Annotated in this window: 40 protein-coding genes and 1 tRNA gene; 23 read left to right on the forward strand and 18 right to left on the reverse strand. The window is 69.2% G+C overall.

Going from position 1 to position 40,672, the window contains the following annotated elements; all coding sequences use genetic code 11:
- Positions 1 to 177: 177 nt before the first annotated feature.
- Positions 178 to 705, reverse strand: a complete 528-nt coding sequence (locus WA967_RS09165) for a methylated-DNA--[protein]-cysteine S-methyltransferase (RefSeq protein ID WP_424421518.1) — start codon at positions 703 to 705, stop codon at positions 178 to 180.
- A 228-nt stretch (positions 706 to 933) separates the two neighbouring features.
- On the opposite strand from WA967_RS09165, the gene WA967_RS09170 reads away from it, so the two are divergent.
- Complete coding sequence (locus tag WA967_RS09170) at positions 934 to 4,590, forward strand: AAA family ATPase (protein ID WP_424421601.1); 3,657 nt, start codon at positions 934 to 936, stop codon at positions 4,588 to 4,590.
- On the forward strand, positions 4,583 to 4,759 hold the full coding sequence (locus tag WA967_RS09175) for a hypothetical protein (RefSeq protein ID WP_424421520.1): 177 nt from the start codon (positions 4,583 to 4,585) through the stop codon (positions 4,757 to 4,759). The genes WA967_RS09170 and WA967_RS09175 overlap by 8 nt, the downstream gene beginning before the upstream one ends.
- A 175-nt stretch (positions 4,760 to 4,934) precedes the next feature.
- Here the strand turns inward: WA967_RS09175 and mscL are convergent, their stop codons facing one another.
- From mscL to WA967_RS09190, 3 genes are read right to left on the reverse strand one after another with little or no spacing between them, the layout of a single operon-like run.
- Positions 4,935 to 5,342 (reverse strand): large conductance mechanosensitive channel protein MscL, encoded by a 408-nt coding sequence (mscL, locus tag WA967_RS09180; protein ID WP_424421522.1) that lies wholly within the window; start codon positions 5,340 to 5,342, stop codon positions 4,935 to 4,937.
- 27 nt (positions 5,343 to 5,369) lie between these two features.
- On the reverse strand, positions 5,370 to 5,642 hold the full coding sequence (locus WA967_RS09185; RefSeq protein ID WP_424421525.1) for an FmdB family zinc ribbon protein: 273 nt from the start codon (positions 5,640 to 5,642) through the stop codon (positions 5,370 to 5,372).
- Positions 5,643 to 5,655: 13 nt separating this feature from the next.
- A complete protein-coding gene (locus WA967_RS09190; protein ID WP_424421527.1) occupies positions 5,656 to 6,252 on the reverse strand; it encodes a 5-formyltetrahydrofolate cyclo-ligase in 597 nt (198 codons plus the stop codon).
- 82 nt (positions 6,253 to 6,334) lie between these two features.
- On the opposite strand from WA967_RS09190, the gene galU reads away from it, so the two are divergent.
- The 5 genes from galU to WA967_RS09215 all read left to right on the forward strand — a co-directional run bounded on the left by galU (position 6,335) and on the right by WA967_RS09215 (position 9,118).
- Positions 6,335 to 7,216, forward strand: coding sequence for a UTP--glucose-1-phosphate uridylyltransferase GalU (gene galU, locus WA967_RS09195; RefSeq protein ID WP_424421529.1), 882 nt, complete (start codon positions 6,335 to 6,337; stop codon positions 7,214 to 7,216).
- Positions 7,217 to 7,229: 13 nt separating this feature from the next.
- Entirely contained in the window at positions 7,230 to 7,853 is a 624-nt protein-coding gene (locus WA967_RS09200; protein ID WP_424421531.1) for a GNAT family N-acetyltransferase, read from the forward strand.
- Between the two features lie 68 nt (positions 7,854 to 7,921).
- On the forward strand, positions 7,922 to 8,761 hold the full coding sequence (locus WA967_RS09205) for a hypothetical protein (protein ID WP_424421533.1): 840 nt from the start codon (positions 7,922 to 7,924) through the stop codon (positions 8,759 to 8,761).
- 27 nt (positions 8,762 to 8,788) lie between these two features.
- Positions 8,789 to 8,861: transfer RNA gene (locus WA967_RS09210), tRNA-Ala, on the forward strand.
- A gap of 122 nt (positions 8,862 to 8,983) precedes the next feature.
- Positions 8,984 to 9,118, forward strand: coding sequence for a hypothetical protein (locus tag WA967_RS09215; protein WP_298865497.1), 135 nt, complete (start codon positions 8,984 to 8,986; stop codon positions 9,116 to 9,118).
- Positions 9,119 to 9,184: 66 nt separating this feature from the next.
- On the opposite strand, the gene WA967_RS09220 is transcribed toward WA967_RS09215, so the two are convergent.
- Entirely contained in the window at positions 9,185 to 9,961 is a 777-nt protein-coding gene (locus WA967_RS09220) for an IclR family transcriptional regulator (protein ID WP_424421536.1), read from the reverse strand.
- 58 nt (positions 9,962 to 10,019) lie between these two features.
- On the opposite strand from WA967_RS09220, the gene hutH reads away from it, so the two are divergent.
- The 5 genes from hutH to WA967_RS09245 all read left to right on the forward strand — a co-directional run bounded on the left by hutH (position 10,020) and on the right by WA967_RS09245 (position 16,124).
- Positions 10,020 to 11,594, forward strand: a complete 1,575-nt coding sequence (gene hutH, locus WA967_RS09225; RefSeq protein WP_424421538.1) for a histidine ammonia-lyase — start codon at positions 10,020 to 10,022, stop codon at positions 11,592 to 11,594.
- Positions 11,587 to 13,266 carry a urocanate hydratase gene (hutU, locus tag WA967_RS09230; protein WP_424421540.1) on the forward strand — a complete coding sequence of 560 codons (1,680 nt, stop codon included), beginning with the start codon at positions 11,587 to 11,589 and terminating at the stop codon, positions 13,264 to 13,266. The genes hutH and hutU overlap by 8 nt, the downstream gene beginning before the upstream one ends.
- Positions 13,263 to 14,450: an imidazolonepropionase gene (hutI, locus tag WA967_RS09235; protein WP_424421542.1), complete on the forward strand. Its 1,188-nt coding sequence runs from the start codon at positions 13,263 to 13,265 to the stop codon at positions 14,448 to 14,450. The genes hutU and hutI overlap by 4 nt, the downstream gene beginning before the upstream one ends.
- Entirely contained in the window at positions 14,447 to 15,352 is a 906-nt protein-coding gene (locus tag WA967_RS09240; RefSeq protein ID WP_424421544.1) for an agmatinase family protein, read from the forward strand. Before hutI ends, WA967_RS09240 begins: the two co-directional genes overlap by 4 nt.
- A 127-nt stretch (positions 15,353 to 15,479) precedes the next feature.
- On the forward strand, positions 15,480 to 16,124 hold the full coding sequence (locus WA967_RS09245) for an NAD(P)H-binding protein (RefSeq protein ID WP_424421547.1): 645 nt from the start codon (positions 15,480 to 15,482) through the stop codon (positions 16,122 to 16,124).
- A gap of 43 nt (positions 16,125 to 16,167) precedes the next feature.
- On the opposite strand, the gene WA967_RS09250 is transcribed toward WA967_RS09245, so the two are convergent.
- Positions 16,168 to 17,445 carry a DUF445 domain-containing protein gene (locus WA967_RS09250; RefSeq protein WP_424421549.1) on the reverse strand — a complete coding sequence of 426 codons (1,278 nt, stop codon included), beginning with the start codon at positions 17,443 to 17,445 and terminating at the stop codon, positions 16,168 to 16,170.
- A 159-nt stretch (positions 17,446 to 17,604) separates the two neighbouring features.
- Between WA967_RS09250 and WA967_RS09255 the strand changes: the two genes are divergently transcribed.
- Both WA967_RS09255 and WA967_RS09260 read left to right on the forward strand, forming a co-directional pair.
- A complete protein-coding gene (locus WA967_RS09255; protein WP_424421551.1) occupies positions 17,605 to 19,098 on the forward strand; it encodes a DUF222 domain-containing protein in 1,494 nt (497 codons plus the stop codon).
- Between the two features lie 46 nt (positions 19,099 to 19,144).
- Positions 19,145 to 19,417: a metal-sensitive transcriptional regulator gene (locus WA967_RS09260; RefSeq protein WP_424421554.1), complete on the forward strand. Its 273-nt coding sequence runs from the start codon at positions 19,145 to 19,147 to the stop codon at positions 19,415 to 19,417.
- Positions 19,418 to 19,485: 68 nt separating this feature from the next.
- Here the strand turns inward: WA967_RS09260 and WA967_RS09265 are convergent, their stop codons facing one another.
- Both WA967_RS09265 and WA967_RS09270 read right to left on the reverse strand, forming a co-directional pair.
- On the reverse strand, positions 19,486 to 20,646 hold the full coding sequence (locus tag WA967_RS09265) for an acyl-CoA dehydrogenase family protein (RefSeq protein ID WP_424421557.1): 1,161 nt from the start codon (positions 20,644 to 20,646) through the stop codon (positions 19,486 to 19,488).
- A 41-nt stretch (positions 20,647 to 20,687) separates the two neighbouring features.
- Positions 20,688 to 21,902: an MFS transporter gene (locus tag WA967_RS09270; RefSeq protein WP_424421559.1), complete on the reverse strand. Its 1,215-nt coding sequence runs from the start codon at positions 21,900 to 21,902 to the stop codon at positions 20,688 to 20,690.
- Between the two features lie 399 nt (positions 21,903 to 22,301).
- Here WA967_RS09270 and nrdH point away from each other — a divergent pair, with 399 nt between their 5' ends.
- The 4 genes from nrdH to nrdF all read left to right on the forward strand — a co-directional run bounded on the left by nrdH (position 22,302) and on the right by nrdF (position 26,184).
- The gene (gene nrdH / locus WA967_RS09275; protein ID WP_298865472.1) at positions 22,302 to 22,535 is read left to right on the forward strand and encodes a glutaredoxin-like protein NrdH; all 234 of its coding nucleotides are present in this window, start codon (positions 22,302 to 22,304) and stop codon (positions 22,533 to 22,535) included.
- Between the two features lie 11 nt (positions 22,536 to 22,546).
- On the forward strand, positions 22,547 to 22,996 hold the full coding sequence (gene nrdI, locus WA967_RS09280) for a class Ib ribonucleoside-diphosphate reductase assembly flavoprotein NrdI (protein ID WP_424421562.1): 450 nt from the start codon (positions 22,547 to 22,549) through the stop codon (positions 22,994 to 22,996).
- Positions 22,963 to 25,137 (forward strand): class 1b ribonucleoside-diphosphate reductase subunit alpha, encoded by a 2,175-nt coding sequence (gene nrdE, locus WA967_RS09285; RefSeq protein ID WP_424421565.1) that lies wholly within the window; start codon positions 22,963 to 22,965, stop codon positions 25,135 to 25,137. The genes nrdI and nrdE overlap by 34 nt, the downstream gene beginning before the upstream one ends.
- A 66-nt stretch (positions 25,138 to 25,203) precedes the next feature.
- Complete coding sequence (nrdF, locus tag WA967_RS09290) at positions 25,204 to 26,184, forward strand: class 1b ribonucleoside-diphosphate reductase subunit beta (RefSeq protein ID WP_298865465.1); 981 nt, start codon at positions 25,204 to 25,206, stop codon at positions 26,182 to 26,184.
- Between the two features lie 65 nt (positions 26,185 to 26,249).
- Here nrdF and WA967_RS09295 read toward each other — a convergent pair whose 3' ends face one another.
- The 3 genes from WA967_RS09295 to WA967_RS09305 are packed head-to-tail and all read right to left on the reverse strand — an operon-like array spanning position 26,250 to position 29,430.
- Positions 26,250 to 27,098, reverse strand: coding sequence for an endo alpha-1,4 polygalactosaminidase (locus tag WA967_RS09295; RefSeq protein WP_424421567.1), 849 nt, complete (start codon positions 27,096 to 27,098; stop codon positions 26,250 to 26,252).
- Between the two features lie 5 nt (positions 27,099 to 27,103).
- Positions 27,104 to 28,756, reverse strand: a complete 1,653-nt coding sequence (locus WA967_RS09300; protein ID WP_424421570.1) for an MDR family MFS transporter — start codon at positions 28,754 to 28,756, stop codon at positions 27,104 to 27,106.
- The gene (locus WA967_RS09305) at positions 28,753 to 29,430 is read right to left on the reverse strand and encodes a TetR/AcrR family transcriptional regulator (RefSeq protein WP_424421573.1); all 678 of its coding nucleotides are present in this window, start codon (positions 29,428 to 29,430) and stop codon (positions 28,753 to 28,755) included. The genes WA967_RS09300 and WA967_RS09305 overlap by 4 nt, the downstream gene beginning before the upstream one ends.
- Before the next feature lie 224 nt (positions 29,431 to 29,654).
- Here WA967_RS09305 and WA967_RS09310 point away from each other — a divergent pair, with 224 nt between their 5' ends.
- The gene (locus WA967_RS09310; RefSeq protein WP_424421575.1) at positions 29,655 to 30,776 is read left to right on the forward strand and encodes a fatty acid desaturase family protein; all 1,122 of its coding nucleotides are present in this window, start codon (positions 29,655 to 29,657) and stop codon (positions 30,774 to 30,776) included.
- An 80-nt stretch (positions 30,777 to 30,856) separates the two neighbouring features.
- Here the strand turns inward: WA967_RS09310 and pgi are convergent, their stop codons facing one another.
- A complete protein-coding gene (gene pgi, locus WA967_RS09315; protein ID WP_424421578.1) occupies positions 30,857 to 32,539 on the reverse strand; it encodes a glucose-6-phosphate isomerase in 1,683 nt (560 codons plus the stop codon).
- Between the two features lie 96 nt (positions 32,540 to 32,635).
- Between pgi and WA967_RS09320 the strand changes: the two genes are divergently transcribed.
- The 4 genes from WA967_RS09320 to WA967_RS09335 are packed head-to-tail and all read left to right on the forward strand — an operon-like array spanning position 32,636 to position 35,801.
- A complete protein-coding gene (locus WA967_RS09320) occupies positions 32,636 to 33,601 on the forward strand; it encodes an acyltransferase family protein (RefSeq protein ID WP_424421581.1) in 966 nt (321 codons plus the stop codon).
- A 25-nt stretch (positions 33,602 to 33,626) separates the two neighbouring features.
- On the forward strand, positions 33,627 to 34,556 hold the full coding sequence (locus tag WA967_RS09325; protein ID WP_424421583.1) for an aldo/keto reductase: 930 nt from the start codon (positions 33,627 to 33,629) through the stop codon (positions 34,554 to 34,556).
- Complete coding sequence (locus tag WA967_RS09330) at positions 34,553 to 35,389, forward strand: sulfurtransferase (RefSeq protein WP_424421586.1); 837 nt, start codon at positions 34,553 to 34,555, stop codon at positions 35,387 to 35,389. The genes WA967_RS09325 and WA967_RS09330 overlap by 4 nt, the downstream gene beginning before the upstream one ends.
- A gap of 46 nt (positions 35,390 to 35,435) precedes the next feature.
- A complete protein-coding gene (locus tag WA967_RS09335; protein WP_298866017.1) occupies positions 35,436 to 35,801 on the forward strand; it encodes a PLD nuclease N-terminal domain-containing protein in 366 nt (121 codons plus the stop codon).
- Here the strand turns inward: WA967_RS09335 and WA967_RS09340 are convergent.
- The 6 genes from WA967_RS09340 to WA967_RS09365 form a co-directional block, all read right to left on the reverse strand.
- Positions 35,798 to 36,751, reverse strand: a complete 954-nt coding sequence (locus tag WA967_RS09340; protein WP_424421589.1) for an epimerase — start codon at positions 36,749 to 36,751, stop codon at positions 35,798 to 35,800. The two genes, WA967_RS09335 and WA967_RS09340, sit on opposite strands and share 4 nt — an antisense overlap.
- A 100-nt stretch (positions 36,752 to 36,851) precedes the next feature.
- Entirely contained in the window at positions 36,852 to 37,472 is a 621-nt protein-coding gene (locus WA967_RS09345) for a DUF4166 domain-containing protein (RefSeq protein ID WP_424421591.1), read from the reverse strand.
- Positions 37,473 to 37,502: 30 nt separating this feature from the next.
- Complete coding sequence (locus WA967_RS09350) at positions 37,503 to 38,417, reverse strand: NYN domain-containing protein (RefSeq protein WP_424421593.1); 915 nt, start codon at positions 38,415 to 38,417, stop codon at positions 37,503 to 37,505.
- 2 nt (positions 38,418 to 38,419) lie between these two features.
- Positions 38,420 to 39,424, reverse strand: coding sequence for a Gfo/Idh/MocA family protein (locus tag WA967_RS09355; RefSeq protein ID WP_424421596.1), 1,005 nt, complete (start codon positions 39,422 to 39,424; stop codon positions 38,420 to 38,422).
- A 27-nt stretch (positions 39,425 to 39,451) separates the two neighbouring features.
- Positions 39,452 to 40,504, reverse strand: a complete 1,053-nt coding sequence (locus tag WA967_RS09360) for an LLM class flavin-dependent oxidoreductase (RefSeq protein ID WP_424421599.1) — start codon at positions 40,502 to 40,504, stop codon at positions 39,452 to 39,454.
- A 16-nt stretch (positions 40,505 to 40,520) separates the two neighbouring features.
- A partial coding sequence (locus WA967_RS09365) for a PLP-dependent transferase (RefSeq protein WP_424421604.1) occupies positions 40,521 to 40,672 on the reverse strand: 152 nt, incomplete at its 5' end.

Genomic DNA, 40,672 nt, shown 5'->3' on the forward strand with positions numbered 1-40,672 from the left:
CTCGTGCACAGCACGGCCCGAGCGGCCGGCCCCTGATCGCCTGCCCGCGTCTGCTCCCCAGCGCGACGCGGGCGTCCCCAAGACTCGGTTCGTCATCCCCAGTGCGGTCCGAGCACTCCCAGATGCGGAGCCCGGCGGCCTACACGCCGGGCTCCGCCTGGTGCCGGCGCTCAGCGCTCAGCGCTCAGCGGCGGCGTCGCGCTCGAGGTCGAGCAGATAGCGCTTGCGCTCAGGGTGCGCGCCGTAGTGGCCCATCGATCCGTCGGCGCGGATCACTCGGTGCACGGGCACGATCACCGAGAACGGCGTGAGCCGGCATGCCGTGCCCACCGCACGCGCGGCACCAGGATGCCCGGCCAGGACGGCCACCTCGCCATAGCTCATCGTCTCGGCCCACGGCACCGTGCACACCGTCTGCAGCGCAACGCGCGGGAAGCCGTCGATCAGCCGCCAGTCGAACCGCACCTGCTCGTCGAACCGGATCGGCTCGCCCTCGAAGTACGCGTCCAGCAGGTGCGCGAGCTCGTCTCCGGAGCCCGGCGCGTCCTCGGGGACCGCGCCGAGCCTGCGACTGACGTTCTCCAGCAGCCACGGGACGCTGGGATCGTCGGCCTCGGACAGATCGAAGCTGACGATCCCGGCATCCGAGAACACCGCAAGCGCATCGCCGAACGGCGTGGGAACGAAGTCGTATCGGAAGCTCATGACACCATCATCCTGCGCGGGGCCGACCCCGCAGGTGCCAGAACCCGGCGACTGTGGACAAGTCGGGAGGAAACCCGGCGTGTGCAGGAGTATCGAATGCGAGCGCGATCGGCGGCAATCCGCGTGAATCGGCCCGGGATACCGGACCTCAGCCCCTGCTCCGCTTAGGCTTTGGGTGTGTGGCGACGTGAGGCGAAGGGCGCCGAGGATGCGGGAGAGGACACCGCGATGAACCTCGGCGAGCTCGGCGACTCATCCACGGGAGTGGACATCGCCCACGCGGCGGAGGCGCAGCGCACCACCCTGCGCGCAGAGGCCGCCGACCTCGGCGGTGCGTCGCCGCTGCTCGCCTTCGTCGATGCGCCCGAGTCCGGCATCGACATCTCCAAGGCGCATCCCGGCAGCCTGCCCCAGTTCATCACGGGCCGCTCCACGCTGCTCTCCAATCTGTTCCGAGACGAAGTCGGTCTGCGCACCGCGCGGATGGCCGCCGAGCGCATCACCGCACGCAGCACCGAACTGCGCACGGTGCGCGGCATCGACGCGGTGCGCCTGGCCGTGGGGCTCGCGCGCTGGAAGGTCGGCGGTGTGGAGTTCTCCGCCCCGGTGCTGCTGCGGCCGCTGGGGATCCGCCGTCACCACGCCGACTTCGAGCTCAAGCTGCAGGGCGCCTTCGAGGTCAACCCCGCCCTGGTGCGCGCTGCGCGCGACCACTTCGGCCTCACCCTGGATCCCGCGGGCCTGGCATCCCTCGCCTACGACGGCGGGATCTTCAAGCCGCAGCCGGTCATCGACCAGCTCCGCGCGCTGACGCACTCCATCGACACCTTCGCCGTGCATCCGAGGCTGGTGGTCTCCACCTTCGCCGACGTGGCAGGCGCCATGGTCCGCGACATGGTGAACCTCGACCACCCGGTGCTGAACGCGCTGGGCGGGCACGCCGACGACCGCGAGCGCGTGTCCGCCCGACGGGAGCTGCCGGAGGTGCACGGACCGGACGACCGGGCGCCGGCAGCCGAGACGCTGCTGCTGGATGCGGATGCCGAGCAGGAGGACGTTCTGGCGCGCATCGCAGCCGGACACTCCCTGGTGGTCTCCACTCTGCCCGGCACCGGAGGCACCCAGACCGTCATCAACGCACTGGGCGCGTTCGTGCGCGCGGGCAGGCGGGTGCTGGTGGTCTCGACCCGCCGCTCCACGCTCGACGGCGTCCGGCATCGGCTTGCCGGCATCGGCCTGGACGGCCTGGCCGTCTCGCCGTCGGCAGTGCGCCACGATCTGATCCGCGCCATCTCCCGCAGTGAGAAGGCCACCCAGCCCCGCGCCACAGAGGTCGATGAGGCGCTCGTGCGTCTGCGCACCGTGCTGCGCGACTACCGCGGGGCACTGACCGGGAAGATCGGCAGCACGGGCGCCTCGGTGCTGGATGCCACGCGCAGGCTCACCCGTCTGGCGCTGCTGCCCGTGCCGCCGTCCACCGGCGCCCGGCTGGACATGAAGACGCTGGAGCGGCTGGCCGGCGATCGGTCCCAGGCGGCCAGGGCGCTCACCAGGGCCGCGCGCCTCGGCGAGTTCCGCTTCGGCCCCGACGACTCGCCGTGGTACGGCGTCAGCTTCGAGAGCACCGAGGCCGCGCAGCAGGCGCACAGGCTGGCGGGGGAGCTGCACGCCACGGGCGTCCCCTCGCTGCTGGAGCGCGGCTACGAGCTGATCGCACAGACCAGCATGCGCCCGTTCACCACGATCACCGAGCTGGGGGAGTACCTGCAGCTGCTGAAGGGCATCCGCGATTCGCTGGACCGCTTCAGCCCGACCGTCTTCGAGCGCCCGCTGGGCGAGCTCATCCAGGCGCACGGCTCACGCCGCGATGCGCCGGGGATGTCCTCCGCCAATCGCCGCCGCCTCAAGCGACTGGCCCGCGAGTACGTCCGACCCGGCGCGCAGGTCGCGGAGATGCACGAGTGGCTGCTGCGCATCCAGCAGCAGCGCTCGCAGTGGCAGCGCTACGTCGACGCCGGCGTCGCCCCGCAGGTGCCGCTCGGGTTGTCCGACGTGCATGTCGCGTGGCAGCGGGTGTCGGCCGAGTTGAGTGAGCTGGATGCTGCGCTGGGCCGCAAGGAGCCGCTGGCGGCGCTCCCCGTGGCGCGGCTCGTGCGCACTCTCTCGGGCCTCGCCACGCGCAGCGCCGTGTTCGACAACCTCGTCGAGCGCACCGAGATCCGCGACGAGCTGTCCGGTCTGGGCCTGCGTCCGCTGCTGGCCGACCTCTCGGTGCGGCACGTGCCCGAGGAGCGCGTGGCCGATGAGCTGGAGTTCGCCTGGTGGCAGTCGCTGCTGGAGCGGGCGCTGCAGGACGACCGCTCACTGCTGGGCGCCAACACCTCCGTGGTCGACAGGCTCGAGCGCGACTTCCGCCTGGTCGATGAGGCGCACACCGCCATGGCGGGTCCGCTGCTGGCCTGGAATCTGGCCAGCCAGTGGCGCATCGCCATCGTCGACGAGCCCGATCAGGCGAAGAATCTGCGCCGCGCGCTGAAGGGCGGCGAGGCCACGACGGCCGAGATCGTCACCGCCGCGCCCGACCTGGTGCGCGTGCTCGCCCCGGTCTGGATCGCCTCACCCTACGAGGTGCCCGAGATCCCCGACTCCGTCGAGTTCGACGCTGTGCTGCTGGTGGATGCCGGTGCCGTGAACCTCACCGAGGCGACGCCGGCCATCCGCCGTGCCCGCCAGATCGTCGCCTTCGGCGACCCGGTCACGCAGCGCCCCACGCCGTTCACGGCGGCGACGCTGCCGGACCCGACCTGGGAGCCCGAGGTGCCGTTCGACGACGTCTCGGTGTTCGAGCGGCTGGCCGAGCTGTTCCCCGTCATGACGCTCACCCGCAGCTATCGCGCCGGCGGCGAGGACCTCGCCGAGCTCATCAACGACGCGTTCTACGGCGGCGAGATCGTGTCGCTTCCCTGGGCGGGCTCGTACCTGGGCCGTGGCAGCCTCACCGTCGACTACGTCGAGGGCGGCGTGGGCAATCCCGACCCGGAGAGCGGGGCGGTGGAGAGCCCGGATGCCGAGGTCGCGCGCGTCGTGACCCTGGTGGTCGAGCACGCCATCAACCGTCCCGCGGAGTCGCTCATGGTGGTCACCGCGTCGAGGCGGCATGCCGAGCGCGTGAGAGCCGCCGTGGCCAGGTCGTTCGCCGGACGATCGGATGTCGCCGACTTCGTCGGCCGCGACACCGCCGAGCCGTTCGCCGTGCTGACGCTCGAGGAGTCGGTCGCGGAGAGCCGCGACCGCGTGATCTTCTCCCTCGGCTTCGGACTGACCAGGCACGGCCGCGTGCTCAGCGACTTCGGGGACCTGTCCCAGGAGGACGGCGAGCGGCTGCTGACCGTCGGGATGACCCGGGCCCGCCGGTCGATGGTCATCGTCTCCTGCATCCGTCCCTCCGCGTTCGACGAGGGCCGCCTGGAGCACGGCGCATCCACGCTGATGTCCATCCTCGGCAATCTGGCCGCCCGCGGGCGCGACGCCCGCCTGGAGGATCTGGCCGACCCGCTCACTCTGGCGCTCGCGCGCGAGCTGCGGCGCCTGGGCGCCTCGGTGGACGTCGACTACCGCGGACTGCTGCCGCTGGTGGCGCAGCACGGCGGGCGCGCGGTCGTGATCGAGTCCGATCCGGAGACCCACGACGAGTCGCTGCGCGAGAGCCTGCGACTGCGGCCGCAGGTGCTGCGGCGCCTGGGCTGGCACTACGTGCGAGTTCACGCCTTCGACCTCTACAGCGACCCTGCGACAGTCGCTCGGCGCATCGCCACGGTCCTCGGCATCGAGGAGGACGCGGTGCGGGCGAACGACGACACCCAGCCGCTCGACGTCGATGAGTGAGGAGCGGCAGCACATCGTGCGCGTGCCGGGCTCGCGGCGCGCGCAGCTGACGCCGGTGGAGGGCACTCACGCCGAGCCGCACGTGCGCGAGGAGCGCCATGCCGGCGTCGACGGCAAGCACGGCCCCAATGATGCGCAGATGCTGCGGGAAGTACCACCGCACTACTGAGTCTCGACGCTTCGACAGGCTCAGCGACCCAGGCGGTGGGCTCAGCGACCCAGGCGGTGGGCTCGGCGACCCGGTGCGGTGGGGTCCCTGAGCCGGTCGAAGGGTCGTCATCCGCATACGAAAGGAGCGCCCCGTCCCCGAGGGGACGAGGCGCTCGATCATGCGCCGACCGGGGTCAGCTTGCGGCATCCTTGCGCAGTGCGTCGCGGATCTCGATGAGCAGCTCCTGCTCGCTGGGCAGGGTCTCCTCCTCGACGGCCGGGTTCTTCGCGGCCTGGTGCTCCTTCCACTTGTTCATCGGCAGGACGAACACGAAGTAGACGACCAGCGCGACGGCCAGGAAGCTGATGATGGCGGAGATCAGGTCGCCGAGCGGGAAGGTGACCGCCTGGCTGTAGATGCCGTGGATCGTGGGCCCGAACTTGCCGGCCTTGTCGGCCTCGAAGAACAGCGAGACGATCGGGTTGATGATGCTCGACACGACGGCGTTCACGATGGCGGTGAAAGCGCCGCCGATGACGACTGCGACGGCCAGATCGATGACATTGCCCTGGGCGATGAATTCCTTGAATCCCTTGAACATGGGCTCCCCCTGGAGTGGTTTTCGGCCTCAGTTCGAGGCTGGAGTCGCCGCGGGCGCCGGGCTGGCGGACGTCGAGGACTCCGCCTTCGATGATGCCGAACTCGGCGTGCTCTTACCAGTATTTCCGCGCGAGTCGGTGCGATAGAAGCCCGAGCCGTGGAAGGTCACGCCCACGCTGCCGTACTGCTTGCGCAGTGCCCCGCCGCACTCCGGGCAGATCGTGAGCGAGTCCTCCGAGAAGCTCTGCACGGCGTCGAAGCGGTGGTCGCAGGCCGTGCAGGCGTAAGAGTAGGTGGGCATCCGGGATTCCTGTTCAGTTGCGTGCGGGAGAGATCGCGATGGTCTGCGTCGGGGTGACGATGCCGTTCACCGGCTGGTCGTGGACCTCGCGCGGCAGCGCATCGAGTACCTCGGAATCATAGATCACCGCATACACCGGAGGGCATTTGAGCATGGAGCCGATGGTCTTGTCGAAGTAGCCGCGGCCCCAGCCCAGGCGGGTGCCGGTGCGATCGATGGCCGCCGCCGGGATGATCATCAGGTCCACGTCGTTCACCGCGATCGGCCCCAGCACCTCGCCGGTCGGCTCCGGAAGTCCGTACATGCCCTCGGCGACCTCGTCGGTGCCGTCGGCGACCGCCCAGTCCAGCAGGCCGTCGGCGCGGGTGATCGGCAGCAGCACGCGGATGCCGCGGGCGACGGCCTCGTGCACGAAACGGCGCGTGTCGGGCTCGGTGCGAGTGGAGAGGAAGCAGGAGACCGATCGCGCGTCGTGCGCGCTGATCAGCGCGTCCAACTGCTCGGCGATGCCGATCCCCGCGGCCTCGCGCTGGGCCTCGGTGAGGAGCTGTCGTCTCTCGCGCAGCTCCGCGCGCAGCGCGCGCTTCTGCTGCTTCTCATCGCCCGGCATCCCTCGATCATACGGCGAGGTCCTCGGCATCCAACCGGACGTGACCTGCGGTGAGGGGGGATGCCGCCGGTATGCTGACCGGATGAGCACCATCAAGGCGGTCATCCCCGCCGCGGGTCTGGGCACCCGGTTCCTTCCGGCGACGAAGGCCATGCCGAAGGAGATGCTCCCCGTGGTCGACAAACCGGCCATCCAGTACGTCGTAGAGGAAGCCGTCGAGGCCGGCATCGACGACATCCTCGTCATCATCGGGCGCAACAAGAACGCCATCTCGAACCACTTCGACTCCGTTCCCGAGCTCGAGGTGCGCCTCGCCGAGAAGGGCGACCAGGACCGTCTCAGGCAGGTCGTGGAGTCCAGTGATCTCGCCGACATCCACTTCGTCCGGCAGGGGGAGCCCAGGGGACTCGGCCATGCGGTGCTCCGTGCCCGGTCGCATGTGGGGGACAACTCGTTCGCGGTGCTGCTGGGCGATGACCTGATCGACGAGCGCGATCCGCTGCTGCCCGCCATGATCGCCGCGCACGAGCGCACCGGCGCCGCCGTGATCGCGCTCATGGAGGTCGACCCCGCGTACATCCAGGCGTACGGCGTCGCCGCCGTCGACGGGGCAGATGCCGACGGCGTCATGCGGGTCACCGGCCTCGTCGAGAAGCCCGCACCCGAGGACGCCCCCTCGAACCTGGCTGTGATCGGCCGGTACGTCCTGCCTGCCAGCATCTTCGAGGTGCTCGAGCACACCCGGCCCGGCAAGGGCGGCGAGATCCAGCTGACCGACGCCCTGGCGGAGCTGGCCGTCGAGGACGGCGGGCCCGGGGTGGTCGGCGTGGTCTTCCGCGGTCGCCGGTATGACACCGGCGACCGGCTGGAGTACATCAAGGCCATCGTCCAGCTGGCCGTCGATCGCGACGATCTCGGCCCCGATCTGCGTCCGTGGCTGAAGACCTTCGCCGGGCGCCTGTAGCCTGCACATCGACATGCCTCTCGAATCCATCGACCAGATTCAGCACGGCCCCGTCGGGCTGCGACTCATCCGCGGTCGCGACGCCCGCACCCTGCAGCGCGAGCTGCTGTCGAACCGGGCCTGGTTGCGGCCGTGGGAGGCGACGATCCCCGGGGGCGTGACATCGTTCGACATGCGGGTCAGCATCCGCCGCCTCCTGCAGCAGCACCGCGAGGGCGCCGGCTACCCGTTCGTGATGGAGTACGACGGCGAGATCGCCGGCCAGCTCAACATCTGGGGCGTCGCCCGCGGCTCGCTGTGCTCCGCGACCATCGGGTACTGGGTCAGCGAGCGCTTCGCGGGCCGCGGCATCACACCGACGTCGGTCGCACTGGCGACGGATGCCGCGTTCGACCTCTTCGGGCTGCATCGGATGGAGATCTGCATCCGACCCGAGAACCACGCCAGCCTGCGCGTGGTGGAGAAGCTCGGCTTCCGCTACGAGGGCCTGCGGCGCCGGTTCATCCACATCGACGGCGAGTGGCGCGATCACCATGCCTTCGCGCTGGTCAAGGAGGACGTGCCCGAGGGCGTGCTGGCGCGCTGGCTGGCCGGTCGCGTCCCACCCGGCGCGGGCGCGGTCCCCGCCGCGGACTGACTCGATTCGGCGCGACACGCGATACGACTTTCGGCGCGTCGCGAACAGCGTCGCCTAGCGTGGTCTCCATGGGTGGGCCGGTGCTGAGCGGGGGCGTGATCGTCCTGGTGTCGGTGCTGCTGTGGGCGCTGTACTTCATGCCCACCTGGCGCGGACGCCATCAGTACTACGCCGCCGAGCGCAACGCCGTGCGGCTGAACCAGGCGCTGCGCGTGCTGGCCGAGACCAGCGAGACGCCGGATGAGGTGCGGCTGGAGCTCACCGCCCGCACGGTCATGCAGCAGCAGCGCCTCGCCAAGCGCGTGCAGGCCGAGAAGGAGAACGCCCAGCTGGAGAAGCTGCGGCAGGAGCTGGCGGCCACCCGGAAGGATCCGGTGCTGCGGCAGGCGAGGGCTCGCAGGCGCGTGCGGCTGGCGGCCGGCATCGTCCTCGTCGCGGGCCTGGCGATGCTGGGCCTGGGGATCTGGGAGTTCGTGCTGAGCGAGGAGTGGCTGCTCGGGGCGTCCGGCCTGGCGCTGGCCGTGGTCGGCGTGGCCGTGCTGGTGCGGATGGCGCAGGTCGCGCGGCATGCGGTCGTGCGCGTGCAGAAGGCGGATGCTGAACCCGTCGCCGCTCGTGTGTCCCCGCCGCTGCACGACCAGGGCGCCGTGTCGTGGACGCCGCGCCCCGTGCCGCAGTCGATGGTCACCGTCGCAGGATCCCGTGCCCAGCAGGCGCGCGCGCAGATCGACGCGCAGGAGGAACGCCGCCGTGCCGAGGAGCTCGCGCCCGCCGCGCCGACTCCGATCCAGGCTCCCGCGGCCCAGGCGGATGCCGCGGATTCGCCCTATGCGAGCATGGGCGTCATCGACGACGCCGAGATCGAAGCGCATGTGCGTCAGCTGCTCGCGCGTCGGGCTGCGGGCTGAGAGCGTGCTAATCTAGCTGAGGTTCACGGGCCTATGGCGCAGTTGGTAGCGCGCCTCGTTCGCATCGAGGAGGTCAGGGGTTCGAATCCCCTTAGGTCCACATTCCGAGAGCCCCGGGCATCAGCCCGGGGCTCTTCTCATCCCCCGACTTGCTTTCCTGCAGGTCTCGGCTATGGTCAAGGATCAACCACCCGCCAGCCGAACGAAGGGGAAGCGAGTCTCATGTCCGGAAAGACACCGCAGGCACGAGGAGGGAAGAAGGCTCCCAAGCTCTCCCTCAAGGAGAAGAGAGCTGAGAAGCGCGCGAAGCGCGAACCCGAGACCTTCATCAAGTCGCGCAAGGACGCGCGGATCTGATCGAGTCCGGGTTGGAGAAGAAGGGCGCCGTGCATGCACGGCGCCCTTCGCCATTCCTGGGTGATCTCAGCCCAGGCGGCGTTGCAGCGTCCGTGCGGCGGCGAGCACGGCGTCCGTCGGATCCGACCTCGGCTCACCCTCCCAGGTGACCGCGACGGCCGCGGTCGGCCAGTCCGCGTGATCGCGCACGACGGCCGCGATCGAGCGGAACCCGGGCGTCACCTCGCCATCCTCGGTGGCCAGCCCCGTCTCGCGGACCATGCGCAGCACCTCCCGCAGCTCGCCCGGGCGTGACGGCCCTGCACCCGTGCGGTCGGTGAAGGCCGCAGCATCCGGATACAGCGCCCGCACCTGGCTGCGGGGGAGGGCCGCCAGCATGGCCCGGCCCGTGGCGGTCAGGTGCGCGGGCAGGCGCACGCCGACGTCGGTGACCAGCGCGGGGCGGCGGGCGGCACGCTCCTCGACGATGTACAGCACGTCGCGTCCGCTCATCACGGCCAGGTGAGCGCTCTCGCCCACCTGGTCGGCGAGGGCGGCGATCAGGGGCCGTCCCAGGCGCGCCAGCGGCTCCTGCCTGGCATAGCCGCCGGCCAGCTCGAACGCGCTCGTGCCGAGGCCCCAGCGGCGGTCCTGCTCCAGGTGCACGACGAAGCCGTGCTGCTCGAGCGTTGCCAGCAGGTGGTAGACCGTGGAGCGCGGAATGTCGAGATCCCGCGCCAGAGCGGATGCCGCGATCGGTGCAGGACGTCGGGCGAGATGCCGCAGGATGCGCAGCGTCTGATCGGCTGCAGGCACCTGGGGGTGCACATCATCGGCATCCGCGGGGCGAACGTCTGGGATCACAGACACAGTCTGCCACGAGAGCCTGCCGGGAGGACCGCGGACGGTGTGGAATCAGAACATGCAGCATTCTTCCCCCGTGATCGTCGGTGAGGCGCCGCTCGCGCCGGCCGACGTCGTCGCCGTCGCGCGTGAGTTCGCCACCGTCGAGATCGCAGATTCCGCCCGCCGGCGCGTGGCCGCCGCCCGCGCCGTCGTGGACGGCCTGGCTGCCGACCCCAACCCGCATTACGGCGTGTCCACCGGTTTCGGCGCTCTGGCCACCACCTTCATCGCCGCCGAGCGCCGCCGTCAGCTGCAGGTCAGCCTGATCCGCTCGCACGCCGCCGGGACCGGTCCGGAGGTCGAGACCGAGGTCGTCCGCGCGCTGCACCTGCTGCGCCTGCAGACCCTGGCCTCCGGCCACACCGGCGTGCGCCCGCTGGTCGTCGACACCTACGCCGCCATGCTCAACGCCGGCATCACCCCGATCGTGCGCGAGTACGGCTCGCTGGGCTGCTCGGGTGACCTGGCCCCGCTCGCCCACATCGCGCTGGCCGCGATGGGCGAGGGCGAGGTGCGCGTGCTTCGACAGGCTCAGCAACCGGGTGAAGCGGCGACTCTCTCGGAGAAGACGCCCGCCGCCGACGCGCTGGCGGCCGCCGGCATCGAGCCCCTCGTGCTGCTGGAGAAGGAGGGCCTGGCCCTCATCAACGGCACCGACGGCATGCTGGGCCAGTTGCTGCTGGCCCTGCACGACCTGGAGAACCTCGTCTCGACCGCCGACCTGGCCGCCGCCATGTCCATCGAGTCGCAGCTGGGCACGGATGCCGTGTTCGCCGCCGACCTGATGGCGCTGCGTCCGCAGGTGGGTCAGGCGGTCTCCGCCGCCAACCTGCGCGCCTTCCTGGGCGCATCTCCCATGGTCGCCAGCCACAAGGGCCCCGAGGACGGCCGCGTGCAGGACGCCTACTCGCTGCGCTGCTCGCCGCAGGTGCACGGCGCCGCCCGCGACACCATGGGGCATGCCGCCATGATCGCCGAGCGCGAACTGGCATCCGTCGTCGACAACCCCATCATCACCTCGGATGGCCGCATCGAGTCCAACGGCAACTTCCACGGCGCGCCCGTCGCCGTGGTGCTGGACTTCCTCGCCATCTCCGTCGCGGACGTGGCCTCGGTCTCCGAGCGTCGCACCGACCGCGCCCTGGACCCGGCCCGCAACCACGGCCTGCCGCCGTTCCTCGCGCACGAGGTGGGGGTGGACTCCGGTCTGATGATCGCGCAGTACGCGGCCGCCGGCATCGTCTCCGAGCTCAAGCGCCTGGCGACCCCCGCCACCGTCGACTCCATCCCGTCCTCGGCCATGCAGGAGGACCACGTGTCGATGGGCTGGTCGGCCGCCCGCAAGCTGCGCCGCGCCATCGACGGACTCACCCGCGTGCTGGCCATCGAGATCCTCACCGGCGCCCGCGCGCTGGACCTCCGCGCACCGCTGATCGCCGGCCCCGCCACCGGAGCCGTCCGCGATCTCGTCCGCACCGTGGCCGCCGGCCCCGGACCCGACCACTTCCTCTCACCCGACATCGAGGCCGTCACGGAGCTCGTCCGCTCCGGCGCCGTCCTCTGCACCGCGAAGGAGCACTCCCATGTCTGAACCCACCCTGCACGACCCGTCGCGGAAGATCCGCGCCGCGCGCGGCAACCAGCGCACCGCCAAGAGCTGGGGCGCCGAGGCCGCCAAGCGGATGCTGATGAACAACCTCGACCCCGAGGTCGCCGAGCACCCCGAGGACCTCGTCGTCTATGGCGGCACCGGCCGCGCCGCCCGCAGCTGGGAGGCGTACGACGCCATCGTGCGCACCCTCGACGAGCTCGAGCCCGATGAGACACTGCTGGTGCAGTCCGGCAAGCCGGTCGGCGTGTTCCGCACCCACGAGTGGGCGCCGCGCGTGCTCATCGCCAACTCGAACCTGGTCGGCGACTGGGCCAACTGGCCCGAGTTCCGCCGCCTGGAGTCGCTGGGGCTGATCATGTACGGCCAGATGACCGCCGGCTCCTGGATCTACATCGGCACGCAGGGCATCCTGCAGGGCACCTATGAGACCTTCGCGGCCGTCGCCCGGTCGCTCGGCAAGGAATCGCTGAAGGGGACCCTGTCGCTGACCGGCGGCGCGGGCGGCATGGGCGGCGCGCAGCCGCTGGCCGTCACCCTCAACGAGGGCGCGGTGCTCATCGTCGAGGCGGACGAGTCTCGTCTGGCCCGCCGCGTGCAGCACGGCTATCTCGACGAGTACCACGCCGACCTCGATGTCGCCGTGGCCCGCGCCATGGCCGCCAAGGAGGCCGGCGAGGCCCTCTCCGTCGGCGTCGTCGGCAACACCGCCGAGATCTTCCCGGAGCTGTTCCGCCGCCAGCAGGCGGGTCTCATCGCGATCGACGTCGTCACCGACCAGACCAGTGCGCACGACCCGCTGGCGTACCTGCCGATCGGCATCTCCGTCGCCGACTGGAAGACCGAGGCCGCGCGCGACCCCGAGGAGTTCACCCGCCGCTCCCGCGAGTCGATGGCCGCGCACGTGAACGCCATGGTGGCGTTCCAGGATGCCGGCGCCGCCGTGTTCGACTACGGCAACTCGCTGCGCGCCGAGGCCAAGCTCGGCGGGGCCGAGCGCGCCTTCGAGTTCCCGGGCTTCGTGCCGGCGTACATCCGCCCGCAGTTCGAGTCGGGTCGCGGCCCGTTCCGCTGGGCCGCCCTCTCCGGCGACCCGGAGGACATCTACAAGACCGACCGCGCCATCGCCGAGCTGTTCCCCGAGGACAAGGCTCTGCACCGGTGGCTTGCGAAGGCCGCCGACAAGGTGCACTTCGAGGGCCTGCCGGCCCGCATCTGCTGGCTGGGATACAAGGAGCGCCACCTGGCGGGTCTGAAGTTCAACGAGATGGTCGCGTCCGGCGAGCTGTCCGCCCCGATCGTCATCGGCCGCGACCACCTGGACTCCGGGTCCGTCGCATCGCCCTACCGCGAGACCGAGGCCATGAAGGACGGCTCCGACGCGATCGCCGACTGGCCGCTGCTGAACGCCCTGCTCAACACGGCCTCCGGCGCCAGCTGGGTGTCGCTGCACCACGGCGGCGGGGTCGGCATCGGCCGCTCGATCCACGCCGGCCAGGTCACCGTCGCAGACGGCTCGGAGATCGCTGCGCAGAAGCTGGAGCGGGTCCTCACCAACGACCCCGGCACCGGCGTCATGCGTCACGTCGACGCCGGCTACGAGCACGCCAAGGATGTCGCACGCGAGCGCGGCCTCAAGGTGCCGATGCTGTGACTGCCACGCTGATCACGAACATCGGGGAGCTGACGACCAACGTCGGCTCGCCGGCGGATCGCTGCGGTACGCTGCGCGATGCGGCCGTCCTCATCAAGGGCGACCGCATCGCCTGGGTCGGTGCGGCATCAGACGCTCCCGCCGCGCCGGGCGGGTTCACCGAGGTGGATGCGCAGGGGTGCGCCGTCATCCCCGGGTTCGTGGACAGCCACAGCCACATCGTGTTCGGCGGCGATCGCGCCGCCGAGTTCGAGGCGCGGATGGCCGGCTCGGCCTATGCCGCCGGCGGCATCCGCTCCACCGTCGCGGCGACCCGTGGCGCGAGCGACGACGACCTGCGCGCGCGGCTGCGCGGGTTCGTCGACGAGATGCTCGCACAGGGCACCACCACCGTGGAGATCAAGAGCGGCTACGGGCTGGATGTCGCCACCGAGGAGCGCCTGGTGCGCCTGGCCGCCGAGGTCACCCCCGAGGTCACCTTCCTCGGTGCGCATGTGGTGCCGGCGGAGTACGCGGACCGCGGCGACGAGTACGTCGACCTGGTCATCGGGGACATGCTGGATGCCTGCGCCCCGCATGCCAAGTGGATCGACGCGTTCTGCGAGACCGGCGCGTTCACGGTGCCGCAGACCCGGCGGGTGCTGGAAGCGGGCATCGCCCGGGGCCTGCAGCCGCGCATGCACGCCAGCCAGCTCGGCCCCGGCGACGGGGTGCGGCTGGCCGTCGAGCTGGGCGCGGCATCCGTCGATCACGGCACCTATCTGACCGATGAGGATGTGGCCGCGCTCGCCGCATCCGACACCGTGCTCACGGCGCTGCCGGGCGTCGAGTTCTCCACCCGGCATCCGTTCCCCGACGCCCGGCGCCTGATCGACGCCGGCGTGACGGTCGCGATCGCCTGCGACACCAATCCCGGCTCCAGCTTCACCTCGTCGATGCCATTCTGCATCGCGCTGGCGGTGCGGGAGATGGGCATGACCACGGCCGAGGCGGTCTGGGCCGCCACCGCCGGGGGTGCCGCCGCGCTGCGACGCGACGACATCGGCGTGATCGCGCCCGGCAAGCGCGCCGACCTGGTGCTGCTGGATGCCCCGACGCGCGTGCACCTGGCCTATCGGCCCGGCGTGCCGCTGGTGAAGCGCGCGTGGAAGGACGGCGTCGCACACGACGCCAGGAGAGGATGAACGTGGTACTTCCGCACGATGAGCTCTGGCCGCGGGCCGGAGGATGGCCCGCCCCGGCAGCAGGGGAGAAGGCGGATGCCGTGCTGCTGGGCGTCCCCACCTGGCGCACCTCGATCTCGAAGACCGGCGCGCACGCCACGCCGAGCGCCATCCGCGAGGCGCTGCAGCGCTACAGCGCCACGCTGATGGGCGAGCCCGCCGTGGACCTGAACGAGGTGCTGCGGGTCGTCGACGCCGGTGACGTGCACGAGCCCGACGGTGACGAGGGCGTGCAGCGCGCCGTGGATCGGGTGCGGGAGCTCGCCGCCGCCAGTCGCCTGGTCATCGCCCTCGGCGGCGACAACTCGCTGACCTACCCGGTGGCCCGCGGCGCGGGAGCCGGGGGACTGATCACCATCGACGCGCACTACGACCTGCGCGACGGTGTCTCCAACGGCTCTCCCGTGCGCCGCCTCGTGCAGGATGCCCCGGACTCCGAGCGCATCGATCCGAAGAAGATCGTGCAGATCGGCATCGCCGACTTCGCGAACTCGGCGGCGTACGCGCAGCGCGCCTCCGAGTGGGGCATCCGCGTGATCACGCTCGACGAGGTGCGGCGCCGCGGGATCGACGATGTGGTGGCCGAGGCGCTCGAGGTCGCCGGCGCCGGATCCCGCATCCACCTGGACATCGACGTCGACTCCGCCGACCGCGCGGCCGTGCCCGGCTGCCCGGCCAGCGTGCCCGGCGGCTTCGCGGCGTGGGAGCTGCGCGCGCTCGTGCGCGGCATCGCGACCGATCCCCGGGTGGTCAGCGCCGACCTCGCCGAGGTGGACGCGACGGCGGATGCCGAGGACGGCCGCACCGTGCGCCTGGCCGCGCTGTGCGTGCTGGAGCTGCTGGCCGCCCTGAACGCGCGCTGAGCAGCCGCGCAGAATCCCGTCCAAACGGCGCGAACCGCCCCGAATCGAGGGGATGAGGGGCGCGACGAGCCATGTGGACCGGCGTTCGGACTGCCCTTCGGTCGTCAGGCGCGGGTACCGTGGAGGCATGGCTCGGATCCTGATCATCGGCGGCCACGGCAAGGTCGCGCTCCTGCTCGCACGTGTGCTCACCGACCGCGGGGATGAGGTCGCCTCGGTCATCCGCAATCCCGATCAATCGGACGACGTGCGCGCCGCCGGCGCCGAACCGGTGGTCTTCGACGTCGAGCACGAGGATCGCGAGGCATTCGCCCGTGTCATCGCCGGGCACGACGCCGTGGTCTGGTCGGCCGGCGCGGGCGGCGGCTCGGCCCAGCGCACGCACGCCGTCGACTTCGAGGCTGCCGTGCGCTCCATGGACGCGGCCGGGGATGCCGACGTCAACCGCTATGTGATGGTGTCGTACTTCGACTCCTCGCCCCAGCACGGCATCCCCGCCGACAATCCGTTCCACGCCTACGCCGAGGCGAAAGCCGCCGCCGATGAGTATCTGCGCGCCACCACTCTGGACTGGACGGTGCTCGGCCCCAGCCGTCTCACGCTCGGTGAGGGCACGGGGCGCATCGACGCGAGCGGCACGACCTCGGCGCAGGTCTCGCGCGCCAACGTCGCCCTGGTCGTCGCACAGGCGCTGCGCGAGCCCGCGACCATCCACCGCACCATCCGCTTCAACGACGGCGACCGCCCGATCGCCGAGGCGCTCGCCGGCTGAGAACGCCGCTCAGCCCAGAACGCCGCTCAGCCCAGAACGGCGCTCAGCCCAGCGGGATCAGCGCGTGCGCGACGGCGAAGATCGCCACCCCCGCCAGGGCGCCCACGACGGTGCCGTTCAGGCGGATGTACTGCAGATCCCGGCCCACCATCAGCTCGATCTTCTCGGTCGTCTCCGCAGCATCCCACTTCTCGACGGTGTCGGTGATGATCGACGCGATGTCGTGACGGTACCGGTCCACGAGGAATACGGCCGCGTCGGTCACCCAGCCGTCCACCCGCGCCTGCAGCGCCGGCTCGGTGGCAAGGCGCCGGCCGATCTCGGCGACGGCGGATGATGCGCGCCTGCGCAGCCCGCTCTGCGGGTCGGCGAGAGCGTTCAGCAGTCCGTTCTTGGCGGTGTCCCAGGCCTGCGCAGCCAGTGCGATCACGCGCGGGCTGTCGAACATGCCGGCCTTCGCGCCCTCGAACCGGTCGCGCATGGCCGGGTCGTGCTGCAGCCGATCGGCCAGGCGGGTCAGGTAGCCGTCCAGGGCCAGGCGGGCCGGATGCCGGGGATCGGCCTGCACAGCCTGCACGAACTTCACGGCCTCGTGGTACACGGTCTCGTCGACGAACCGGTGTGCAAGCCGGGGCACCCAGCCCGGCAGGCGGCGGGAGACCAGGCCATTGAAGGTGTGGGCGTTGTTCACGAGCCAGGTGCCGATGCTGTCCACGGCCAGGTCCACGGCGCCGTGATGGGCGTCCGCCTCGACGATGCGCTCCAGCCAGCCGCCGGCCGACGGCGCCCAGTCCGGCTCGATGAGGTGCTCGCGGGCGAGGTCGGCGATCAGACCCTGCACGTCGTCATCGCTGAGCGCGCGCAGCACGGCGGATGCCGCGGTCGACGCCTCGGCGGTCACGCGCTCGGCGTGCGCGGGGTCGCCCAGCCATTCTCCCAGCCGCCGCGCGAGCGCCGTGCGGGAGAGCTTGTCGCGTACGATCTCGCCGGAGAGGAAATTCGTCTCCACGAACTCGCCCAGGGACCGCCCGATCTCGTCCTTGCGGTTCGGGATGATCGCGGTGTGCGGAATGGGCAGGCCCAGCGGATGCCGGAACAGCGCCGTCACTGCGAACCAGTCCGCCAGCGCACCGACCATGCCGCCCTCGGCGGCCGCGCGCACGTAGCTCAGCCACGGATGCCGAGGCTCCAGGGCGAAGGCGATCACGAACACCACGGCCATGAAGATCAGCGCGCCCAGCGCCACGGCCTTCATCCGCCGCAGACCCCGCAGTCGCTCCTGGTCGGCGGGGGAGAGCAGCGCCATGGGTGTTCGCGACATGCCGCCATCCTTTCACGGCGTCGTGCGGGGGTCGTCTGGAGCAGCGTCATCACCGGAGATTCCTCCTGCACAATCGCTATTCAGCGCGAGTTGTCCACAGATTGAAAACTTGCTCTGATCTGGGGATGTAATGTCGGAGGCCCCCTGTTGAATGGAAGCATGACATCGCTTCCGCAGGTCCTCGAGAGCATCGCTCGGCAGCTCGCCGACGTGCGCGCGGGGGAGCTGTCGGTTGCAGGGATCACGCAGCTGGACCCTGCTGGGCAGATCGACGTGCTCCGCTGCATCGGGCGGCTGCAGCGACTGCTGGACGGCATCACCGTCGACGTGGTGGATGACATCGAGTCCGAAGACGCGAAGCGCGAGCGGGCGAACCGGGTCACGGCACGCGCCGGATGTCGCAGCACGTCCGAGCTCCTGCAGCGCCTCCTGCTGATCGACGCGCCAGCGGCCCGGCGATACAGTGCAGCGGCGGACGCAGCGCACGAGGACATCGCGCTGGTCTCGGGTGAGCGGCTGCCCGGAGACTTCCCCGCGCTGTCCGCCGCGCTTCGTGCGGGAGAGATGTCGCTGGCCGGATACCTGGCCTGCGTGACTCCGCTTCGGCGGGCGCAGTCACGGATCACGCCGGAGGATCTCGCCATGGCGGATGCTCTTCTGGCTCGTGCGGCAACGGGGCGCGAACTCTCGGACCCGGACCCGGACTCGGGCTCGGAAGACGACGACCGTGCACCTCAGCCCACGGTCTCCGAGCTGGCGGGGCTGACAGCGCACGTGCTGCTGCGGATCGATCCCGACGGTGCATGCCCTGCCGATGGCGCAGGTGAGCGCAGCCGCACCTTCGCGATCGGGAGGCTGCGTGACGGCGCGGTCCCGGTGCGCGGCGTGCTGCTTCCCGAGGTCGCGGCTATGCTGCAGCGGCTGATGGACGCCTACAACAACCCGCGCGTGCAGTTCGCACCGTCGTCTGAAGATGGGCTGCTGGACATCGGTGCGGACGCGGATGCGGATGCGCCGCCGCTGTCCACGGCCGACGCGCGCACGCCCGGACAGAAGCGGCATGACGCGTTCGCGGCCATCGTCGGATCCGTGGCGGCGGCGGAGGGCGCACCTCAACTGGGCGGCGCTGCTCCGACGCTGGTCGTGTCGGTGGATGCCGCAGATCTCGCGGCAGGTGCCGGCAGGGCCCACCTGCAGAGCACGGAATGGGACGTGCCACTGGGCGTGGCCATGCACGCCGCCTGTGCGGGTGGCGTGCAGCGGGTGCTGTTCGACGACTCCGGAGTCATCATCGGCATCAGCACCAGCGGGCGCATCTTCACCCCGCACCAGCGCAAGGCGATCGTGATGCGCGACGGCGGATGCCTGATCCCGGGCTGCGACGTGCGCGGTGACTGGTGCGAGATCCATCACGTGCGGGAGTGGGCGCGGGGCGGGCCGACGCACACCGACAACGGCGTCGCGCTGTGCTGGCACCACCACCGCACTCTTGAGACCTCGGGCTGGCAGATCAGGATGCGCGACGGTGTCCCGGAGATCCGCGGCCCGTCCTGGTGGGACCCGTACTGTCGCTGGCGATCACCGGGGGACGCTTATCGGGCAGTGGATCGGGCGCTCGCGGCGGCGCGGGGCTCCGGACCGGGTGGGCGATGACTGCACCCATGGTCGGGCTCGTCGAGGCATTGGCTACGCTCTTAGGGTGATCGAAGACATCAAGAAGCGTGCCCTGCACCGCACCAGCATCCTCGAGGGGCAGCTGCGCGGCATCGCGCGGATGATCGAGAACGAGGAGTACTGCATGGACATCATCACGCAGTCCCGCGCCGTGCAGCGCTCACTGGAGTCCCTGAACCGCCTGCTGCTGGAGAACCACCTGCGCACGCACGTCACGTCGATGTTCGAGCAGGGCGGAGACGAGCGCGAGCAGGCCGTCGGCGAGCTGCTGAAGGCATTCGAGTTCGACCGCCGCTAGGACACGGCCCTTCGCTCGGCTCAGGGACGCGATGAACCGGGCCGCTGAGCCCGTCGAAGCGTCGGCGGTCAGTCCTCCAGCGGCCCGAGCCAGGCGCTCGCCGCGGTGGCGTGCGCGGACTCCGGGTCGGAGGGGTGGAACTGCCCCGCCAGCACATCGCGGTACAGCCGAGAGAGCTCATTGGCGGAGAAGTACGATCCGCCGCCGGCCACCAGCATCGCCTCGTCCAGCACATGTTTGGCCATGACCACCGCGCGGTGCTTCACCCCCGACAGCAGCGTGAACCAGTGCGATCCGTGGTCGCCGCGCTCATCGACATCCCGCGCCAGCCACGCGATCTGCGGCGGCAGGGCGTCGTATGCCAGACCCATCCCGGCCACCCGCCAGCGGATGTCGGGATCCTGACTGTAGGTCGTGCCGCTCTTCTTCGACCGTCGCTTCTTCGCCGTCTCGACGGCCAGGTCCAGCCCGCGGCGGGCGATGCCGGTGTAGACCGACGCCAGCAGCAGCTCGAACACGCTGAAGATGCCGAACACGATCGGGTCGGGGTTGGGGCCCGGGTCGATCCGGCGAACCACCTGCTCGGGGGAGGCCACCGCGCCGTTCAGGCGGGTGGTGCGGCTCTGCGTGCCGCGCATGCCGAGCGTGTCCCAGTCGTCGCTGGTGACCACGGCATCCGTCCTGTCGACGAACGCGAACACGAGCTTCGGGGCATCCGCGCTGGTGGTGTCCAGGCCGTGCAGGCCCAGCTTCGTCCACACCGGCGCCAGCGAGGTGAAGATCTTCGTGCCGGTGAAGGCGTATCCGCCGTCGGGCTGAGGCGCGGCATCCGTATCGCTGCCGAACAGCACCAGGTCATTGCCGCCCTCGCTGATGCCGAACGCGAAGACGTCGCCCGCGACGGCGCCGCGCTGCACGAACTCCAGTCCGGGCACGCCGCGGTCGCTGAACACCTTCGCGACACCGGTCCACACCAGGTGCATGTTGATCGCCAGCGCGGTGGCGGGGGAGGCCGTGGCCAGCCGCTGCTGCAGCAGCGCGGCCTGCTCGAGCCCGAGGCCCGCGCCGCCGAGTTCGGCGGGCACGAGAATCGACAGGTATCCGGCATCCTTCAGCTCGTCCAGATCCTGCTGCGGGAACGTGTTCTCCCGATCGTGCGTGGCGGCGCGCTCGCGGATGCGCTCCAGCAGCTCGTCGGGGAGGAAGGCTGCGGCGTCGAAGGTGCTCACCCGCTCAGCCTATTCCGCTCGACGTGGCGGGTGGCGGGCGATCAGGGGCGGATGATCGGGATGGAGAGCGTCTCGGTGTCGGGGTAGGGGCTGGGGTCGCGGTGCCGCAGGTCGGGGAACGCCCGCACGAAGACGACGGAGACGATCAGGCCCGCGAGCGCGAACAGCGCCGCCGCCAGGTACGCGCCCCTGGGCCCGCCGCTGTCGATGAGCAGGCCCGCCACGGCCGAACCCGCCGCCGCGCCGATGAGCTGTCCGGTGCCCGCCCAGCCGAACGCCTCGGCGGTCTCGCTGAACTTCACGCTGGCCGTCGTGATGGCGAACAGCACGGCCAGCGCCGGGGCGATGCCGATGCCCGCGGCCAGCAGCGTGCCGCCGATCCAGAACGCGTTCAAGAAGAACATCGTCAGGCTCAGGCCGATCGTGACGATGAGCAGGCGCCGGGCCATCGCCCAGGGCCCGATGGGGATGTGCCCGAACGCCAGGCCGCCGGCCAGGCTGCCGACCGAGAAGACCGCCAGCACCAGACCCGCCTCCAGGCCGCCGTGACCGAAGGTGGCCACCACGCCCACCTCGACAGCCGCGCACGCGCCGATCAGCAGGAACCCGATGACGGTCGCCAGCAGCACCGGCGGCTTGAGCACCACCAGTCCGAAGGCGCGGCGGCTGCGCGGGATGCGCACCCGGCCGACCTCGGGGGAGAGGATGAACCACGCGCCGCCGCCGGCGAGGATGGCCGCCACCATCAGCAGACCCGTCACCGTGCCGATCTGCGTGGAGACGAGCGTGATCAGCACGGGGGCGACGATCCAGATGATCTCCTGCAGCGACGCGTCCAGTGAGAACAGCGGGGTGAGCTGGCCGGCGTTGACGAGCTTGGGGTAGATGGTCCGGACGGCCGACTGCACGGGTGGTGTCGACAGGCCCGCCAGCAGCGCCAGCGCCATGTATCCGGCCATGCCCAGCGGAAGCAGCGCCAGGCCCAGGATCGCCAGGAAGCAGACGGCGGTGGTGAGGGCGAGCACCCGGCGCATGCCCCAGGCGCCCATCCAGCGGCTGGTGATGGGGCCGGCGACGGCCTGTCCGACCGAGGCTGCGGCCAGCACGATGCCCGCCGCACCGTAGGACCCGGTCTGCTGCTCGACGTGCATGAGGATGGCCAGGCTCATCATGCCGTTGGGGAAGCGCGCCACCAGTTGCGCTGCGATCATGCGCCCGACACCCGGCGTGCGAAGAAGGTCCCGATATCCCGCCACCAGAGAACCCTATCCGTCGGATGCGCCGGTGTGCGAGGGGTGCGAGGGGTGCGCTGGAGGGGCGGATGCCGCGACACGCCGCGACACGCCGAAGCGCGTTCTCCACAGGAAATCGGGTGTCGGTGGCACGGCGTAGCGTCCCGCTTGTGGATGGATTCCCGAGGCGGCTCCGGAAGCCGCGAGAACACGCGCTTCTCGGGCTTTCGGGACAGCATCCGGGCTGTGGAAGGATCCGTGGACAACCTGTGTTTAACCCAGGGAGAGCGGTGGAAAACTACACGGATGTAACTACTATCCCTAGTGGTCGGTCGCAATGTCCGTCCCCATATGTAGTATTGAAGTCCCGGCGGGGGGTCTGTCGGAGAACACCTGATATCTGAGGGGAAGAAGCCAGAAATCATGTCGATCACGGTTTACACGAAGCCTTCGTGCGTGCAGTGCAATGCCACCTACCGGGCACTCGATGCGAAGGGCATCGAGTACGAGGTCCACGACCTGTCCCAGGATGAGTCGGCCCTCGAGCAGGTCAAGGCGCTGGGCTACATGCAGGCACCCGTCGTCGTCACCGACGAGGGTCACTGGTCGGGCTTCCGCCCCGACAAGATCGACGAACTCGCAGCTCGTCTGGCGTGAGGTGACAGGCCATGAGCGCCGTAGCGACCGTCGCGCCGCTCCTGGTCTACTTCTCGAGCATCTCCGGTAACACCGCGCGATTCATCGAGAAGCTCGGTCTTCCCGCCCGCCGCATCCCCCTGCACCGCAACGACGAGCCGATCGTCGTGGACGAGCCCTACGTGCTCGTCACCCCCACATACGGGGGCGGGCAGGGGCGCGGCGAAGAGCGGGGAGCCGTTCCCAAGCAGGTCATCCGGTTCCTCAACGATGAGCACAACCGCAGCCTGATCCGCGGAGTCATCTCCGCGGGGAACACCAACTTCGGAGACTCCTTCTGTCTTGCCGGAGAGATCGTGAGCCGCAAGTGCAACGTGCCGCACTTGTACCGGCTGGAAGTATTCGGCACACCCGATGATGTCGATCGCGTCAGCGACGGATTGGAACGATGGTGGACAGCACAGTTGCAGAGCAGACCGTGACCGAGCAGGTGGAGTTCAAGGTCAATCCGGCGTACGAGGGGCTGGACTATCACGCCCTGAACGCGATGCTGAACCTGTACGACGCGAGCGGGAAGATCCAGTTCGACGCCGACAAGCGCGCCGCGCGGGAGTACTTCCTGCAGCACGTGAACCAGAACACCGTGTTCTTCCACTCGCTCCGCGAGCGCCTGGACTACCTGGTGGAGAAGGAGTACTACGAGGCCGCGGTCATCGACCAGTACTCGTTCGACTTCGTGCAGCGCCTGAACGACTTCGCCTACTCGAAGAAGTTCCGCTTCGAGACGTTCCTCGGCGCGTTCAAGTACTACACCAGCTACACGCTGAAGACCTTCGACGGCAAGCGCTACCTGGAGCGCTTCGAGGACCGCGTCGTGATGACCGCCCTCGCCCTGGCCGAGGGCGACGAGCAGGTCGCCATGGACCTGGTCGACGAGATCATCTCCGGCCGCTTCCAGCCGGCCACGCCCACCTTCCTCAACGCCGGCAAGGCGCAGCGCGGCGAGCTCGTCAGCTGCTTCCTGCTGCGCATCGAGGACAACATGGAGTCCATCGCGCGTGGCATCAACTCCTCGCTGCAGCTGTCCAAGCGCGGCGGCGGCGTGGCGCTGCTGCTGAGCAACATCCGCGAGTCCGGCGCCCCGATCAAGCAGATCGAGAACCAGTCCTCCGGCATCATCCCCGTGATGAAGCTGCTGGAAGACAGCTTCAGCTACGCCAACCAGCTGGGGGCCCGCCAGGGCGCCGGCGCCGTCTACCTGTCGGCCCACCACCCCGACATCATGCGGTTCCTCGACACCAAGCGCGAGAACGCCGACGAGAAGATCCGCATCAAGACGCTGTCGCTGGGCGTCGTCGTGCCCGACATCACGTTCGACCTCGCCAAGAAGGGCGAGGACATGTACCTGTTCTCGCCGTACGACGTCGAGAAGGTCTACGGCGTGCCCTTCGGCGACATCTCGGTCACCGAGAAGTACTACGAGATGGTCGACGACGCGCGCATCAAGAAGACCAAGATCAATGCGCGAGAGTTCTTCACGACCCTCGCCGAGATCCAGTTCGAGTCGGGTTACCCGTACATCATGTTCGAGGACACGGTGAACAAGGCCAACCCGATCAAGGGCCGCATCAACATGTCCAACCTGTGCAGCGAGATCCTGCAGGTGAACACGCCGACCACGTACAACACCGACCTGTCGTACGACCAGATCGGCAAGGACATCTCCTGCAACCTCGGCTCGATGAACATCGCCCTGGCGATGGATGCCGATGACCTGGGCAAGACGGTCGAGACCGCGATCCGCGCGCTGACCGCGGTGAGCACGCAGAGCCACATCAGCTCGGTGCGATCGATCGAAGACGGCAACGACCGCTCGCACGCCATCGGCCTGGGCCAGATGAACCTGCACGGCTACCTCGCCCGCGAGCACGTGCACTACGGATCCGAAGAGGGCATCGACTTCACGAACATCTACTTCTACACGGTGCTGTTCCACGCGCTGCGCGCGTCGAACCGCCTGGCCATCGAGCGCGGCGAGACCTTCGACGGCTTCGCCGATTCCACCTACGCGTCGGGCGAGTTCTTCGACAAGTACATCGAGCGCGCCTGGGCTCCCGAGACCGAGAAGGTCAAGGAGCTGTTCGCCGGCAAGTTCATCCCGACTCAGCAGGACTGGGCCGAGCTGCGCGACAGCATCCGCGAGCACGGCATCTACAACCAGAACCTGCAGGCCGTCCCGCCGACGGGCTCCATCTCCTACATCAACAACTCGACCTCGTCGATCCACCCGATCGCCTCGAAGATCGAGATCCGCAAGGAGGGCAAGCTCGGTCGCGTGTACTACCCGGCGCCGTTCATGACGAACGACAACCTGGAGTACTACCAGGACGCGTACGAGATCGGCTACGAGAAGGTCATCGACACCTACGCCGCTGCGACGCAGCACGTCGACCAGGGCCTGTCGCTGACGCTGTTCTTCAAGGACACCGCCACCACGCGCGACATCAACAAGGCGCAGATCTACGCGTGGCGCAAGGGCATCAAGACGATCTACTACATCCGCCTGCGCCAGATGGCCCTCGAGGGGACCGACATGGCGGAGTGCGTCAGCTGCATGCTGTGACGCTCGGTCGCCCCGCGAGCGCAGCGAGACGAAACGCAGAATTCTTCAAGAACAGGACTATTCGAAATGACACCGTCGCCCAAACTTCAGCTGGTCAGCCATGTGGACGCGATCAACTGGAACCGCATCGAGGATGAGAAGGACCACGAGGTCTGGAACCGTCTGACGGGCAACTTCTGGCTGCCCGAGAAGGTGCCGCTGTCGAATGACGTGCAGTCGTGGAACACGCTCACCGAGGATGAGCAGCTGCTCACGATGCGCGTGTTCACCGGCCTCACCCTGCTCGACACGATCCAGGGCACCGTGGGCGCGGTCTCGCTGATCCCCGATGCGATCACCCCGCACGAGGAGGCGGTGTACACCAACATCGCGTTCATGGAGTCGGTGCACGCGAAGAGCTACTCATCGATCTTCTCGACCCTCGCGTCGACGAAGGAGATCGACGAGGCGTTCCGCTGGTCGACCGAGAACCAGAACCTGCAGAAGAAGGCGCAGATCGTCCTGGAGTACTACCGCGGTGACGAGCCCCTCAAGCGCAAGGTGGCCTCCACGCTGCTGGAGTCGTTCCTGTTCTACTCCGGCTTCTACCTGCCGATGTACTTCTCCTCGCACGCCAAGCTGACGAACACGGCCGACCTGATCCGCCTGATCATCCGCGATGAGGCCGTGCACGGCTACTACATCGGCTACAAGTACCAGAAGGGCCTCGAGCAGATCTCGCAGGCCGAGCGCGACGAGCTGAAGGATTACACCTTCTCGCTGCTGTACGAGCTCTACGACAACGAGGTGCAGTACACGCAGTCGCTCTACGACAGCGTCGGACTGACCGAGGACGTCAAGAAGTTCCTGCACTACAACGCCAACAAGGCCCTGATGAACCTGGGCTATGAGGCGATGTTCCCTGCCACGGTCACCAACGTGAACCCGGCCATCCTGTCGGCCCTGTCGCCGAACGCCGACGAGAACCACGACTTCTTCTCGGGGTCGGGCTCCTCGTACGTGATCGGCAAGGCCGAGGCCACCGAGGACGACGACTGGGACTTCTGACCCGTTCGTCATTCACGACAGGAGGGCGGATGCTGCGGCATCCGCCCTCCCGTCGTATCCGGGCCTCAGTGTTCGCAAGCCTCGTAGTGGTACTGCTCGTCGCCGGGTGTGACGAGGTCGTGGTCGCGCAGAATCATCACGGCGGGCCGGTCTGCGTCATCGCACGCCTTGCGGAACCCCGCAACACCCAGCTCGTCGGTGTACTCGATGTCGAGCACGACCGGGTAGACGTCGGTGTATGCGTCGCACTCCGAGAACTGCTCGCAGGACTCCGTGACGGCGAAGTCGTAACCGTGCGCGTGCAGGCGGGCAGACAGCTCGGCGGTGTTCTTCTGCGCGATGGCGAGACCCGCGTCGTGCGCGGCGCGGGCGTACTGCTCGGCCAGGGCGATATTGTCCTTCGCGGTGAGCGCACCATCAGAGCGGGTGAACGAGTCGAGGTTATCGATCTCGACCGCGTCGAAGCCGGATTCCCGGCATCCGCGGATCCAGCCGCCGACGATCTGCGCGAGCGCCGAGCGCTTCTGCGCGGTCGAGGTGTCGAAGAGGTACTCGTCGGGCCAATCCGGATCGGCGAGCGGCTCGCCATCCTGCCGGAGCACGAGATCGGGATGCTTCTTCTCGAAGCCGGCAGACTCGCCGGGCTGCGTCTGGAAGCCGTTCACGTAGCAGATGTCGTAGCCGAGGCCCGCCGGCTGTGCCGTGCGGTCGCGCTCGACCACGGCGACGCCGCTCGGCGGCTCATACGCACCGCCCAGCTGGTAATCGAAGCCGGCATCCGCGGGCGGCAGGCTGTGGGTTCGAGCGGATGCCGTGGCGCAGCCGGCCAGCACCACGGCGCTGACGGCGACGACCCCGAGCGCGAGGAGGGCTCGGCATCCGCTCCGCTCCGGTCTTCGTGGGCTGCTGGTCACAGACGTCAGCGCCCCGGCTCCTCCGCGGCCGCCGTGGTCACCGTCGCGATGCGCCCCGTCGTGTCGGCGATGGAGTTCGCGCCGTCGATCTCCAGGCTCTCGACCGCGACCGTGCCGCGGTCGATGGTCTTCTTCAGCGGAACCTCTCGCAGGAAGCACACCAGAATCGTCGCCAGCAGGATCAGCGGCAGGATGTACAGGAAGATCGGCGTGAGCGCGTCGTTGTAGGCGCCGATGATGACATTCCGGATCTGCGCCGGCAGCTCCTTGACCGCTTCCGGCGTCAGGCTGTTCGTGGCTCCGGCCGCACCGCCACCGGCGCCCGCCGGCATCCGCTGCGTGAGCAGATCGATCAGCCGCGCCGTGAAGACGCTGCCGACGACCGCCGAGCCCAGCGAGGCGCCGATCTGGCGGAAGTAGTTGTTGGTGGCCGTGGCGACGCCGACCTCGGAGTTCGGGAACGTGTTCTGCACGACCAGCACGAAGATCTGCATGCACAGTCCCAGTCCCAATCCCATCACGCCCAGGAACACGCACATGATCCACACCGGCAGCGTGCTGGTCATGGTGGACAGCAGCACCATGCCGCCGGCCGTCACGAGCGTGCCCGAGATGGGCGCCCACTTGTACCGGCCGGTGCGTGTCACCAGCGCACCGGAGATGATCGAGGACACCAGCACGGTGCCCATCATCGGAATCATCAGCAGCCCGGACTGCGTGGCGTCGGCGCCGGTGACCATCTGCAGGTACGTGGGGATGTAGGCCAGCGTGCCGAACATGGCCACGCCGATGGCGAGCCCCGCCGCGGTCATGAGGTTGAAGTTCAGCTCGCGGAACAGGTGCAGCGGCATCACCGGCTCCGGAGCGTGCAGCTCGACGAACACGAACGCGACGGCGGCGATGACTGTGCCGGCGATGAGTCCGATGATCTGCGGGGAGTCCCACGCGTAGCCGTAGGGGGAGTCGTGCCCGCCCCAGGTGCTGATGAGCACGATGCCGGTGGAGGCCAGCGCCAGCAGGGCGATGCCCAGCACATCCAGCCGTACGCGGTGCTTCGGTGCGGCGGGCAGATGCAGGAAGACGGCGGCGGCGATGATGGCCAGGATGCCGAGCGGGATGTTCATCCACAGGCCCCAGCGCCACGTGAGGTCGTCCGTGAACCAGCCGCCCAGCAGCGGGCCGGCGACCGACGAGATGGCGAACACGCCGCCCATGATGCCCATGTACTTGCCGCGCTCGCGAGCAGGTACGACGTCGGCGATGATGGCCTGCGACAGGATCATCAGGCCACCGCCGCCGAGACCCTGCACACCACGACCGATGATCAGCCAGGTCATGTCCTGCGCCCAGCCGCCGATGATCGATCCGACGATGAACACTGAGATCGCGCCGATGAAGATGCCCTTGCGGCCGATCAGGTCGCCGAGCTTGCCGTAGACGGGCAGCATGATCGTGGAGGCCAGGATGTAGACCGTGATGACCCAGCTCATCTCATCGACGCCGTGCAGGTCGCCGACGATCGTGGGCAGGGCCGTGCTGAAGATCGTCTGGTCGAGGGACGCCAGCAGCATCGTGACCATGAGCCCCGCGAACACCAGCAGGACGTTGCGGGTGTGGTGCGGCTCGAGGACCGGGTCTGGTTCTTCGATGGCGCTCATGAGAGCCTTTCGATGGATTCGCGGACGAGGGCTGCCGCTCGGGTGTGCAGCAGTGCGAGGGATGTGTCGGCGGGCAGATCGGCGTGGCCGGGGGAGAGCTCGAGCGTGGCCGCGCGCAGCGCCGCGCCGCACATCATCAGCAGGATCTGCGCGTGGGGATCGGGTGCGGTGGGCTCGTCGGCCTCGGCTCCGTTGTCGGATGCTGGGCTGTCGGATGCTGCGCCGCCGCGCGTCATGAGTGACTGCACGCCCTTGGCAAGCGGGTCCAGCATCCGACCGATGTGGCTGAAATGACGGCCGAGCAGCTCGGGATGGTCGCGCAGGATGGCACGACGCCGCTCGCGCAGGCCGTGATCGAGCATGGCGCTGTCGCTGGCACGCATCAGCAGCTCGAGGATGCTGTCGACGACGGGCCCCGGAGGGATCTCGTCCACGGCATCCGACACCGCGCGACGCGTCGCCTCCTCGGTTCCCAAGCCGAGGATCGCGTCCTCTTTGCTGTCGAAGTAGTTGAAGAAGGTGCGAGGAGAGACCTCGGCGCGCTCGCTGATGGCGTCGATCGTCAGCGCATCCAGGCCGTCCTCGGCGACGATCGCGACAGCCGCCTGCTCCAGACGACGGCGCGTCTGCTGCTTCTTGCGCTCGCGGAGTCCGGGTTCACTGTTCGTGCTCACCTGAGAAGTCTGCACGCGCTCAAAAAACTGCGCAAGCGCAAGATTGCACTATCGCAGAATTCTCAGCGAACCCATTTCCCGTGCTCAGCCGCCGGCCGGACTCAGCGGGCTCGGGCCAGTGATATGCCCATGCCCGCATACCACCCCGCGTACGCTGAAGACAGCGATCGGCATCCGCCCTTGGCTCGACCGGCTCAAGGGCTCCCGACCGGCAGGAGAACGACATGTCTCTCACGCACACAGACACGACCGAGGCATCCAGGCTCACCCCCGGCCGGATCCGCCAGACGTACGCGGGGAACGCCGAGTTCCCCCCGATGGCGCGCGCTTATCGCGACGTCCTGAATGTCGTCCGCGACACCGGGCTGCTGGGCCGAACGCCCAGGTTCTACTCGGTGGTCGCCGCCGGCCTCGCGGTGGCCTTCGCCGGCTGCATCGCCGGCTTCCTTCTGCTCGGCGACAGCTGGTTCCAGCTGCTCATCGCCGGAGCGCTCGGCATCCTGTTCACCCAGGTCGCCTTCCTCGCCCATGAGGCCGCTCACCGGCAGATCCTCGCCTCGGGCCCGGCGAACTTCCGGCTCGCACGCATCCTGGCCGGTGTCGTCGGGATGAGCTATTCCTGGTGGGACTCCAAGCACACCAGACATCACGGCAATCCCAACACAGTCGGCAAGGACCCCGACATCGCGGTCGACACGATCTCCTTCCTGGAGGAGGATGCCGCGCGCTCGCGCGGGATCGTCCGATGGATCACCCGGCGACAGGGCTGGCTGTTCTTCCCCCTGCTGACGCTGGAAGGCCTGAACCTGCACCGGCTCAGCTTCCAGCACCTGTTCTCACGCGGCAAAGTGACGGGCCGCTGGACCGAGCTGGGCCTCATCGTCGCTCGCTTCGCCATCGTGCTGGTGCCGCTGTTCCTGCTGCTGCCGCTGGGCATGGCCTTCGCCTTCTTCGGTGTGATGGTCGCCGTGTTCGGCGTGTACATGGGTGCCACCTTCGCCCCGAACCACAAGGGGATGCCGATCATCGCCCCCGAGGCCAGGCTCGACTTCTTCACGAAGCAGGTGCGCACGTCCCGCAATGTCAGCGGCGGCTGGTGGGCGACCTGGCTGATGGGCGGGCTGAACTATCAGGTCGAGCACCATCTGTTCCCGAGCATGTCACGACTGCACCTGTCACGCGCGAGGGAGATCGTGCGGGAGTACTGCCGCACGAACGATGTGCCCTACACCGAGGTGTCGATGCTGCGCTCTTACAGCATCGTCATCCGGTACCTCAACCGCGTCGGGCTTGCCGCTAGCGACCCGTTCGCCTGTCCTGCGGCCGCGCAGTTCGGTCGCAGCTGAGCGCTGCAGGTCCCCGAGATCGAGAGAGCCCCTTCGCCATTCACGGCGAGGGGGCTCTCTCAGATCGTCAGGGGCCTGCTTCAGTGCCTCCGGTGCTCCTGGTAGTACGCCAGCAGCGCTCGGGTGGACGCGTCCTGCCCGGCCAGGGCATCGGCGTCGCCCTCAATGGCCGGGGCGATCTGCAGCGCCAGCTGCTTGCCCAGCTCCACGCCCCACTGGTCGAAGGAGTTGATGCCCCAGATCGTGCCCTGCGTGAACGTGATGTGCTCGTACAGGGCGATGAGCTGACCGAGCACGGCCGGAGTCAGCGACGGCGCGAAGATCGACGTGGTGGGCCGGTTGCCCGGGAAGGTCCGTGCGGCGACCAGAGCGCCGGTAGTGCCCTCGCTCTCGACCTCGGCCGCGGTCTTGCCGAACGCCAGCGCCTTGGTCTGCGCGAGGAAGTTCGCCAGGAACAGCCCGTGCACGTCGCGACCGCCGTCGGCCAGCGGGTAGGCCGGGTTCACGAACGCGATGAAGTCGGCCGGGATCAGCCGGGTGCCCTGGTGGATCAGCTGGTAGAAGGCGTGCTGGCCGTTGGTGCCGGGCTCGCCCCAGAACACCTCGCCGGTGGTGGTGGTGACCGGCGAGCCGTCCCAGCGCACCGACTTGCCGTTGGACTCCATGGTCAGCTGCTGCAGGTATGCGGCGAAGCGGCTGAGCTGCTGCGCGTACGGCAGCACGGCGTGCGACTGCGCGCCCAGGAAGTTCGAGTACCAGACGTTGAGCAGCCCCATCAGCACCGGTACGTTCTGCGCCAGCGGGGTGGTGCGCACGTGCTCATCCACGGCGTGGAAGCCCGACAGCAGTTCGCGGAATCGTTCGGGTCCGAACACAACGGTCAGCGAGAGGCCGATGGCGGAGTCGACGGAGTAGCGGCCGCCCACCCAGTCCCAGAACCCGAACGCGTTGGCCGGGTCGATGCCGAACTCGGCCACCTTGTCGAGGGCCGTGGAGACGGCCACGAAGTGGTGGGCCACGGCATCCGTCCTGCTCTGGTCGTCGTCGGCGATGGCGCCGGATGCAGCAAGCCCCGCCCACAGCCAGTCGCGAGCCAGGCGCGCGTTGGTGAGCGTCTCCAGTGTGGTGAACGTCTTCGACGCGACGATGAACAGCGTCGTCTCGGGGTCGAGGTCGGCCGTCTTCTGCGCCATGTCGGTGGGGTCGATGTTGGAGACGAAGCGCGCCTGGATGCCGGCATCCGCGTACGGCTTGAGAGCCTCGTAGACCATCACCGGTCCGAGGTCCGACCCGCCGATGCCGATGTTCACGACGTGCGTGACCTTCTTGCCGGTCACGCCCTTCCACTCGCCCGAGCGCACCCGATCGGCGAAGGCGGAGAGGGACGCGAGCACGGACTGCACATCGGCATCCACGTCCTGACCGTCCACGACCAGCGTCGGCGTCGCGCCCTGCGGGCGACGCAGGGCGGTGTGCAGCACGGCACGGTCCTCGGTGGTGTTGATGTGCTGGCCTCGGAGCATCGCTGCGTAGCGCTCGGCGACGCCGGTCTGCTCGGCCAGGCGCACGAGGGCTGCCAGGACCTCGTCGGTCACCAGGTTCTTCGAGAGGTCCACGTGCAGGTCGGCCAGCGGCAGCGAGAAGCGCTGCACGCGCTCGGGATCCGCGGCGAACCACGCGCGCAGATCGGGGGAGAAGCTCTCCTGCAGAGCGGTGAGCTCGGCCCAGGCAGAGGTGGTCGTCGCATCGATAGGAGACGTCATAGAATCAACGTTAGCGCCGGATGCCGGAGGGCGGTCGTTCCGGGTCGCTCGGGCCTCATACATGCCACGGCAAGGTGCGAGGACTATCGTCGCGACATGCTCGAGGCGATGCCGAACCGGTCCGGGGCGATCGACCTCGTCCGCATCATCGCGGTCGCGGCGATCGTGGCCGGTCACGTCTTCACCCGTGACGCCACCGGCGATCTGCTGTACACCTGGCACGTCGCGGTGTTCTTCATCCTCTCGGGCTATCTGTGGAAGCCGCACCGCTCTCTGCGCATCGAGCTGAGCCGCCGGCTCCGCTCACTGGGCCGTCCGTATCTCGCCGGATTCGTGATCCTCACCGTCGCACTGCTCCTGCAGGGCTTCGACGACACCGGGCAGCGGATCCTCGGCGGTCTGTACGGCGGCGGCGTGGCGGGGATGCCGTACATCACGTTCTGGTTCATCACCACGCTGTTCTTCACGGCCCTGCTGCTGCGGCTGATCGAGCCCCTGCCGCTGGCCGTGCAGTGGGCCATCGGCGTCGTGGGCGCGATCGCCGGCTGGATCTGGGGCTCCATGCTCTCCGACACGCCACTGGGCATCGGACTGGCTGTCACCTGCCTCGTCTACCTGCTCACCGGCGACGCCCTGCGCCGGGTGCGCGCGCGGATCAGGATGCCGCTGCTGACCGGCATCCTGCTCATCCTGATCAGCGCGGTGCTCATCATGACGGGCCTGTCGGACTTCATCGACATCAAGCAGGGCGACTACGGCACGCCCGTGGTCTCGCTGCTGGTCTCGGTCGCCATCTCGTTCGGCATGATCCTCGTCGCTGAGAGCCTGGTGCGCCCCGGCATGTTCTCCCAGGTGTGCACGCTGCTGGCGCTGCCGCTGCTGACCGTCGTGCTGCTGCACCCCGTCGTGCTGTGGACCACCTGGCCCGACCCGGTGGCCTTCGCCGTGGGCATGCTGGTGCCGCTGGCGATCGGGCTGGTGGCGCGGCGCACCCCGCTCTCACCCTGGCTCACCGGCCAGGAGCGACTCCGCCGCCCGCCCGCTGAGCGCGTCGCGGGGTAGCGTTGCCTGTGACCCTGGAGGAAGCATGAAGACTGTTCCGTTCGGCACCCGCACCGCACCCGCGGTCATCTCCGGCATGATGCGCATCCCCGACAAGACGGATGCCGAGGTGCGGGAGCTGTACGACACCGCCCGCGCCGCGGGGATCGACTTCTTCGACCACGCCGACATCTACGGCGGCGGCATGCACGTCTGCGAGGACCGATTCGCCTCGGCGCTGAAGCTCTCCGCCGCCGAGCGCGCCGAGATCATCCTGCAGACCAAGTGCGGCATCGTCCCCTCGGAGCAGATGTTCGACTTCTCATACGAGCACATCATGACCCAGGTCGAGGGATCGCTGAAAGCACTGCGCACCGACTACCTCGACGTGCTGCTGCTGCACCGCCCCGACGCGCTCGTGGAGCCCGAGGAGGTCGCCCGCGCGTTCGACGAGCTCGCGAGCTCCGGCAAGGTGCGCTCCTTCGGCGTCTCCAACCACACGCCGCGCCAGATCGACCTGCTGCGCACGGCTGTCACGCAGCCGCTCATCGCCAACCAGCTGCAGCTGTCGATCACCCACTCGCCGATCATCGCGCAGGGCGTGGCGGCCAACATGTCCGGCGAGGATCAGAGCATCGTCCGCGACGGCGGCGGGATCGTGGAGTACTGTCGCGCAGGCGGCATCACGATCCAGGCATGGTCGCCGTTCCAGGCCGGCTTCTTCGACGGGGTCTTCCTGGGCGACCCGGAGCACGCCGAGCTGAACGCCGTGATCGACCGGCTGGCGGCGAAGCACGGCGTCGAGCCCATTGGCATCGCGACGGCCTGGATCACCCGGCATCCCGCGCACATGCAGGTCGTGCTGGGCACCACCACCCCGCAGCGGGTGACGGATGCTGCTGCCGGCGCCGACGTGGAGCTCAGCCGCGCCGAGTGGTACGAGCTGTTCCGCACGGCAGGGCACATCGTTCCGTGAACGCCGTGAACCCGCTCATCAGCGCCACTGAGCTGCACCAGCGCCTCGACGAGATGCAGGTGCTGGATGCCCGCTGGCAGCTGGGTCGCGACGACGGGCACGAGAAGTACCTGGCAGGCCACATCCCGGGCGCGGTGTTCATCGACGTGGAACGAGAGCTGGCAGGCCACGGCGAGCCGAGCGACGGGCGGCATCCGCTGCCCGACGATGCGGCGCTCGCCGCAGCAGCCCGGCGCTGGGGCCTTCGAGCAGGTGCCCCCGTGGTGGTCTACGACGACTTCCGGATGCTGGCGGCGTCGCGCGCCTGGTGGGCGCTGCGCCGAGCGGGGGTGGCCGACGTGCACGTGCTGGATGGCGGGCTGCCCGCGTGGCTGGCCGCCGGAGGCGAGACGGCCACCGGTGACGTCGAGGTGCCCGAGGGGGACATCGAACTGAGCTCGCCCGGGTCCGAGGGCGTCATCGACATCGATGGGGCGGCCGCATGGCCGACGTCCGGCGTGCTGCTGGATGCGCGAGCAGCCGAGCGCTACCGAGGCGAGACCGAGCCCATCGACCCGATCGCCGGACACATTCCCGGCGCGCGCAACCTGCCGATCGGACGTGTGCTCACCGATGATGCGCGGTTCCTGCCGGCATCCGAGATCGCCGCCGTCTTCGACGCGGTCGGCGCCGATGGCTCCATGCCGATAGCGGCATACTGCGGGTCGGGGATCACCGCCGCACAGCTGGCGCTGGCCGGGGAGATCGCCGGGCGCGCGGTGACGGTGTTCCCCGGCTCATGGAGTGCGTGGTCGAACACGCCCGGCAGACCGGCCGCCATCGGCGAGGAGTGAACCCAGTGCCGCCCGCCGGCGCCACCGCATCCTCTACTCTGTGAGCATGGGGTACCTGTTCTCGCTGCTCGTGCTGGCGTTGATGGTGTTCGCGCTCGTGGACATCATCCGTCGTGACGACTCCCAGGTGCGGCACATGCCGAAGTTCGTCTGGCTGCTGCTGGTGATCCTGCTGCCGTTCATCGGCAGCGTGCTGTGGTTCGGCATCGGCAGGGAGTACCCCGAGGGCGGCATCCGCCTGGGCCGTCCGGCGCCTCGGCGGCGTTCCGAGCCCGCGCCGTCCGCGCCGCCCACCGTTCCCGCCGACACCCGCACCACCGAGCAGCAACTCGCCGATCTGGATCGCGAGATCGAAGAGGAGCGGCTGCGCGCGGAGATCGCCAAGCGCAAGCAGGAGCGCGGCGAGGCTTAGCGCAGCGACGCCCGGACGGCCTCGTCCAGATCCGGATGCCGGAAGGCATAGCCGGCCTCGGCGAGCCGACCGGGCAGCACCCACCTGCTCTTCAGGATCAGCTCCGTCTCGGTGCGGATGGCGATCGCGCCCAATTCCAGCATCCAGCGCGGGGTGGGCGGGCCGAACCGCACGCCCAGCGCCCTGCGCACGGCCGCCATGAACGCGACGTTGTCGACGGGATTCGGCGCGGCCGCATTGACGGGCCCGCTCAGTTCCGGATGCTGTTCGAGGAAGTCGATGATGCCTGCGACGTCGTCGAGGTGGATCCAGCTGAACCGCTGATGCCCGTGGCCAGAGCCGCGCTGGTGCGCGGTGCCGGCGGCGCGGCGTGCCTTCGTCACGGGCCACCAGCCGTCGAACTGCGGGCCACCGAGCCCCAGGGGTGCCAGCCGTCGCAGGGTGCCGAGCACTCCGCCGTCACCCAGTACGATCGCCGTGCGCAGCGCGATGCGACGCGTTGCGGGGAGATCGTCGGCGAACAGCGCCCGCTCCCAGGCCTTGGCGACCTCGACGGAGAACCCCGTGCCGATGTCTCCGTCGGCCTCGGTCTGCGGGCGGTCCTCGGCGTGGCGGTAGATGGTGGCTGTCGACGAGTTCACCCACAGCGGCGGGGGAGCGGATGCCCGGCCGATGGCCGTGCTGAGGGCGGTGGTGGTGTCCAGGCGGGACGAGAGGATGAGCGCGCGGTTCGCCGGCGTGTACCGGCAGCTCACGCTCTTGCCGGCGAGACCAACCACGAGCTCGGCGCCGTCGACGGCCGCATCGATGCCGGACTGGTCGGTCCAGGTCAGGTCCGCACCGGCGCGCGAGATCGTGATGACCTCACGACCGCGTGCGCGGTATGTCTGCTGCAGGCGGGTGCCGATGAACCCGGTCGACCCGCCGATGACCACACGTCCGTCAGCCATGATCCCGCCCTTCAGATGCCTCGAGATCCAGGATACGCATATATTGAACATGTTCAAAAATGAGGCAGCACGTCTTCGCTCGAGCCTCGGACACCACGGATCAGGCGGTCTCCGGCTCGATGCGGTACTCGAACATGCCCTCGTACTCGTACAACCGCCCGAGCAGCGGCATGTCGACGGTGAGTGCCACGCGCTGACGGCCGGTCTGCCTCTCGGCGCTCTCACGCAGCTGGATCACGGGAGAGATGAAGCGCGGCAGCGTGATGCGCGTGCGTCCGATCCGGACACCCACGGCCCGGCTGCGCAGTGTGAGAGCACCATCGTCGACGGCGACTTCGAAGGCGACGGCGAGCGTGGTCGGCTCGCCGAGCTGATCCAGCACTCGACCACGCGGATGCGCACTGACGGCATCCTTCATCACCCAGTCGCCGTCCGGAAGGCGCAGAGTGCGGATGCTGACGGCCTTGCCCGCGATGGTGCGGTTGCGCACGGTGAACGGCACCTCGTGGTGCCAGCCGGCGTGCACGACGGCGTGATTCTGCAGCACCCGCAGCAGCGGCCACAGCCACCTTCGCGGCGTGCCCACGCGCTCGAACACACCCTCGCCGATGCCGATCTGCCCCCGTGGGATCGCTGAGAAGTACGTGCGCAGCGCGGGGTGCAGCAGTGCCCGGTGCTCGCCCAGCGCCCGCAGATACGGGGACTGAGGCACGTGTTCCATGCTTCGAGGGTAGCGCTCGGGCGGAGCCGGTCACGCCTCCTTCAGACGCACCAGCCGCTCGTGCCCGTTCTCGGAGAGTTCGGCGATGTCGTCGCGCGAGCGCAGGAAGTCGTTGAACGAGCGGAAGCCCAGCGCCTTCTCGCTGAACGACGGGTCCATGCGGCGCATCTGCGTCTTCACCGCCGAGGCGTGCAGCCACTCGTCGGCGTCGCCCTTGTCGTGGCCGAGCTGCAGAGCCCGCTCGAGCAGCATCGTCGCCTCGCCCTGCTCATCGGGTTTGGCGGCGGCCTTGGCGCGGCGGGTGGTGGCGGGCTTCTTCTCGTTCTTCGCCTTGGCTCCCTTGGCATCCTTCGCAGGAGCGTCATGAACGTTCTGCTCTGGGCGCACGACGCCTGGGAGCGACTCATATCCGGCGAACTCGTCGCACGCCGCGGCCAGCGACTTGGCGGTCGAACCCGCCACGCCGACACCGATCACATACCGCCCCAGGCGCTTGCAGCGCTGCGCGAGCGGCACGTAGTCGCTGTCGCCGGCGACGACCACCACGTGCGTGAGGTCGGGCAGACGGAACATGTCCTCCACGGCATCCACGGCCAGGCGGATGTCGGCGCCGTTCTTGGCATAGGCGGCGGCGGGGAACAGCTGCACGAGATCGACCGCACGGGCCACGAGCTGCGAGCGGTAATCGGCGTTCACCGGCGAGGACCAGTCGGCGTACGCGCGGGTGAGCACCAGCGTGCCGAACGACGAGGCGTAGTCGATGATCGCGCCGACCTCGATCATGGCCTGCTTCAGGCGTTCGGCCACGTCCTTGTCGTGCGGGTCGTCGGTGATGCGCTGGCGGTCCTTGCCGTAGGCGTTGCGCCCATGCACGCGGTCGTACCAGGAGATGACGATGTTGTCGAAGTCGAGGTAGACCGCGACGCGTCCCGTTGCCTCTGCCATGTTCAGGCCTTCCCGCTCTCGTCAGCGCCAGGATAGACGACGCCGATCTGGCGACGGATCTCGTCGAGCGTGCCCATGATGGCGACGGACTCGGAGATGGGGAGTGCGAGGTCCCCGCCCGCGGGATCACCGTGCGCGACGGCCTCCTCCGCAGCGAACGCCTGATATTGCATGCCTCGGCCGTCGACCTGTGAGGAGTACTCCTCGAGCACCGTGCCGTCGGTGGCGGTGACGCGGAACGACGTGGGCGAGTACCAGACCCGGTCGATCTGCAGCCAGGCATCCGTTCCCACGATCGTGGCGGTGTTCGGCCCCGCCGCACGTGACGACGACAGGCTGGTGGAGATGGCGCCGCCGCCGTGCGTCATGACAGTCGCGATCTCGGCATCCGCTCCGGTCTCGCCGAGGCGGGCGGAGGCCTGGATGCTGACCGGCTCGCCCAGCACGTCCCAGATGAAGGAGACCGGATAGATGCCCAGGTCGAGCAGCGCGCCGCCGCCGAGCTCCAGGGCGTTCAGGCGGTGCGCGGGGTCGGTGGGCAGGTGCTGTGTGTGATCCGCCATCACGGCGCGGATCTCGCCGAGGGCGCCCGCGGCGAGGATCTCGCGGATGCGCACCATGTGCGGCAGATAGCGGGTCCACATCGCCTCCATGGCGATCAGGCCCCTCTCCGCAGCCAGCCGCTGCAGATCCTCGGCCTGCGCCTGGTTGAGCGTGAACGCCTTTTCGACCAGCACGTGCTTGCCGTGCTCGAGCGCCAGTCGCGCGTTGTCGTGGTGCATCGGATGCGGGGTCGCGACGTAGACGATGTCGATGCCGGGATCTTCGACCAGCGCCTCGTACGAGGCGTGCGCGCGGGGAATGTCGAACCGCGCGGCGAACGCGTCGGCGGATTCCTGTGAGCGCGAGCCCACAGCCTGCAGGTCAAGGCCTGCAGTGCGCAGGTCGGAGGCGAAAGAGGCGGCTATGCCGCCCGTGGCGAGGATGCCCCAGCGAAGTCCGGTCATGGCGTCCAGCGTAGTGGGCACACCGACTCAGACGGCGGTCAGCGTGTTCTGGCCCACGAGCGGGAACACCTGCTCGGCGATGCGCTCCAGCTCCTCGCCCAGGGGGGAGGCCTGGATCAGCAGCAGGGTGATGCCGGCATCCGCGTACTCGTTGATGCGCTCCGCGACCTGCTCGGCGGTGCCGACGAGATTCGGGCGCAGGCCGCGCGTGCCGACCGAGTACTCGCGGCGGGACAGCTCCAGCGACAGGTTCGAGTTCTGCCGGAACTGCTCGAACGACGCGTAGCCGGGGGACTGCGGGTCGACCGTGGTGATGCGCTCCAGCTCGCGCTGCGCCTCGGCCTCGGTGTCGCGCACGATCACGTAGGCGGGCATCCCGAACTCCGAGATCGGGTGGCCGTGCAGTCGCTCCGAGCGCGCGTTCATGTCGGTCACGTTCGCCCGCACCTCGTCGAGTGTGCCGCCGTGCATGACGTAGGCGTCGGCGAAGTCGGCGATGGCTTCGCGGCCGGCTTCGCTCTCGCCGCCGGCGAAGACCACCGGGTGGCTCTGCGGCTTGGGCTCGACGATGGTGCCCTCGAACTCGTAGTGGTCGCCGCTGAAGCTGAACGGCGTGCGCTCCCACAGGCCGTTCAGCACGTTCACGAACTCGGTGGCCTGCGCGTAGCGCGCGTCGTGCGAGGGGAAGACGCCGCCGAACTGGCGCGCTTCCTCGGCCCACCACGCGGCGACGACGTTCAGCGCCACCCGGCCCGGAGCGATGCTGTCGAGCGTCGTGACGGTCTTGGCCAGCACGGCGGGCAGGTGGAATCCGGGACGCACGGCGGTCATCACGCGCAGGCGATCGGTGACGGCGAGGATGGCGGCCGACAGCGACCACGCCTCCAGGCTCGGCGCGTCGGTGCCCTTGCGGTCGTTGAGGTACAGCTCGGGTACCAGCGTGGTGTGGAAGCCGAGCCGGTCGGCCGTCACGGACACCTCGCGGATGTACTCCCAGGTCGCGGCCATCCGCCCCTCGTCGCGGACGTTGCGCAGGAACCCGCCGTACACCGGCGTCCAGTATCCGAGGTCGATGGCCATGGTGCGCTCCTTCGGTTCAGACCAGCGCGAGTGCGCGGTCGAGGTCGGCGATGAGGTCGGCGGGATCCTCGATCCCGATCGACAGGCGGATGGTGTTCAGCGAGATGCCCGCCGCCGCCCGCTGATCGGGCGTGAGGTGGGAGTGGGTCATGGATGCCGGGTGCGAGA

This window comes from Microbacterium sp., from assembly GCF_049650565.1.
Classification (GTDB): domain Bacteria; phylum Actinomycetota; class Actinomycetes; order Actinomycetales; family Microbacteriaceae; genus Microbacterium.

Coding starts and splice junctions, on each gene's coding strand:
- nrdE (WP_424421565.1), top strand. CDS start 22,963: ATGGTGGACAGCACAGTTGCAGAGCAGACCGTGACCGAGCAGGTGGAG.
- nrdH (WP_298865472.1), top strand. CDS start 22,302: ATGTCGATCACGGTTTACACGAAGCCTTCGTGCGTGCAGTGCAATGCC.
- WA967_RS09340 (WP_424421589.1), bottom strand. CDS start 36,751: ATGGCTGACGGACGTGTGGTCATCGGCGGGTCGACCGGGTTCATCGGC.
- WA967_RS09345 (WP_424421591.1), bottom strand. CDS start 37,472: ATGGAACACGTGCCTCAGTCCCCGTATCTGCGGGCGCTGGGCGAGCAC.
- WA967_RS09185 (WP_424421525.1), bottom strand. CDS start 5,642: ATGCCCACCTACTCTTACGCCTGCACGGCCTGCGACCACCGCTTCGAC.
- WA967_RS09200 (WP_424421531.1), top strand. CDS start 7,230: ATGCCTCTCGAATCCATCGACCAGATTCAGCACGGCCCCGTCGGGCTG.
- WA967_RS09350 (WP_424421593.1), bottom strand. CDS start 38,417: ATGGCAGAGGCAACGGGACGCGTCGCGGTCTACCTCGACTTCGACAAC.
- nrdF (WP_298865465.1), top strand. CDS start 25,204: ATGACACCGTCGCCCAAACTTCAGCTGGTCAGCCATGTGGACGCGATC.
- hutU (WP_424421540.1), top strand. CDS start 11,587: ATGTCTGAACCCACCCTGCACGACCCGTCGCGGAAGATCCGCGCCGCG.
- WA967_RS09170 (WP_424421601.1), top strand. CDS start 934: ATGAACCTCGGCGAGCTCGGCGACTCATCCACGGGAGTGGACATCGCC.
- WA967_RS09215 (WP_298865497.1), top strand. CDS start 8,984: ATGTCCGGAAAGACACCGCAGGCACGAGGAGGGAAGAAGGCTCCCAAG.
- WA967_RS09165 (WP_424421518.1), bottom strand. CDS start 705: ATGAGCTTCCGATACGACTTCGTTCCCACGCCGTTCGGCGATGCGCTT.
- WA967_RS09310 (WP_424421575.1), top strand. CDS start 29,655: ATGTCTCTCACGCACACAGACACGACCGAGGCATCCAGGCTCACCCCC.
- WA967_RS09250 (WP_424421549.1), bottom strand. CDS start 17,445: ATGTCGCGAACACCCATGGCGCTGCTCTCCCCCGCCGACCAGGAGCGA.
- WA967_RS09360 (WP_424421599.1), bottom strand. CDS start 40,504: ATGGCCATCGACCTCGGATACTGGACGCCGGTGTACGGCGGGTTCCTG.
- hutH (WP_424421538.1), top strand. CDS start 10,020: ATGCAGCATTCTTCCCCCGTGATCGTCGGTGAGGCGCCGCTCGCGCCG.
- WA967_RS09175 (WP_424421520.1), top strand. CDS start 4,583: ATGAGTGAGGAGCGGCAGCACATCGTGCGCGTGCCGGGCTCGCGGCGC.
- WA967_RS09335 (WP_298866017.1), top strand. CDS start 35,436: ATGGGGTACCTGTTCTCGCTGCTCGTGCTGGCGTTGATGGTGTTCGCG.
- galU (WP_424421529.1), top strand. CDS start 6,335: ATGAGCACCATCAAGGCGGTCATCCCCGCCGCGGGTCTGGGCACCCGG.
- WA967_RS09255 (WP_424421551.1), top strand. CDS start 17,605: ATGACATCGCTTCCGCAGGTCCTCGAGAGCATCGCTCGGCAGCTCGCC.
- pgi (WP_424421578.1), bottom strand. CDS start 32,539: ATGACGTCTCCTATCGATGCGACGACCACCTCTGCCTGGGCCGAGCTC.
- WA967_RS09320 (WP_424421581.1), top strand. CDS start 32,636: ATGCTCGAGGCGATGCCGAACCGGTCCGGGGCGATCGACCTCGTCCGC.
- WA967_RS09325 (WP_424421583.1), top strand. CDS start 33,627: ATGAAGACTGTTCCGTTCGGCACCCGCACCGCACCCGCGGTCATCTCC.
- WA967_RS09205 (WP_424421533.1), top strand. CDS start 7,922: ATGGGTGGGCCGGTGCTGAGCGGGGGCGTGATCGTCCTGGTGTCGGTG.
- WA967_RS09245 (WP_424421547.1), top strand. CDS start 15,480: ATGGCTCGGATCCTGATCATCGGCGGCCACGGCAAGGTCGCGCTCCTG.
- WA967_RS09190 (WP_424421527.1), bottom strand. CDS start 6,252: ATGCCGGGCGATGAGAAGCAGCAGAAGCGCGCGCTGCGCGCGGAGCTG.
- WA967_RS09240 (WP_424421544.1), top strand. CDS start 14,447: ATGAACGTGGTACTTCCGCACGATGAGCTCTGGCCGCGGGCCGGAGGA.
- nrdI (WP_424421562.1), top strand. CDS start 22,547: ATGAGCGCCGTAGCGACCGTCGCGCCGCTCCTGGTCTACTTCTCGAGC.
- WA967_RS09300 (WP_424421570.1), bottom strand. CDS start 28,756: ATGAGCGCCATCGAAGAACCAGACCCGGTCCTCGAGCCGCACCACACC.
- WA967_RS09355 (WP_424421596.1), bottom strand. CDS start 39,424: ATGACCGGACTTCGCTGGGGCATCCTCGCCACGGGCGGCATAGCCGCC.
- mscL (WP_424421522.1), bottom strand. CDS start 5,342: ATGTTCAAGGGATTCAAGGAATTCATCGCCCAGGGCAATGTCATCGAT.